We start from the raw sequence: 56,115 nt of genomic DNA, 5'->3' as shown, positions 1-56,115 counted from the left end.
ATGGGGCTGGACCGTGGCGCTAAACTCATCCGGAACGATCGCCAGAAATTCATGCGGTATATCTGGTCGATCTGGAACCTGGGATGGCAAATCCCCGAAGACGAATTCGCAGCGACGGCTCAGGCGTTCGAAAATCCCGACTGGGCAGATATTACGCTGCACTCCTATCGCGTGCGCTGGGGGCTGGCTGAGCGTTCCCCGGTATTCGAAGAGCTTGAGAAACGTGTTGTTGCCGACCCGATCATTCATGTGCCCACGCTGGTCATCCACGGGGGTGATGACCCGTGTAACGATCCGGAGACGTCAGCCAGTAAGGATCATCTGTTCAGGGGTCATTATGAGCGGCGTGTTCTGCCCGGAACCGGTCATTTTCCCCAGCGCCAAAGTGTGGCTTTGGTGGCAAAATTCGCTATCCCTTTTCTCCTACAAAACGGAAGCTGACCGATAAAACATATCGGTAACCACACGATCTGAGTGAAGCTATTAACCGGGGACTTCACCGTAAGCATAAGTAATTGATTACGTGACTTAAGCTGCGTCCATTGTAATATGGTGTCTCCCAATCAGAGGCGGGATGAGGAGATAATTGACTTTTTTCGGTAATAGCTGATGTTGGTTTGGAATGAAGTTTTTTAATAGATATGGGGTGATTGATGGATCTTACCAATATTCCACTTCAGATACGTGCTCACTGGAGTAATCCCAACATCCCAATTATCGTTCGTTCCGGCATACCCGGTGAAAAGCTTACAGCGCGTTTACCCTATCGCTCAGACAATAATACTTGGCTACGAAGTCTTGCCAGCGGAACTCGCAAACCGGAAATAAAATGGTCACCAAAAATCAAGGCATGGAAACTGCCAATAAGTTGGCTCAATCGCTTTGTTGATAGCGGATTGGAGCGTTATGGGCGTTTATATTTAATTCAACCCTACCGTGAAATTGAGAAATGTGCCCCAGCGTGTCGAAATGCTGTCGGTCACGACTGCCAATGTTCGTGTATGGGAGCGAATCATGGGATCGGCGACGGAAGAGGATGGTTCGATGTTTCAGAGACATTTTCGTTTCGGTGGGGAACCTCTGCGGCAGCGATTAAGCTTATGACCAAAAAACTAAGAACCGTTTAGCTTTCTTCTGAGGCGCTTTTTATTGGGTGTCGACCCTCATTGCCTAGGCGATTTCTAGGAGATCTCTGTTGCATTAGGAACGTCGTAAATATTCTCTGAAAATGCAGATGCGAGACGATGGTCTAAAAGCGCGGTTATGATATCACGGCATGTCTCAGGTGTAGGGACGATCTGTCCAGCAGCATTAAACGTTAAAGTCAAACCATACGTCAGATGCTGCTGCTTTAATCTGCTCATAAAAGCAGGATCTTTGTAATGACCTTTTTGACGTATTGAACACATACGGCGGAGCTGAATTTTATTGTTACCTACAAAATCTGTTAACACATCCAAGGATGAAAAGATTTGCGAGAAATCTGTTTCTGCTTGGAGCACGTTAAATTCCTCTGCATGAGCTTGCCGATAATGTAGAACAGATTCAAAATTTGCTTTGTGTGGAATAATGATTTTATCGGCAGCGATAAAAAAATCTACGTGCTTCGATAGGGAGAAGGAAGGTGATTGATCCAAAGCTAATGCATTTTCTCTGAATACTATATCAATTACCTCCTTTCGGCGTTTCGTCCGCCATGAAGAATCTGTTCTTCTTACGGCGTGAAGTACATTTTCTCCATCGGTCAGTCGTACAACAAAAAAATAAGTATTTGTAATATGAGACTCTTTTTTGACTTTCTTTTGAGGTAGTGCGTTTGCAGATTGATTGACGATCAAGTTGGCGTGGGTTTCGTCAGTGTCGATAAGAAGAGCGCTAGATTCGTTGTTCTGAGCAAGAAGGCCATAATCATGCACTTCTTTGATACTGCTCCTAGCTTCGATGATCGCTTCCTTCAAAGCGGTATTGAGATCGTCATTTGTAGCTATCCAGTGCCCGTTATAAGTGGGAGCTGCTCCACCTGCGCCTCCGGACTTCTTGAAAAGCCAGACCGTTAAGCCTGCATTGCTAACGTCAAAATCACTCAAATATTCTGGAATATTCATGATAAATCCTAAGGTTTAATAATTTGGATGTCTTGGACGGGCCATTGCTTGTAGATACCAGGCTCTAGATATCCTTTTACCAATGCACGTCCTTTATGTTGGGTATGGCTTCCAGCAAATGAATACGTAACGTCGTAAAGTCTCCAGCCGAGAGCGATGAGAAGAGGGTTAAGAAAAATCTGTCCAGATTTATGTGTAAGCCAGAACATCCAACCCAAAAATACACAAAACCCTACAAATTTATTTGTTTCATTGTAATCGACTCCCATGAATGACACCACATAAGGAAGTGTGTAGTTCATGAGGTCTGTTGGAACATATTCTGCTTCACAAACAGTGATGTCCTGGGTAGGCCGAATTATTAAAAGAGAAATAACGGTTATCCCAAAGCATATCATTGTAATTATAAGAAAACCAATCGAATATTTCGCGTCATTCACAGGGATCGAACAAGTTCCCGTTTTGAAGGGCCAGCAGAATCCATGAACCAAAGCTTTATAGTCGATATTTTGGGAGAAAAGAATCACTGCCAACGGCAGGTAAGATCCTAGAAATACCATAATTGCCGTTAAGAGCCGGAATTGCATATCGCCCTCCCTTTATATGGAATTATCCTATAAGGACGCACCCATCGCTCCAGAATATCTAGTTTCCCAAAACAAGGACGCCCAAATTAACGAAATCTTCTCATTTATCGACCCGTTGTGGCTGTTCGATTTGGTAAGATCTTCGGGTTTTCGTTTCAGCCATTGAAGAAAAAACTCCCTAGGCATTGTTTACTCCGAATGGGGTTTTCATTTTCATCATTTCCGGGCTTTTTCTCCACGAGATAAATTCAGAACCTTGGCTTGATAATCTCCGTCAGGGTTAAGCTTACGTTCTTTTGATGGAACCTTTTCTTGACGAAGTCTGGTAAGCGTAACTACTTTTTCTTTTGTTTTAAAATACCCTACGGGAAGCGCCGTAATCATTTCCAAATCATTGTCAGAAAGCCCAAAATGACGGGAAACATGCTCTAGTGGCATTACCCCTTCGCGTACCAAAAGATCGACCGTCCTGCCTAAAAGCCTTGGTCTTTCCGGAGCACGCTCTTCATCACCAGGTTCAGCTTTACTACCCCAACGAGCTGAGCGACGCTTGAAAAGATTCGTGGCCTCATCATCATCCACAAGGCCCAGTGCCTTAAGACGCATTAAAATTGCGGCAGCAGAGACCCCCCATTTCCGTTTTAATATTAGTAGATCATCAAGCGTAGGATGCAAGGGAGCGTCTTGGCCGATACCATCAGCCGGCAGAAGGAATGCACCAGCAAAAACATGTGCTTGCTTTTCCATCATGTTATATCGATCGCGGTTAGTTGCGCGTTCAATATGTTTATGCAGGATGCAGTGTCCAAGTTCGTGTGCGAGATCGAAACGCCCTCGAAAGCCATTGTCTTTATCGGAGGATAGGAGAATACATGGACGCCCAAGCCTAGAGCTCCATCCTGAAAGCCCCTCGATTTGAGGTATTCCTGTTTCTTCTCTAACGAGGAGAATACCGGCGCTTTCTACAGCGAGGGCCAGATCCTGTACCGGCCCACGTCCTAAGCGCCAGAGTTTGCGACATTCATCTGCTGAATCCTCAATATCTTCTTGGGTAATTTCTTCTGGATTTTGAAATTCCCGTTTTGGAAGAGAAACGTCTGGGAAGTCTACAAATTCAGTGAAACCACAGGCAACTTCTTCAGCCCATTCCAGACGTCCTTCGAGCATTGTCCGAGCAGCCACGTGGGCGGCTGCGTTACTCCGAAAGAGGGGCGTCGAAAGCGATGGCCGGTAAGGCTGCATGAACCAGTCAGGTGTGACATTCACTACCGAAGCCAGTCTGTTTAGCGCCTCAAATTCTGGGGCCTGCGTTCCCGCTTTCCATTTACTAACGGTGCCGGGTGAAACCCCAACAAGAGATGCTAATTGTGCTTGGGTAAGCCGGCGCACAGCCAGAATCTGGCTGAGACGATCTGCTTGAAACCCATGCACGCCTCCACGACTCATGTCACTTTTCGCTTTCGTTCTGCTTTCTAAGCGCAGCCTTGAGGCGAGGCTGAGCCAAATCTTCTTGGGTCATTGGTGGGTCGTCGTACCTGCGCAGAAATTTTTCTACATCTTCACGGAAAAGCCATTTGGACATATCGGCGTCAGGTACCGAGATTTGAATGGAAGTTGGTAATTCTGACTGATCTTTTGAAAAAACGGCCACAAAAAACGCGGCTATGGCAGTATGAGGCGGAGGCTCACAGAAGAGATCTGCTTCAACCCAATGACCAAGGGCTTCGTTGTAAGCACAAAGTCTGCGGCGAGTGATACTCCGCCGACAGTTGTTCCATACTGGCCCGACGTTCACACGACCCAACATGATCTCGCCTTGATGTCCGACGATTAGATCATTTCCGTGAATAGGAGTTGGCGAGGCATTGTGAACTGCCAATGCAGTATGAAACGCTTCATTCATCAGAAAATGACGCTCTTGACCGAGGCCATTGGCGCGATGACCTTTGTTGAGATCCTTCGTTTTCGCATAGGCGCGACGAGCACCAGCGAGCAAACCCTCATTGATAGCATGGGTAACGTCTCGAGGGATCTCGGCCAAAAGAAGTTCGGCTATTCCCTGCTCATACTGAACCTGCTCCATTCCGGACCCTTCAACGCCAAGATTTCGCTTATGGGGATTTTAACCCAAAAAAATTTCGTTTAAAAGTCTTTATATGGTCAGGTGCGGCGTCTTAATGGGTGAAGGGATAACTTTGGTTACTGACTGTCGATCTTATGAAAAAATAAGGCTAATGGCTCCGCCCTCGCGCCGGCAAGGGTTCGCGTCAGCGCGCTGACGCCGCCAGATGGGGTGTCCCCGATCTTCCTGCGCTACGCTCCGTGCAGACCGGGTGATACCCCTCCCCATCGGTCGCCCTTGCCGTTGCTACCCCGCTGCTCGCCGCGAGGCAGAGGAACAGCGGGGGCTGTTCCTCGCGGAACAAAGGGCAAAGACCATGACCGGCAACACGAACACGGCGACCGATTTCCGCAACACCATTCTTTGCGGTGACAGCATTTCTCTCATGCGGGCGATGCCGCGCAATGCGGTGGATTTCATCCTGACAGACCCGCCTTACCTTGTGAACTATCAGGGCAGGGACGGGCGGAAGGTGCGCAATGACGACAATGCTCGCTGGCTCCGGCCCGCCTTCAATCAGATGCACCGTGTTCTGAAATGGGGCGGCTTTGCCGTTTCGTTCTATGGCTGGAACCGGATAGATTTATTTGCTGATGCCTGGAAGGCAGCCGGGTTCCGCATGGTCGGGCATATTGTCTTTCGCAAGTCCTATTCGTCCTCTTCCCGGTTTCTCCGGTATGAACACGAGAGCGCCTACCTGCTGGCCAAGGGCAACGTGACACCACCCTCAAAGCCCATCCCGGACGTGCTCGATATGCCCTATTCGGGCAATAAACTGCACCCGACGCAAAAGCCGGTGGCGGCCTTGCTTCCCCTGGTGGAAGCTTTCTGCCCGGTGGGTGGTCTGGTGCTGGACCCGTTTGCGGGTTCGGGTTCGTCGCTGGTGGCAGCGCAGCATCTTGGGCGCGACTGGCTGGGCATGGAACTGGACCCGGAGCACGCGGCAACGGCAACCCGCCGACTTGCCTGGCACGGGGCAGGGAGGGCGGCGGCGTAAGCCGCCCTTTTCTTTCTTCACGCTGACCGGGCGGCCAGAAAATCGCGCCGGTCCTTCGGGACCGGCGGTGGGGACGCGCTGCCCGCGCGTGCGGCGCTCGCCGGCACGCAAGGTTCAGTGAAACAGGGTGCCGGACCGGTGTTCTTTGATCCAATCCCAACGCTGCCAGGCCAACGCGCCGCGTTCCCGGCGCGAGCGGAAGGCGCCGACAGGGGCGCCTCGGTCAGGATTGTCCGGCGCGCTCTGCGCGCTGTCCCGATCGTGAAAAAGATGTCGAGAAACTGGCTTCTATTATCTGGATATATCGGAACCGTCCCGGCATGTGTGAAGTGTTCCATTTCATGGGAAGGATGCGCTTCATGCTGCTCGGTCTCGGAATTGTCCTTGGCGTCGCCGGTATCGGCTTCCTGTGCTGGCTACTGTTTCTCTGTGCGGTCTATGCCGCTTCCCTGTTTGTGGCGGCAATGGTCTGCACCACATTTTATGACCACGCCATGATGTCCGGCTCTCATGCCATCCTTGCTGGTATCGCCGCCGGAATCATGGTTCTGGTGCTCGGTCAGGCGATCCTCGTCTCCTCGCACGATCCCGTCCTGCGGGTTACGGTCTCGCTCCTGCTTGCTTTGCCAGCCGCGCTGGCTGGATTTGGCATGACGCTGGGGTTCAGCGGTCTGGGCGATATGGGTGCCATTCCGGCATATATCTTCGCGACATTTGGGGCGCTGTGCGTCGGTGGGGCCGCATGGACGCGGCTATGCGCCATCCAGCCCGCCTGAAAGATGGTCCCTCCGGCGAACCGGAAGGGCCGGGGGGGCAGTCCACATGGGACGATTACGCCTGACTCCATGTGTCGCATTTACGCACGTCCTCCATCGAAAGGGCTGAGCACGGACCGGCGGATGGGTGGTAGGACTGTCCAGCTTCATGCTGAGATACACTTGTTCATACGGTGCAACGCAGGATCGGTGCGGCCCCTTGCTGTTTTCCTGTCCGGATGTAGGGATGGTCAATAGCCACAGGCCCGCTGTTCGATACGTGGACTGGTAACGGCCCCGGATTGTCCCAAGACGTAGGGAGACGTCCTCATCAGACCCACGCCCCAGTCATGAAACACGACGGACTGGCCTGTCTCCATACAAGGCTGACGGTGCCGCACACCATGGCCTCTCGATAGGGCCGATCTGCCCGAAGACCGACTTCGCCTCGCCCGGCTATGGCGCAACGGCGTCCCGCAACTTTCTTCCCCTGCCGGCTGCGCCGTCATTCCGCGCGGAGCAAGAAAGTTCCGTGCCGCCGTCCTCCGCGTTGCTCCGGCCCTGCGGGTGCGCCTCCGGTCGCCTCCGGGCTGACGATGGCCATCGAGGCCGTGGTGGTCGCGGCCCGATACAAGCCAGGAGACAGGACAATGATCATCGGTTCATTCAAAAAGGTCGGCGAGGGTTACGAAGGCGAGATCGTCACCCTGACACAGAAAATCCGGGGTATCCGCTTCGTGCCCGAAGCCAACAGGGCCAGCGATAATGTTCCCAACTTCCGGGTCCAGATCGGCAAACTGGAAGCCGGGGCCGCCTGGATCAAGCACACCACGGATTGGCGCGAATATCTCAGCGTGAAGCTGGACGATCCGACGCTTCCCGGTCCGATCTTCGCCAGCCTCTTCGAAGAGGAAGGTGGCGGCTACAACCTGGTCTGGAGCCGCCAGCGCCCGCGTAACGGGGACTGACCACCCACACTGGCCCTTCCCGGCGCAGCCGGGAAAGGCTTTCTTCACCGGCGGGTTATAGCTTCCCGCTGGCCGGTGCCGCTTCTGTAGCGACAACGTGGCTTTCGTCCAGCAGCGCGGCGGGCCGCACGCCCAGCGCCTGCGACGCATGCCATAGCGAGAGCAGTGTCACGTTCTGGCGTCCGGTCTCGATCCAGCTGATATAGGCACGGTCCACGCCCATCTGTTCCGCCAGGGCCTCCTGGCTGAGACCGGCGGCGCGTCGCAGGCGCCTCACGTTCGCGCCGAAAAGTCCTCGGATGTCCATCCGCAGGATAGGAACGATTTGTGTATTATCGCGCTACGTATTATAATACACGGAACGCCAAGTGCCTTTTCCTGTGATGCGCTATGGGCATCACGTGATGTCGCGGAAACCGACGTTTCCGGCCCGTCTGGCGTCAATATCCCCCCGATATAGAAATAATCACGAACCCCCCCGATAGTTTCGGGATTACCTCCCTGAGTCTTCGGGACTACCCGCGCCGTTCCTGCACCGGATACTGGGTCGAATCCATGACATATCGGGGGAGGGGGGCGTGCCGACAAACCGGCCGTGGGATGCCGCACCTCTTCGTCGTGCCTTCGCCGGGCTCGACCCTGCCGGTCTTGCCCAGGAATGGCTGCGGCATAATCCGGCCTATCGACACGATCATGCAGCAATAATTCGGATGGGCAAGGTTGACGCCGAAGCATGGCGCGCCTTCGCTCGTCGTTGGGGGTTGCGTTTTCCCTGTCGACCCAGATCTCCCCGCCTGGCTTGCCCCTGCTTTCTGGGATCCGGACATCGCGCCGGAGGTCGCCGTGCGTGGCGATGGGGGTGACATCCTGTCCCGTCTCGCGCCCTACGCGCGGGCCCGACATGACGGGCCCGACGGCATCCATCTCGTGCTGGACAGCGCGGCAGGCCCGCTGCGCATAGTCATTGTCGTCGATCGACAGCCCGACGCACCAGGAACCTGGTTCATCATCGATGACGCGCACCTCACGACCCGTCTGGCCTGCGTTGCGCGTTTCGGCCGCCTGCTTGCCGGTCAGACGCCCGGTCCTCTTTCCCCCAGCTTGCGCCTGAGCCTCCAGCAGAAACTGCGCCAGATCCGCATGCTCTGCATCATGGAAGGTCGGCGCATGGGCGTGGCGGTCCGACTGATCGCGGCCGGCATCTACGGCGAGCATATCCTGCGCCTGTCTCGCAATGAATGGCGTGCCAGCGCATGGCACCGCGCCTTCTACCGCGACCTCGACGGTGCCGGGTTCTACCTGAACGGTGGCCACATCGCTCTCCTTCAGGGGCTGAAGCAGGGGGGTGACAGTCTGGCGGCCTGAACTTTGTCATCCCTCCCCACAGTCCATTCTCCGGCAGCGTCCTCCCATGAGCCGCGACATTCCGCACGCGGCCCGATCCAACGGGAGGAAGACCCCATGCGTGTCCAGCCGACACTGCCACCGCGCTATCTGCGCACCCCGGACGCGGCCAATTTCGTTGGCCTGTCCATCCGCACCCTCGAAAAACACCGGAGTTGCGGGACTGGTCCGCTCTACCGCCAGCTTGGTGGCCGGATCGTCTATGCCGTCGAAGACCTGTGCGCCTGGGCCGATCTGAACGTCCGGCTTTCTACGGGTGATGGAGGCGGCATTCCCATGCCGTCCGATCCCCGCGCCTACATCATCCGCCTGCAGGCGAAGGCCCGCAAGGCGCAGCAGAGTGCCGGACGATGATGCCGGCCGCCGATAGCTGGCGTCAGCCCGACCGCCGCTTCATGGTCACGGGGTCGGCAGGGCCCCGCGACATTCGCGATCTGATGGGACGCCCGTTCTTCGCACTGGGGCACATGGCGCGCCTTGAGCCTCTTCGCTATCGCTCGCGTCAGATGGAGATCGTTGTCGAAGCCTCGGCTCCTCTGGGCATGGCGACGATCCGGGACGCCGATATCCTGCTCTGGTTGACCGGTCAGATTGTCGATGCCCTCAACCATGATCTGTGGGTATCGCGCCATGTGCGCTTCACGCCCTGGCGGCTGTTCCAGGATCTGGGGTGGGCTGACGGCGCCCATCAGTATCGCCGGCTTTATGGCGCCCTCGCGCGTCTGGCGGAAACGCGCGTCACCACCAGCCTGCGGCAGGGGCCAGAGTGGCGCGACAAACCGTTTGCCTGGATCAGTGACGTCCGGATTTCCCGTGAGGACGGAGTGGCCCTGACCCTGCCGGACTGGCTCATGGAGGTGGCCTGTGATCGCTCCCATGTCCTGAGCGTCGATCCCGCCTATTTCCGCCTTTATGGCGGCCTGGAGCGGTGGCTTTATCGTCTGGCGCGCCGACATGCCGGTCGGCAGAAGGAGGGATGGCGTTTCGATCTTCGTGATCTTCATGCCCGGTCCGGCACCCTCTCTCCCTGGCGGAATTTCGTGATCGACGTCGCCGGCATTGCCCGCCGCCAGATCGTCCCAGGTTACGATTTGAAGGTCATTTCTGGCGGAAAACAGCCAGTTCTGCGTATCTCCCCAACGGTATCATCCACCGGTTCTGTGGATAACCGTGTGACTCCTGCCGTTGGTCAGGATGCGGAACATACCATTGCTCACGGTGCGGAAATACCGTTGCTGACGGTGCAGAAAACGTCGCAATCCGTTGTTTCCAAACGCGGAATCAGGCCCGTAACTTATATAACTAATATAATAACTTATTATGTAGGGGATCTCGAACTTTTCGCCTCCCTTTCGGCAGCCCGATCGGGGCATGGAAAAAAGGCTCGGGAAGCGGTCGCGGATCGCCTGGTCGGTGTCCCATGACCGCTCGCTCTTTTCGCTCGCAGGGCGATGCCCTCACCACAATCGAACTGACGTGGATCGAGAAGCGCATCGAGCACTGGGTCCGGTTTGGTCATCCCGTCGAGGATCGCATTCTCGACCGTCGGCGCAGGCTGATGAGTTTTGCGCCGGACAGCGTGTTCGCTTTCATCCGCTGGGCTGCCAACGATTTCGGCACCGTGGTGTCCTGCATTGACATCGTGCGTACGGTCGGGGCTCAGGAAACCTGCCAGACGGTGCCCTTTGTGCGCCCCGGCGGCGAGAGCCTGCTGCGCCAAAGCGGCTGGCCAAAGGTGCGTCGGGTGCTGGAGGCCGTCGACGGCGTGGAGGCGTTGGGGATCGATCCTGCCGCCGTCTGTCCCGATCACTGGCGCCACCTGCATCATCGCCTCACGGCGGCGCAGGAGCCGCGTCCCTATACGCGCGAACGCCACGAGGCGTGGCTGCGCAGGGGAGTCGTGTCATGACGTATGGTCATTCCCCCATGGGTGACATCTCACCCCGCACACCCTTCCGCGTGCTGGACCTGTTCGCGGGTGCGGCTGGCGGCTGGACGCTGGGCCTGCACCGGGCGGGCTTCGTCACCGTCGCCGCCTGCGAGATCGTTCCATGGCGGCGCGTGCTCTACGCGGAGAACAATCCCCATGTCCGCCTCTACGACGACGTCCGGACCCTCACCGCAGGGCGACTTGTTTCCGACCTCGGTTTCCTGCCAGACCTCATCGCGGGCAGCCCGCCGTGCCAGGATATCAGCAGCGCCAACACCAGGGGCAAAGGGATCGACGGCGCGCGGTCGGGTCTCTACCGCGAAGCCGTCCGGCTGGTTGGAGAGTGCCGCCCTCGCTGGTTCGCTTTTGAGAACAGCGCTAACCTCCGAACTCGCGGCGCGGACCGGCTGCTCGATGCGCTGGAGGCGCTCGGCTACGCCTGCGAACCGTGCGTGGTGGGTGCTGGAGATATCGGCGCCTGCCATGTCCGCAAACGCTCCTGGCTCATCGGTTTCGATCCCCGGCAGCTTGCCGACACCGGTCTCGCAGTCGCAGCAGGGCGGCATGCGGATGGAAGGGGGATCGGGCGCGCGGGCGGCGATGAAGGCGTCGGGTCTGTACGACGTATTCCGGGGCTCGATGTTGCCCACGCCGATGGCGACGGACGGGATGAAGGATGGTGCGGGCGGGGGAGCAGGCTCGACATACCCGTTCCGGGCGATCCTTGCGACGCCACGGGCGTCGGATTCTGCGAAGGGTGGTCGGGGCGATGTGCTCGCGCAACTGACGGGGCAGGAGAACCGCCACGCGGGCATGCCGACGCCAAGGGCCTCGGACATGGCGGCGGGCGGCCATGGGGCGCCCGGCCGGATGGGAACGGTGCGTCACTGCCTGCGGGCGGCGGATCTGGAAACGCTGCCCACGCCCACGAAACGGGACAGCCGGATGGACGGGTGGAGCGATGCCTACGACCGCCGCAAATCCCCGACGATGGACGCGGTGATGGATGGAGCGATGACGGGCCGGGCGCCCCCGGACCGCTGGGTGGGAGCGCGGGCGCTGGCGGTCCTGCTGCGGAGCCATGGGCTGACTGGAACAGCGGCCCTGCCGCTCACTTATTGCTGGATGATGGGCTTTCCGCCTGGCTGGCTCGCACGCGCGTTGCACTCGGCGATGGACGCCGGGCGTCTGCCGCCAGCCTCGTCGTCGAGGCGTTCGGCGACGCGGTCGTCCCGGACATCCCCGAAGCCATAGGCCGCGCCATCCTGCGGGTCGAACTGGCGCTGGATGTGACGCTCGGGCGTGGCCCGTTCGCCGTCATGTCCATGCGGACTGCGGGAGACGTGTCATGACCCGGCGGGGCTGGTTTTTCACAACGTATTTCGCCGTGCTCGGTGTGGGTGCCTCGCTGGCGTTTCATCCCGCGCCGCGCTGGGTCTGGAACGAAACGGCCAGCGTGCCGGTCGGGCTGTATTGCCTCCAGCCCATGGTTCCGGTCCGCGTCGGCGACATTGTCGCCATCCGTCTTCCCGAGCGCGAGGCGACGCTGCTGGCGACGCGCGGCTACCTGCCGTTCGGTGTGCCGCTGCTCAAGCCTGTGGCAGCGCTGGCGGGGCAGAGTGTCTGCCGCAACGGCACCCACGTCACCATCGACGGCAAACCTGTTGGTGACGCGAAATCTGTCGATCATCGGGGACGAAAGCTGCCGGTCTGGCGGGGCTGTCAGCATCTCGGACCGGAGCAGGTGTTCGTCATGAATGCCGCTGTGCCAACCAGTCTGGACGGGCGGTATTTCGGCGTCCTGTCGATGGACACCGTCATCGGGCGTGCCGTGCCGGTTCATGTCCGCATGGGCGAGGCGGAGCCACCACCGCCGCATTTCGATCCCCTTCCGGATCTACGCGATCCGGTGCGGGAACGGCCGCTTCCTGGGCCGCCAATGATGCCCGTGAAACAGAGCGAGCCACCCATCCAATGACGATTGCACGGTCGTCAGATTTTTCGTCATTCCCACTCTGTCGGAAAGGATTTTTCTCATGAGCCAGATCGGATTTTTTACCCGCACCGGCGATGGATTTGCCGGACGGGTGCGCACCCTGTCGCTGGATGCCGAACTGACCTTCGTGCCAGCGGAAAACAATGGCGCGGAGCATGCGCCAGACTACCGCATCCATCTTGGTGATGGAGACGCTGGACCGGAGATCGGTGCCGGGTGGATCCGCACCGGGGAACGTGCTGGCGAATATATTTCCATCGTGCTGGATGACCCCACGTTCCCGCAACCGCTCCGCGCCACGTTGTTCCAGGCCGGACGCGGCGGGCGTGAATGGCAACTGGTGTGGAATCGTCCCGCAAAACGTCCGGGAGGCCGGGAATGAGTGCCCGGTTTTTCATGTCCGCCGGCATGCTGGCCGTGCTCGCGCTGCCGCTCTCGCCAATCCCAGTCCATGCCGAGGATTTTGATGATCTGGTGCGACAGGCGTCGGAACGGAACGCGATCCCGGCCACGTGGGTAAGAGCGGTTTTGCAAGCTGAAAGTGCTGGCGATCCGCATGCGGTTTCGGGTGCTGGTGCGATGGGCCTTATGCAACTCATGCCGGGCACCTGGAAGGAGGTTCGGCGCACGCTCAATCTGGGCGCTGATCCCTTCGATCCGCGTGACAATATCGCGGCCGGGGCAGCCTATCTGCGATGGCTGCACGACCGTTATGGTGATGCGGGATTTCTTGCCGCCTACAATGCCGGTCCCGGTCGTTATGACGAGCATCTTGCATCCGGTCGGCCACTGCCAGGCGAGACGATCTCCTACGTGGAATTCGTCACACGGCTGATGAAAAACCGATCGTCTGACCTTCATCTTCCCGCTGCCTTTTTGTCCTTTCCGGCTCGCTCCTGGATGACAGCCGCGCTCTTCGTTTCCGGCCAGCCCGATGCGTTTCGGACCACCACTTCACGTCGTGTCGCTGTTCCCGAGAACCTCTTCGCTGGGCATGTCGGGGAGAGGTCCGGCATGGTCCCGCTGGGAGGATCGGATCAGGTCCAGTGAGGCGTGAGAACCCCGGAAAGCCAACAGAAAAGGGAGGGCTGGATAAAAGGCCGCACATCGCGGCTCGGTCGGGGTGGCTGTTTTCCGGGGTTTCTGAAGTCTTGTCGCGAGGTGCGCGGATTTTTCGCACCTCGTGCCGAGGTGTCATCTCTTTGATCTGGCGCGATCTTTCGCGCGGTGCGGGGCATTTTTCATGAACAGGGATGAGGAATTCCGGGTCCGGCCCGGGCGTATCCGCTCCACCCGTGCCCGTCAGGCGCGTCCCTTCGTGACGCAGGTGCTGGCGTCTGTGCAGCGGGCCGGTGGCAGGGTGTCGCGTGCGGGGAAAATTACCTCTGGCCGACGTTTCAGTTTCGGGCGCGGGAGGGCCGCCGCCCACGCGGCCAATCGCCTGCTGACCAGTCGTTCGCGGGGCGTCGTGATCAAGGCCCGCGTCGTGCGCCATGCCCCGAGCGCCACACCATTGGCAGCACACCTGCGGTATCTCCGTCGGGAGGGCGTAACGCGGCGGGACGGGGAGGACGCGCGCCTGTTCGGCAGGGACAGCGACGACATCCGCGCTTCGGACTTCTCGGAACGCTGCGATGACGACCGCCACCATTTCCGCTTCATCGTCTCGCCAGAGGATGCGCCGGAGATGTCGGACCTGCGGGCCTTCGCCCGTGATCTGATGGGGCAGATGGAATCCGACCTCGGCACGAAACTCGACTGGGTTGCCGTCGATCACTGGAACACCGCACACCCCCATCTGCATGTCATCGTCCGGGGTGTCGCGGAAGATGGCAACGACCTGGTGATCGCGCGCGATTACATCCGCGAGGGGATGCGTGCCCGTGCGCAGGATCTGGTGACGCTGGAACTCGGGCCACGCACGGATCACGACATCCATCAGGCGGTCGAGCGGCAGGTAAATGCTGACCGCTGGACCCAGCTTGACCGTCAGCTTCAGAGAGACGCGGGCCAGGATGGCGTCATCGCTCTCGGGCGTGCGCCGGGCGAAACGCCGGACGCCTTCGCGACGGTGAAGCTGGGCCGGTTGCGCCGCTTGGAAACCATGGGGCTGGCGCATCAGGTCGGGCCGGATCGCTGGCGGATGGACGAGAGTGCGGAAGCCACGCTGCGGGAGATCAGCGAGCGCAACGACATCATCAAGCGCATCCACCGAGGGCTGACTGAGCAGAAGATCGACCGTGCCGCGTCCTCCTGGGTGCTGGCGGGAGAGGACACCACCGATCCCGTCATCGGTCGGCTGGTCGATCGTGGCCTCGACGATGAACTGCGTGGCACGGCCTATGCGGTCGTCGACGGGATTGATGGGCGCACACATCATGTCCGCTTGCCGGACCTCGAAGCCGCCAGCGACGGGGCTGTTGGTTCCATCGTCGAATTGCGGCGTTTCACCGACAAGCGGGGCCGGGACCGTGTCGCGCTGGCCGTGCGTTCGGACGTCACGCTGGAGCGGCAGGTGACGGCGGAGGGCGCCACCTGGCTCGACCGGCAGGCCATCGCGCGGGAACCTCCTGCTCTGGCGTCCGTCGGGTTCGGCGCTGATGTTAAAGAGGCAATGGAAAAGCGCACGGAGCATCTGGTGGAGCAGGGTCTGGCCAGCCACGATGGAGGGGATATTCGATACGCGCGGAATCTGCTCGCCACGCTACGTCAGCGTGAATTGGAGATAGTAGGACGGAACCTCACCGGGAAGTCGGGGATACCGTTCCGGCAGAGCGGCCAGGGTGATCCCGTCACAGGCATCTATCGTCAGCGTTTCAATCTGGCGTCGGGCCGGTTCGCCATGATCGATGACGGGCTGGGCTTCGAACTGGTGCCATGGTCGCCCTCGCTGGAAAAACAGCGCGGACGGGAGGTGTCGGGAATCATGCGCGGCGATGGGGGGATTGACTGGTCGTTCGCGCGCAAACGGGGGCTTGGATTATAAAATCAGGTGTCCGTATTTTTCTTCGCACATGCTGCCAGTTTCTCATGATACCGTCGGCGCCGCGCAATGCAGAATGCATGGAAGCCGTGCTATAAGATCTGGATCAGCGACAACCGGACGGAGACTGCCATGCAGCCGTTTCCCCTTGATCAGGCTTTTACGTTTCTGGAATCCGGACCGGTAACGCTCGTGACCACGCATGACGGTGGGCGTGACAATGTCATGACGATCACCTGGACCATGGTGCTGGATTTCGACGCACGTTTCGCCATCACCACTGGTCCCTGGAATTACTCATGGGAAGCGATTGAGAAAATGCGGGAATGTGTGCTCGCCATTCCATCCGCGGACATGCTCGACACAGTCGTGGGGATTGGTCTCTGCTCTGGCAGGGATACGGACAAGTTCGAAAAATTCGGTCTTGCCCGCCGTAAGGCTGACAGGGTGAAAGCACCGCTTCTGACTGAATGTCTGGCGAACATCGAATGCCGCGTCATCGACATCATCGCGCCGTATGGCATCGTCATTCTTGAAGGGGTTGCGGCCCATGCCGACCCGCATCGGGGGGACCGCTCCCCCCTGCATGCCATTGGCGATGGCACCTTTGTGACCAACGGGCCTGTGCTGGATCGACGTGTGATGATGCGCCCGAAGTTACCGCCGAGCGTCCTGACACATAAATCATAATCCCCACATGATCATTCCCGTGGGGTCTGCCGCAGGCTGCGGTCGCGCTGGTGGGCGACGATCCCACGTTTGACTGCCGCGAAAATCTCTACTGGCAGAAAGCCCCACGCAAAACAGTCGGGTTGGTTGCGTGAGACGGGCCGCAGATCATAGCCGGGCCACACGAAGCGGTTGAGTTCGGCTGTCACGATCCATGACGGTTCGTCATCCAGCCCAAGGCGTCGTTTGACGTTTGCCGGGAGAGCTACCGCATGAGGGTCGTCCGGTCTGGAATGGGTGATCGGTACGACATAAACTTGGCAGTCGCCGTCAGCATCGGCGGCAGCAACCACAATGGCACAGGGCCGTGCTTTCCGGCCTTCCTCGGCACCGGCGCGGTGCTGGTCATGCCAGAGATAGGAATAGGAAATGACCAGACCAGGCGCAGGTTCGGGAATAGACACGATGCGTGCTTATTGGCCCATGGTGTAGCGGTGCCCCTCGGGGATCTCCGCTGCCTCGATCAGGGCAATCTCATGATCGTTGAGATCGGTCGCAGCGATGGCTTCGCGCTGGGCCTGCTTCAGGGCGTGAAAGGTCTGCGCCGAGATGATATAAACCGTCTCCCGACCATATTTCGTGACTTTCACCGGTTCGGTGAGCGCGCGGTCATGATAGGCGCCGAAATTCTTCTGCACATCGGATGAAGTGACTGTGGTGGACATCGGAGCGCCCTTCCTTTTTATCTATCTTCCGTAAGATACGGATTTCTGTTCAGCGGTGCAAGGCTGGAAACCGCAACGCGCCAGTATTTCTTCGCTCCAGCCCGCTCTGGTACGATGAGTGCCAGATCCTGCTTGCGTCCCGGAAAATCCCGGTTCTTCGCTGTCTCCCATGACAGGGGGAGGACTCGATGGACCAGCCGGGAACACGGATCCAGTGGGGGCAGGCGCTTGTGGTCCTGTCCATGATCGTGCTGTCCTGGTGGACGGCGACACAATGGACGGCGTGGGAACTGGCGTTCCAGCCAGAACTCGGCCGACCGTGGTTCACGGTTCTGCATCGCTGGCCGGTCTATGCCCCGCCGTTGTTTTTCTGGTGGTGGTACGAGTTCGACGCCTACGCCCCGGCGGTCTTCGCACGCGGCGCCTGGATCGCGGGTTCCGGCGGGGTTCTGGCCTTCGCAGCCGCCGTGGCTCTGTCTGTTCATCGTGCCCGCGAGGCGAAGCGCGCCGCGACCTACGGGTCCGCCCGTTGGGCCGAAGACGCGGAAATCCGCGCGGCGGGGCTGCTGGGCGAAGATGGCGTCGTGCTGGGCAAATACCGCCGGGCCTACCTCCGGCATGATGGCCCCGAGCATGTTCTGATCTTCGCGCCGACGCGCACCGGCAAGGGCGTGGGCATGGTGATCCCCACACTCCTGACCTGGCCGGGTTCGGCCATCATCCATGACATCAAGGGCGAGAACTGGCAGATCACCGCCGGTTTCCGTAATCGCTTCGGACGGGTGCTGCTGTTCGATCCCACCAACCTGGCGTCCTCGGCCTACAATCCGCTGCTGGAGGTCCGGCGCGGGGCGTCGGAGGTCCGCGACGTGCAGAACATCGCCGACATCCTGGTCGATCCCGAAGGCTCGCTGGAACGGCGCAACCACTGGGAGAAAACCTCCCATGCCCTGCTGGTCGGGGCGATCCTGCATGTGCTCTATGCCGAGGACGACAAAACCCTCGCCGGGGTGGCAAAATTCCTCTCCGACCCGAAGCGGTCGATCGAGGCGACCCTGTTGGCCATGATGCGGACATCGCATCTCGGGGGGGCGGGGCCGCACCCCGTCGTGGCGTCCGCTGCGCGGGAACTGCTCAACAAATCGGACAACGAGCGCTCCGGCGTGCTCTCCACCGCCATGTCGTTTCTTGGCCTCTACCGCGATCCTGTGGTGGCGACCGTGACCAGCCGCTGCGAATGGCGGATCAGCGACCTGCTGGAGGGGGACCGGCCTGTCTCGCTGTATTTCGTTATCCCGCCGTCGGATATCAGCCGCACCAAGCCCCTGATCCGCCTGATCCTCAACCAGATCGGGCGGCGGCTGACGGAAGATCTATCCGGTCGGGCAGGGCGGCGTCGCCTGCTGCTGATGCTGGATGAATTTCCTGCCCTTGGCAGGCTGGATTTCTTCGAGAGCGCGCTGGCCTTCATGGCAGGCTACGGGATCAAGGCGTTCCTGATCGCACAGTCCCTCAACCAGATCGACAAGGCATACGGTCAGAACAACAGCATTCTCGACAATTGCCATGTCCGGGTCAGTTTCGCCACCAACGATGAGCGCACGGCAAAGCGGGTATCCGATGGTCTGGGGGTGGCCACCGAAATCCGGTCGCAGAAGAACTATGCCGGGCACCGGCTGTCGCCCTGGCTTGGGCATCTCATGGTGTCACGGCAGGAGAGCGCCCGTCCCCTGATGACGGTGGGTGAGGTGATGCAGCTTCCGGCGCGGGATGAGGTGGTCATGGTGGCGGGCTGTCCCCCGATCCGCGCGTACAAGGCGCGGTATTTCCGGGACCGCCGGTTCGTCGAGCGCGTCCTGCCGCCGCCGGATCCCACGCAATTGGTACGGCCCGTGCGATCTGATGACTGGAGTGGTCGCCCGTCTCCTGTCACTCCGCCACCGGAGCAGCAGATGTCGGCGGCGGAGCCTGACAGGCCCGATGCCGATAGCGATGAATCGCTCGGCACGGGGCGGAAGTGGTCACGCAAGCATGATCCGGTGGAGACCGGTAAACGCAAGCAGCGTGCGGCGCCTGACCTTTTTGGCGAGGAACCACCACCGGATCCGGAAGCACGGGACCGCGCTGACCTGACGCGGATTGCCCGGCAGGCGGGGCTCGATCGTGGCAATGATCTCGGGTTGTGAGGGCGTGATGAGGACATCCCCCAAGAAGGCGCGGCTGTCGGTCTATCTGGAACCGAAGCTGCTGGACGCCCTGACCGCGCACGCCACGCGGCGCGATCTCTCCCTGTCCCTGGTTGCGGAAGCCGCCATCGCATCCTTCCTGTCCCCCGATGCCGATGAGCGGCGGGAAGCAGCGATGAGCCGCAGGCTGGACCGCCTTGACCGGCAGGTCGCCCGTATGGAGCGCGATCTCGGGATCAGCCTTGAGACGCTGGCTTTGTTCATCCGCTACTGGATGACGGTCAGCCCGCCCTTGCCGGAACCAGCGGCCGCTACCGCGCGGGCGCAGGGGGCGGAACGGTATGAAGCGTTCGTGGCGGCCCTTGGACGGCGACTCAGCCGGGGACCGGTCTTCCGGCAGGAAATTCCCGACGACGTGCCTCCAGTGCCAGAAACCTGATCCCGCAATCCGCAAGTAAAAACCGCATCCCCTACGATCCTGTACGATCGTAGGAAAATACTGTTGAAATCAGGAGAAAGCAGCACTCTCTAATTGTCCCCGTCGTCGTCCGGAGAGGCCGGATGACCCGTAAAGACGGGGATTCCCATGGCGGTCACATCGATTGAAAGTGGTGTCCGACAGCGCGGCATATCCATGCTGCGCACGGCAATGGGACCGGCGATTGCCCGGCACCTCGCTGATCCCGCCGTGGTCGAGGTGATGCTCAATCCCGATGGCAGGCTGTGGATCGACCGCCTGTCCGAGGGGCTGGGTGATACTGGGGAGACGATCACACCGGCTGACGCCGAACGCATCGTGCGACTGGTGGCCCATCATGTCGGCTCGGAGGTGCATGAGGGGGCGCCCCGCGTGTCGGCGGAACTCCCGACCGGTGAGCGTTTCGAAGGGCTTTTACCACCCGTGGTGATGGCCCCAAGCTTCGCGATCCGTAAACCCGCCGTCGCCGTGTTCACGCTCGACGATTATGTCGAAGCCGGGATCATGGAAGAAGGGCAGGCGGCATATCTGCGCCAGGCAATTGCAGACCGGAAAAACATCCTGGTCGCTGGCGGCACATCCACGGGCAAGACCACGCTGGTCAACGCCCTGCTGGCCGAGGTCGCGAAAACCGACGATCGGGTCGTGCTGATCGAGGACACGCGCGAACTGCAATGTCGCGCGCCGAACCTCGTGTCGCTCCGCACCCGTGATGGTGTCGTCACGTTGTCCGAACTGGTGCGTTCAGCGCTACGGCTGCGCTCTGACCGTATTCCCATCGGCGAGGTGCGTGGCCCGGAGGCGCTCGACCTCCTCAAGGCGTGGGGCACGGGGCATCCCGGTGGCGTGGGCACGCTGCATGCTGGCACCGCCATCGGCGCACTGCACCGCATGGAGCAACTGATTCAGGAAATCGTCGTCACGGTGCCCCGTGCGCTGATCGCCGAGACCATCGACGTCATCGCCGTGCTGTCCGGACGCGGCACGGCGCGCCGCCTGTCCGAACTGGCTGAAATCGATGGCCTGGATCCTATGACGGGAGCCTATCGTATCCGGCCAGTCAGCCTTTCATCTTCCGAAACATCATTCTCTGACAATGGAGAGTCATCATGAGGCCGCCTTCACGTCTGCGCGCCATCGTGTGCGCTGTTGCACGTCCTGATCGGCATGTGCCGGATCTTCGTGTATTCGGAACGTCCACGCTCCTGTCGTTAGTTTTCGTGTCATCAGCCTGGGCATCCGGCTCCGGCATGCCGTGGGAAAATCCGCTCAACGAGATCCTGGAATCCGTGCAGGGGCCAGTGGCCAAGATTGTCTCTGTGATCATCATCACCGTGACCGGTCTGACCCTGGCCTTTGGGGAAACATCCGGCGGGTTCCGTCGCCTGATCCAGATTGTCTTTGGACTCAGCATCGCTTTTGCGGCCAGCTCGTTCTTCCTGTCCTTCTTCTCCTTCTCGGGCGGGGCGCTGATCTGATGGCGGGCTATGACGATGATGCGGTGCCTGGCTTTCATGTGCCGGTGCATCGCTCCCTGACCGACCCGATCCTGCTGGGTGGCGCGCCACGCGCGGTGGCGATTGCCAATGGCACGCTGGCGGCTGCGATCGCGCTGGGTCTGCGCCTCTGGCTGATCGGGGCTGTCTTCTGGATCGTGGGGCACACACTCGCGGTCTGGGGTGCGAAGCGTGACCCCTTCTTCATCGAGGTCGGGCGGCGGCATCTCCGCTACCCCGCCTGGCTGCGGGCATAAGGAGATCGGCGATGATGTCCCTTGGTGAATATCGCAATCGTTCTGCCCTCCTATCAGATTTTCTCCCATGGGCCGCTCTGGTCGAAAAGGGCGTGGTCCTGAACAAGGACGGCTCATTTCAGCGCACGGCAAAAATACGCGGTCCCGATCTGGATAGCGCAACACCCGCCGAACTGGTTGGTGTGACTGCACGACTCAACAACGCCCTGCGCCGGCTTGGTTCCGGCTGGGCGGTGTTCGTGGAAGCGCAGCGTGTGCCTGCCACGATCTACCCGGAAAGCGATTTTCCTGATGCCGCCAGTCAGATGGTCGATCTCGAACGCCGGGAGCAGTTCGAGGACGAGGGCGCGCATTTCGAGAGCCGGTATTTCCTGACTCTGGTCTGGCTGCCACCGGCGGAATCATCAGGTCGCGCCGAGCGTTTTCTCTATGAGGGCAGAGAACGGGACGGCCCTGATCCGCGTGGGATGCTCCATGCGTTCGTGGACCGCACGGATCGGATGCTGGCGTTGCTGGATGGGTTCATGCCCGAGGCGGCGTGGCTGAACGATGGCGAGACGCTGACCTATCTGCACAGCACTATTTCCACCCGAAACCAGCACGTCAGGGTGCCGGAAATCCCCATGCATCTGGATGCCTTGCTGGTGGATCAGCCGCTCGCGGGTGGGCTGGAGCCGAAGCTCGGTGATGCCTATCTGAAAACTCTGACCATTACGGGTTTCCCCAGCCGGACCTTTCCCGGAATCCTCGATGACCTGAACCGGCTGGCGATGCCCTATCGCTGGTCCACGCGGGCCGTCCTGCTGGACAAAACCGATGCGACGAAGGTTCTGACGAAGATCCGGCGTCAGTGGTTTGCAAAGCGCAAGAGCATTGCTGCCATTGTCCGGGAAGTGATGACCAACGAGGCGTCGGTTCTGGTGGACAATGACGCCGCTAACAAGGCGGCGGATGCCGATCTGGCCTTGCAGTCCCTCGGGGCCGACGATGTCGGGCAGGCGTACATCACAGCAACGGTCACGGTCTGGGATGGCAGCGCCAGTATTGCCGCTGAAAAACTCCGTCTGGTCGAAAAGATCATCCAGGGGCGCGACTTCACCTGCATGTCGGAAAGCCTGAATGCCGTGGAAGCATGGCTCGGTTCTCTTCCCGGTCATGTTTACGCCAATGTCCGTCAGCCCCCGGTCTCGACCCTGAATCTGGCGCATATGATTCCCTTGTCGGCGGTTTGGGCTGGCCCGGAGATGGATGGGCATTTCAAGGCCGCACCGCTGTTCTATGGCAAAACGGCGGGAGCCACGCCGTTCCGGTTTTCCCTGCATGTCGGCGATGTGGGTCACACCCTGATTGCTGGACCGACAGGGGCAGGGAAGTCCGTGCTGCTGGCACTGATGGCGTTGCAGTTCCAGCGCTATGTGGGTGCGCAGATCTTCGTCTTCGATTTCGGTGGCTCGATGCGTGCGGCTGCGCTCGGTATGGGCGGAGACTGGCATGATCTTGGGGGAGGTCTGACGGATGACGACGGGCTGGGGGTGGACGGTTTTCCTGGTGTTTCACTCCAGCCACTGGCGCGGATCGATGATACCGACGAGCGTAAATGGGCCAGCGAATGGCTGGGCCATATCCTGGTCACTGAAGGGATCGCGCTGACGCCAGACGTCAAAGCATACCTCTGGTCGGCCCTGAACTCCCTGGCGTCATCGCCCAGCCATGAACGCACGATCTCAGGTCTGGTAGCACTCCTCCAGTCCAACGCCCTGAAACAGGCGCTGGCCCCATACTGCCTGGGTGGTTCGTATGGCCGCCTGCTGGATGCGGATGCCGAACGGCTGGGTGACGCCGACGTCGTGGTGTTCGAAACCGAAGGGTTGATAGGCTCCGGTGCGGCGTCTTCCGTGCTGTCCTATCTGTTCCATCGCATTGAGGGGCGTCTGGACGGCCGCCCGACGCTGCTGGTCATCGATGAGGGCTGGCTGGTGCTGGATGACGGCGACTTCGCCGGGCAGCTTCGTGAATGGCTGAAAACGCTGCGTAAGAAGAATGCGTCGGTGATTTTTGCTACCCAGTCTTTGTCAGATATCGCGAATTCGCCTATCGCCCCGGCCGTGGTGGAAAGCTGCCCGACGCGGATTTTTCTGCCCAACGAGCGCGCCATCGAGCCGCAGATCATGGCGATCTATCGCGATTTCGGCCTGAACGACCGTCAGATTGCCATCATCGCCCGCGCGGCCTCGAAGCGGGAGTATTACTGTCAGACCCAGCGTGGCAACCGGCTGTTTGAACTCGGCCTCGGTCCCGTCGCTCTGGCCCTGTGCGCTGCGTCCGGCAAGGACGACCACAAGCTGATCGATGCGGTTCTGGCCGAGCACGGGCGGGATGGTTGCCTGCCTGCGTGGTTCGAAGCGCGTGGTGTCATGTGGGCGGCTGACCTTCTGCGGGAAAGAGGCGTGCCATGATGGAAAAACTTTTCCGTATCCGGGCAAAATATTTCCGTCCCGGATGTGTTGTGGCCGTGGGAACGGCTCTGGTTTTTCTCGTGCCGGTCGTACCTGTTTATGCGCAGTGGGCGGTGTATGACGGGGCGAATCACGTCCAGAACGTGCTGATCGCGGCCCGCACGCTCCAGCAGATCGACAACCAGATCACCTCGCTGGCCAATCAGGCCCAGATGCTGGTCAATCAAGGGCGTAACCTCGCGAGCCTGCCGCTGTCGACATTGTCGACGCTGCAATCAACGATTTCCCAGACGACGGCTCTGCTCGCGCAGGCGCAGAACATTGCCTACAGCGTCCAGTCCGTCGAGCAGCAATATCAGCAGGCGTATACGTCAGTGTCCTCCGGGATGTCCGATAGCGCCCTGTTTTCTCAGGCGCAGACACGCTGGCAGAATTCTGTCGGCGGGTTCGAGGATGCCCTGAAGCTGCAGGCGCGGGTGGTAGGGAACATCCCCAGCGACAGTTCGGCCATGACCCAGCTCGTGTCCGCCAGCCAGACCTCCACGGGAGCCTTGCAGGCGGCTCAGGCCGGGAACCAGCTTCTGGCCCTGCAATCCCGGCAACTGTCCGACATTCAGGCTGAACTCGCCGCCAATGGCCGCGCCACCGCCCTGCAACAGGCGCGCGAGGCCGCCACGGAAGCCGAAAGCGCGGCGCAGTATCAGCATTTCTCCCAGCATGACGCCTACGTGCCCGGCACCGTGTCCATGTTCGGCAGCAGCGGGAACTGACCGCCATGGCGATGAGCGACGTTGGCGTTATCGATACCTTCCTGAACACTTTCACCACCACCATCGACAGTGGGTTCGGTCTGGTGAAAGGGAACGTGATCTCTCTGGCCGGAACGCTGTCGGTGCTGGATATCGCCCTTGCCGGGCTGTTCTGGGCGTGGGCTGCAGATGAGGACATCATCCAGCGTCTGGTCAAGAAGACGCTGTATATCGGGTTCTTCGCCTGGATCATCAACGATTTCGATGCGCTCTCGAAGATCGTTTTCGATAGTTTTGCGGCTCTCGGTCTGAAAGCCAGCGGTGGTACGCTGGCACTTTCGGATTTCCTTCGTCCCGGCCGCCTGGCCTCGACCGGTTTCGATGCAGCCCAGCCGCTTCTGGACTCTGTCCACAATCTGCTTGGCCCAGTCGCCTTCTTTACGAATTTCATCCAGATCTTCGTGCTGTGCCTGTCCTGGCTGATCGTGCTGGCGGCATTCTTCATTCTGGCGGTTCAGCTCTTTGTCGCCCTGATCGAATTCAAGCTGACGACGCTGGCAGGCTTCGTGCTGATCCCCTTCGCCCTGTTCAATCGCACCGCCTTTCTGGCCGAGAAGGTGCTGGGCAATGTCGTGTCCTCGGGTGTGAAGATCATGGTGCTGGCGGTCATTTCCGCCATCGCATCGGTGCTCTTCAAACAGTTCACCATCTCCTACGGCAGCGATGTTCCCACGATCGGGCAATCCGTATCGGTGGTGCTGGCGTCTCTGGCAATTGTCGGCCTGTCCATTTTTGGCGGCAGCATTGCCAATGGGCTGATTTCCGGCGCACCCCAGCTTGGGGCAGGGGCCGCTGTCGGCACTGGTGTGGCGGTGGGCGCCATGGGTGCTGCTGCCGTAGCGGGCGTTGGAGCCGTCGTTTCTGGTGGTGCCGCAGCCGTCGGCGCGACCGCCGCTGCTGCGCGTGGCGGGGCTGCGATCGCCGGGGCCGCCACGTCAGCCTATTCGGCCGGAGCCGCTGGCGCCTCTGGTGGCGCGGGCAGCATAGCCGCCGGCCTCGGAGGCATGGGCCGGGCTGTCGGCGGGAATGTCGCGAATGCGGCCAAAGGGGCGGCTTCGCGTGCAGGCTCATCGCTCAAGGAAAGCTACGCCGCTGGCGGACGCTGGGCTGCACGCGGGATGGGGGGCGACAGTCCAACGGGCGATGGCGGTGACGGCAGTTCATCCGGTGGTGGTGATCCCACGGGTAGCGGCCCCGCCGGTTCTGGTTCGTCTGGTCCCGACGGTGGTGGCGGTTCCGGTCCGACAACCGGCGGTGAGCCACCGCGCTGGGCACGGAACATGAAACGTCGCAACACCGCCGCCCATGCTGCCGAGGCGGCTCATGTCATCCGCTCCGCCGATGGCGGGGGCGGGTCGGCGTCCATCGACCTCTCGGAGAAAGAATGATGTTCCGTCGCTCCACCATACGTTACGGGACCACGCCCGAGCCCGTGACACCCTATCAGAAAGCAGCACAGATCTGGGATGACCGCATCGGCTCCGCCCGCGTCCAGGCCCGCAACTGGCGGCTGATGGCCTTCGGTAGCCTTTTCCTGTCTGCGGGTCTTGGGGCCGGGCTGGTCTGGCAGTCCGCGCGTGGCACGATTGTGCCGTGGGTCGTGCAGATCGATCGGCTGGGGCAGACGCAGGTCGTGGCTCCGGCAACAGCGGGTTATACGCCCGCCGATCCACAGATTGCTTGGTATCTGGCCCAGTTTATCGGTGATGTCCGTGGTCTGTCGTCCGATGCGGTCGTGGTCCGGCAGAACTGGCTGCGGGCTTACGACTTCACCACGACATCGGGGGCTGTGGCGCTGAATGACTATGCCCGCCTGAACGATCCGTTCTCGCGGATCGGGCATGAGCAGGTCGAGGTGGACATCGCCTCAGTCATCCGGGCTTCCCCCGCCAGTTTCCGTGTCGCCTGGACCGAGCGGCATTATCGCGATGGGGCTTTTGTAGGCACGGAGCGATGGACGGCAATCATGTCCATTGTTCTGCGCACGCCGCGTGACGCTGACCATCTGCGGAAAAATCCCCTCGGCATTTACGTCTCCGCCATCAACTGGTCGAAGGAGCTGGGCCAATGATCCGTCATGCGCTTCGTGTCCTGCCGCTGCTGGTCCTGCCTCTGGCGGGCTGCGCGTCGCAGTATCATCCGCCGGTCATCCGCTACGATGACGCCGCTCAGGCAACCCGGCTGCCCGATCCGCCGAAGCCGGTGCAGGTGGTGGAAGTCCCGAAACTGCTGCCCTTGCCGGGGCAGCTTAAAGCTCTCCCGGCGCGACGGGCTGTTCGTCCTCCTCCTGAGGTTCCTGATCCGACCGTGCGCGTTACGGAGGCCAATCTGGCAGCGCGCATTCAGCCCACGCGGGCCGGGTTCATCAATGCCGTGCAGGTCTATCCCTACAGTCCGGGCGCACTCTATCAGGTCTACACCGCGCCCGGTGAGATTACCGACATCATGCTCCAGCAGGGCGAAAAGCTGGTGGGCACCGGACCGGTGGCAGCAGGGGATACGGTGCGCTGGATCATCGGCGATACCGAAAGCGGGGCAGGGACAACGAAACGCATCCATATTTTTGTCAAGCCGACCAGGCCGGATCTCACCACGAACCTGATCGTCAACACGGACCGGCGGACCTATCTTGCCGAACTGCGCTCCACGCCCGCGACCTATATGGCGTCGGTTTCATGGAATTACCCTGAGGATGACCTGATTGCCCTGCACAGGCAGAACAGCGCGGCAGAGGACGAAGCGCCTGTGGATGCGGGCCTCACTCTCGACGCCCTGAATTTCCGCTACGCCATCCAGCCGGTCAAAGGCGGCACACCGGCCTGGCTACCCGGTCGGGCGTTTGATGACGGTCACAAGGTCTATATCGCCTTCCCATCGGGAATAGGGCAGGGAGAACTGCCACCGTTGTTCGTGCTGGGGGCCGATGGCGGGCCGGAACTGGTCAATTACCGGGTGCGCCAGAACTGGATGATCGTGGACCGGCTGTTCGCCGCCGCTGAACTACGCCTGGGAGACAAAAACTCCGAGCAGCGGGTGCGCATCGTGCGGACAGATGGCAGGAAGTCATGAGTGGGGAAACCCCGGCAGGCGAGGGTAATCCTGCTACACCAGCAGTATCCCCGCCACCCGATCTGCGGCTGCGGGCGGAACGCCCGCGTGTGGTGCGGCTGTCGCGCACCGTCGTCTGGTCGTTGGGAGGTGTCGCCATGATCGCGGTGGCGTTTGCTCTGGGCTATGCGCTGGAAAGCAGCCGTCAGGCCCCGCCCTCGACGGAGGCGCAGGACGTTGACGCGCATTCGTCCGCCGATGGTCTGGCAGGGTTGCCGTCCGACTATGTCGGCAAGGACGTGCCGAAGCTGGGACCAGCGCTGCCCGGTGATCTGGGGCATACCATCCTGCACGCACAGGAGCAGGGAAAGGTCGCATCCGGTGGCGATGATCGCCGCGCCGCGCAGGAGGTGGAGGCTGCGATCGCCAGCAAATTGTTCGTGCAGACGGGGGAGCGGAACCGGGGCAACGAACAGGCTGCTCCGTCCACATCGGGTGCCTCTGCCTCCCAGGCAAACTCGTCCCCTGCGACCGACGCACAATCTGGCAACCGCGCCTTTCTGGCGGGACAGCCTGACCGCATGACCGTCAGCCTCGACCGCGCCATGCCGCCAGCTTCACCCTATATTCTTCAGGCGGGCACCGTGATCGCGGGGGCGTTGAACACCAAAATCAGTTCCGACCTGCCGGGCCAGATTACCGGGCACGTCACCCAGAACGTCTATGACAGCCCGACCGGCCGCTATCTCCTGATCCCGCAGGGGAGCCTGCTGTTCGGGGCCTATAACAGCGGCATCTCCTTCGGGCAGCAGCGCACCCAGATCATCTGGACCCGGCTGATCTTCCCGAATGGCGACAGCCTGGTGCTGGAGAAGCTGCCGGGTGGCGACGCCATCGGCCAGTCTGGTCTGTCCGACGAGGTCAACAACCACTGGGGTCAGCTTTTCAGGGCCGCCATCGTGACCACGCTTCTGAGCGTGGGATCAGAGGCCGGAACCAGCCAGAGCGAGAACAATCTGGCCCAGGCGATCCGCAGTGGGGCCAGTAATGGGTTTTCCATGGTCGGCAACCGGCTGATCGACCGCAGCCTCAACGTCCAGCCGACCCTGACCGATCGGCCGGGGTTACGCTTCACCGTCGTCCTTAACCGCGACCTTGTCCTGAAACCCTGGCACGCAAAGGAGCCCGCCCCATGACAACCTTGCGCATCACCGAAATTCCTGATGACCGACCCGTGCGTGTTACGGTCCAGCTTCCTGCTGATCTGCATCGCGATCTGTTGGCCTATGCAGCGATGGTGCGTGACAATGGACGTCCTGCCGATCCGATAAAACTCCTGCCCCATATGATCCGGGCATTCATAGGTTCTGATCGGGTGTTCCAGAAAGCCCGGCGTGATCGAACAGTGTCAGGTGTTACAGTGCCCGACGGGCATCTTCCAGCGCGGTAAGGATACGTCGGGTCACGGGCGAGCACCTGTCTCTTCTGGAGATGACACCGTAATCCAGATGTGGTCGGCCATCACCATCCACGATATCCACCGCTACGATCTGTTTTTTCATGGCATCTGGAAGAAAGGCGAGCCACGCATCTGGAAGGAGGGCAATCCCTTCGCCATTGGCGACCAGGGCGATAACGCGCAGACTGCCAATATCATGATGGTGAATAATGGGATGCGTCCCAGCCTGGGTCATGCGACGTTTCAGAAGGGTATGTAGTTCATGCCCGGCATTGTCCGTTCCGATCAGGAATGTCTCGCCAGCGAGAACTGTCCATCGGACGGAAGGTCGGTCCGCCAGAAAATGTCCGACTGGCACGACCACCACAATCCGGTCACTCCACAACGGCGTTATTGCCAGCACAGTGTCCATCGAAGGAAGGGTCGTAATGGCCATGTCCAGAAAATCCATTTCCACGAGGTGACTCAGAAACTCGCAGGTGCCCTCGCGATAACGGAAGGCAATGTCGGGCTGATGATGCCGACAGGGTTCCAGCAGGGCTGACGCCCGACCCGGCGGAATGCAGCTTTCGATGCCGATGTTTACTAACCCGTGCTCCCCATTCCCCCAGCGTCGTGTCTGTTCGTAGAGGCTCAGCGAGCCATCAAGAAGATCATTTGCTTTCTGGAGAAAAGCTGTCCCGGCGGGTGTCAGTGTCGCGCCACTCGGCGAGCGCAGGAAAAGACACGCCCCGATGCGTCCCTCCAGCAGGTGGAGGGTACGGCTGAGTGCAGATTGTTTGTATCCCAGAGCGCGGGCCGCCCCGTGAATGCTCCCATGAACCGCGATTGCGCGGACGATCCATAATTCACGTAACTCAAAGGGCGGTCGACGCATGATGGTTCACAGTCTGGCCGTGCCGCCGAGAGCGTAGAATATTCCGTGGCTTATACGAGTGGCGCAGCATCAGCGTTGCTTTGTGGATTTATGCTCACGTACTTGCAGGCTCGTGATGCATCGTCACGATCATCCATATGATGGACGATGTGTCTGAAGAGGGAGAGCCGACTGCAATACACATTCGGCCGGGGGTTCGTGGTCCGTTATGGTTCCCATCCAAAGCAGTCTCATGGTGTTTCCCTGTGAGGCGAAATCGAAATTTCATGCTCGATAGAGATAGGACGATTCCCGGCAAAAAATATTCAGAAAAACAGGCAGGACGGACAGCGAAGCTGACCCATTCACAAAGTCAGTTGCGGAAATCCTGTCCTTCCCGTATGGGGAAATGAGAACCGTTCTTAAATACATCTTCATGCCCGCCAGATATCAGGGAAGGAGATGGACCGAAGCGGGGAAGGAGCCCCGAGGCAGTGCCGCGTGACAGAAAGTTTCTGGCCTTATACGCCGCCCACCGTAATGCCCTGCTGAATTACGCGAGCACCATCACCGGTGATCGCGTGAACGCGGAAGACGTGGTGCAGGAAGCCTGGGTACGGTGCGCTGCTGCTGTCGCGCCACGGGAAAACCCGCTGAGCTATCTGTATCGCGTCGTGCGTAACCTGGCTATTGATGGGCGTCGCAAGGCCGATCTGGAACGTCGGCGCCATGACGCCGGTGACACTGACCGGATTAACCAGATTGCGGAAGACAGGGCGTCCCCCGAGGCCGAATTGGTGGCCCGGGATAATATCCGTCGTCTTCAGGACGCCCTTGCAGAACTGCCCGAACGCACCCGTCGCGCGATCGAACTTTATCGACTGGGCAACCACACATATAAGGAAGTCGCGGAACAGCTTGGCATTTCTGTCGGGCTCGCCCATGCCCTTGTCCTGGATGGGCTTGAGCACTGTCGTAAGCGCCTTGGCGGCATTGAATAAGTTCATATGCATTTATTTTTTGAAAATACGCATCATCCAGTTCGTCTTTATGGCCGGGAGCGAAGCGCATCATCCGTAGCGTTCCGCAGCATCGCCGGATACTGAGAGCATGGCTACGGAACAGGATGATCAGGCGGACAGGGCAATTCCCTCACCGCGCAAGGCAACCGAATGGCTGCTGGCACTGAACGAAGCGCCGGATGACGTGCTTCTGCAGCGTCGGTTCCAGGCATGGCTGACCGAAGACCCGGCTCATGAACGGGACTGGATCAGCGTCAATAGCATGTTCGACCAGCTTGGCATCGCGCTGTCACCGGACACAGTGCCTGTGGAAGCGGCTAAGGTGGTGCCGTTCCCGGCGAACCGGGCCACGAAACGGCGGCGACTGGCTGTTATGGCGGTGGGTCTGGCTGCGGCCTGCGTGGCGGCTGGCGTTTTCAGTCCGGAACTCCTGCTACGTTTGCAGGCCGATCAGATAACGGGCGTTGCCCAGCAGCGCGAAGTCACGCTTGCTGATGGCAGCACGATCCGGCTCGCGCCATCAAGCGCCATTGCGACCCACTTCACTGCCGGACGCCGTGATGTTCGTCTCCTGCGTGGCGAAGCCTTTTTTCAGGTGACCCATGATGCGAAGCGACCCTTTGTTGTGACGACAGGGGCAGTTCAAACCACGGATGTAGGAACGGCCTTTGACGTTCGTCGTAACGCTGCGGACACAACTGTCGCTGTCCGCGAGGGAGCGGTCCAGGTTGAAACCAGCGGATCGCCGCATGGGGTGCGTGAAGTGCTCCGTGCCGGAGATGAAATACGCGTTCAAACGCATGGTGATCGTGTTTTCGACGTCGCCCGTCGGCACATAGAGCCGGAAGAAGTTGCTCTGTGGACGAGCGCACGGGCTATGGTGCGGGACCGGACGGTAGGCGACGCCGTGGAGGCTATCCGGCCTTGGTTCCATGGTGTCATTGTCCTGCGTGGCGACCTTGCGCACCAGCCGTTGACCGGGGTCTACAATCTATCTGACCCGCTTGAGGCGCTCGCGGCCGTCGCGCACGCGCAGGGTGCCACGATGTATCGGATCTCGCCCTGGATTGTTGTTCTGTCCGCGCGCTGATCGTCTGATCTCAAAAATTCGAAAACTTTTTTTGAAGATCCGGATACCCGGTTTCGTCTCTCCATCAGAAAGCTGCTGTTGCGTCTGAATTGCAACAAGCCAGATTCAGAATTTGGATATGACGCGGACTGGAGACGATACGAACATGAAAACAGGTATTGCGTCGGGGCAGGCGGCTAAAGGGCGCCCATGCTGGCTGGCAGCCGCACTGATGACGACCACGCTGGCAGGTCTGGACGGGCATGTGGCGCACGCCGCGAACGTGCAAACTATAGCCGCACCTGCGCAGGCTTCGGCGCAAAAATTCAACATTCCGGCCCAGAAACTGGGCGACGCTTTGGCATCCTTCGGGGCTCAGAGTGGCTGGCAGGTTTCCGTGCGGGCTGATGTGATCCGTAATGCGACCAGCCCCGGCGTAAATGGCAGTCTGACACCCGCCGATGCGTTGTCCCGTTTGCTGGCTGGAACAGGTTTTGCATATCGCTTGTCGGGCGGACATACAGTGACGCTTGTTCCGGCTGCTGCCAATATCACCCTTGGTCCGGTCCGGGTTGGTGGACAAGTATCACAACAGGATCCGACCGGGCCCGGAGTTGGGTATGTCGCGGATAGAACAATGTCTGCGACCAAAACAGATACGCCATTAACCGAAATCCCGAGTTCGATTTATGTTGTAACTAAACAGCAGATGCTCGACCAAGGCGCACAAACAGTCATGGACGCGCTGAAATACACTGCGGGCCTTTATGCTGGCGCTTCTGGCACTTTCAATAACGGTAATGCAGCAGCGGATAGTATATCGTTTTATCAAAGAGGCTTCTCTACAAACCAGTTTGTCGATGGTCTTTTAAGCAACTCGCAAAGTGCAGGCGAAACAGCTTTCTTGGAGCGTATTGAGGCCATCAATGGGCCCGCGTCAGTTATGTACGGCCAGACGACACCGGGTGGCATGCTTGCCATGAGCCTCAAAAAACCGACTGAGACGCCGCTGCATCAAGTTTCTGTCGGTTTTGGTAATTGGGGACGATATCAGTCTACTGTTGATTTTAGCGATAAACTGACCAAGTCTGGAAATGTGCGGTATCGTATCGCTGCGATTGGCGTAACACAAGGGACACAAACGGACCATGTCGATTATCATCGGGTTGGTGTACTGCCGTCTATAACATGGGACATCGATCATAAAACGTCTCTGACCCTTCTCGGGATGTATATGTATACGCCAGGGACAGGCATCAGTCAGTCTAATGACTATCCTTTGAAAGGGTCATTAATTACGGACGGATATCGTCGAATTCCGCGAAGAAATTTTCTTGGTGCCACTAACTGGAATACGCAAGCAGATACAACCGCAATGTTTGAATACCAGTTTCAGCATAAGTTTAATAAGTATATAAATTTCAGCCAAACATTTAGATACGAGCAAAGTAGCATGAATGATAAAGATTCATACTACGATGGCTCTGTAAATTCCGAAGAGGTATATCAGGCGCCAGAATGGGCTAAAGAGACTTTCAAAACTACCGCTCTTGATACCAGAGTATACGGAAAATTTCAGACAGGACCGTTACAACATACATGGGTTGTTGGCTCTGATTTTAGATCTTATCATTATAATTGGTATTACCAGAGAGACAAAACGACGGGGGGGGATTTTATTGTAAATATGTACAACCCGGGGGCAAGCTATACCCCTTGTTTTAGCACCTCTGTTTCAGCCGGCTGTAAAGGATCATTCGGCACATCGCGGTATGATTATTTTCAAGAGGGTATATATTTTCAAGATCAGATCAAGTGGAAGCGCTTATCAATCCTGTTGGGGGGTAGGCAAGATTGGATAAATTATAATGGGCACGCTTTGAGCCACACCTACAACAATACCAATGGACAAAATATTACAACAGAGACCCCAGGAAATACGGCACCACAACCAGCGAGCGCTTTTACCTGGAGGGCGGGTATTCTTTATAATTTTGCTTTTGGATTAACTCCTTATTTTAGTTATTCAACATCCTTCGTTCCTCAGACTTCAACAAACTATCAAGGACAGCCATTTGCACCGTTGGCTGGGAAGCAACTGGAAGTTGGACTAAAATATAAAGTTCCTAACAAGGATATTCTGTTGACAGCTTCAGCTTTTCATATCGATGAAGACCATTATCTAGAGCAGGACCCCGTCCACACTAATTACAGCCTTGATGCGGGACGAGTTAAGTCTCAAGGTTTTGAAGTCTCAGCGAATGCGAACCTTACGAAAGATCTGAGAATGATAGCCTCTTATAGTTACGTGGATATCCGGTATGCAAAGACAAACAAAACAGCAAAGCGGTATAATCCTTATACAGGCTCAACTTATGGTAACGCCATTTCTCAAGAAGGAATGTTCGTTCCCTATGTGCCACGCAATATGTTTTCAGTATTTCTGGACTATTCGCTCCCGGGAAACAGCCTAAAAGGTTTTGGTGTGAATGGAGGAATGCGCTATGTGGGATTTAGATACACCGATAACGTAGAATCGTTCAAAACGCCCGCATATTTCCTGTTTGATATCGGCGCTCATTATGATTTTGGCGCATCAATACCATCTCTCAAAGGACTGAAAGCACAGTTAGCAATATCTAACTTGACGAACAAATATTACGTAACACGGTGCTCCAATTATGATTGCTATATTGGTCAGGGACGGCGGGTGTATGGAAACCTGACTTACAATTGGTGAAATTTCCCCACCCCGAACTACGGCATCTTTTCCCTATTAATTTCAGCACCTTGCCCCTCGTTTCTATGCCAAACTCGTGGGGCAGGCATGCTGCAAGTCTCGAAGGGCGGACCCATGCAAGATGCGTGGACTGCCCACGGCAACAACCGTGGGGCGACCCATGTCAAAATCGTGACCCGCAAGTGTGCAAGATGCGAGAGGTGTCCCTGCAAAATTCGGCTTGCAGAGCGGACAGTTTTATAAAGCTTTATACAGTATTCATGCAGCGTCTCTGGGAATGGATGTTTTGTGTGCTTTCAAGATGCAGATGCATTTTGGATAAGGCACCAAGTCTCCAAAAAAAATGAAAATGCGATCTCTTAGATCGTCTTACATAATGAGATGAATGTTTTCGGTTAAAAGTCCGGCACGGAGCATCCTGCGGCCATAATCGCACGGATGAGCGTGATGTGGCTGAAAAGACCGGGAACGAAGGGCGAGGGATGAGGTTTTGCGCGTATTCTGTTGTTGCGACTTACTCTTACACGCATTTGTGAGAGTGCGGTTTTCATGACGACCCGTACCCTTCGCCGCTGGTTTGTGGTCCATAAATGGACAAGCCTGGTCTGCACGCTGTTCCTGTTGGTGGTGTGCGTGACCGGGCTGCCGCTGCTGTTCTCCGAGCAGATATGGGACACGTTCGTCGGTGACGATGATCCACCGTATGAAGTTCTCCCGCCCGGCACGCCAAATGCCAGTCTGGACGTCATCGTGGAGAAGGCGCGGGCGCTGTACCCCGGCCAGATCATCACCAATGTTTCACCAGATGATGATGAGCCGGCTGTTCTGATCTCGATGGCGCCAAGCTGGCAGGCGCTGAAGGACGACGAGAATTATCCGGATCGCAATTCCGGCCACTGGATCAAGTTCGATGCCCGCACGGCCAAGGTGCTGGAACAGTCTCGTCCGGCGGATGCGCCTAAAGAGCCGCGCACCTGGACGGGTATCATCATGGGCATTTGCAATCGGCTTCACACCAGCCTGTTTGCAGGATTAACTGGTCGGCTGTTTCTTGGCGCGATGGGTGGTGTCTTCGTTGCATCCCTGATTTCCGGCACGGTGCTGTATGGCCGGTTCATGAAGCGCCTGCCGTTCGGCTCGGTCCGGCGGGATCGGGCTTCGCGCCTGACATGGCTGGATCTGCACAACCTGCTGGGGGCTGCCACACTGATCTGGGCAACGGTGGTGGGCTTTACCGGACTGGTCAACGAACTCCAGACGCCGCTGTTCGGCCTGTGGCGTGTGACCGACGTGCGGCAGATTTTACGCCCTTACGCCAACCTGCCGGTGCCGTCGCAGGACCATCTGTCTTCCGTGCAGGCCGCGTTCGATACGGCGGCCAAAGTAGCCCCCGGCAACGAGGTGACCGGCCTGTCTTTTCCCGGCGCGTCCTTCGGCAGCCCGGTGCATTATGTGCTCTGGACACGAGGCGCGACCCCGTTGCGGGCGCGGCTGTTCACCCCGGTGCTGGTCGATGCCCGCACGGGCGAGCTGACCGGAGCCTATCCCATGCCCTGGTATCTGCGCTTCCTTGAAATTTCCCGCCCGCTGCATTTTGGTGATTACGGTGGCATGCCTTTGAAAATCCTCTGGGCGTTGCTCGATGTTGTTGTGATTGGTGTGCTGGTCAGCGGTCTGGTGCTGTGGGCTGGCAAACGGAAGATCGCCACTGACGCCCGGCTACGGGCTCTGGGGTATGATCTGGATGATGCGGAAGGTGCGCCTGTTTCTGCCCTGACCGGGGAGGGCGCGCGATGAACGCCTTGCGACCCGAAACGTCCCAATCATACTTTGCAGCATCTCCGTCGCGTGTTCCGGTTGCTGTCTGGCCGTGGCCGATCGCATTGGGTCTGCTGACCACCTTCGGCCTGCTGTCCGCCCTGCTGGGGCAACACGGTATCTGGCTGGCCCTGTCCTGGGCTGCTCTTTCCATTCCCCTTATCGTTACGGTCACCTGCCTGATCCGGGCGTGGCGCAGACCGTCTTCCAAAGGAGGTCTCTCATGACCGATCTTGCTCCTATTTCCTTTTCCCCGTGGGAGATGTTCCTCAACGCAGGGCCGGTGGTCCGCTGTGTGATGATCCTTCTGGCCGTGGCGTCGCTGCTGACCTGGACGATCTTCATTGCCAAATCGCTCGAGCTGCTGCGCGTGCGGATGAAGCTGACAAAAGCCGAACAGACGCTGGAGCAGGCCAATACGCTGGATCTCGGCGAGGAAGGCACCCGTCAGAACGGTATCGCTCACACTCTGGTCATGGCCGCCGAGACGGAACGCGCGCGGTCGCAGGACATTCCCGATGACAGCGACGGCCTGAAGGAACGCATCGTCCTGCATCTGGAGCGCCTTGAAGCCGCCGAGGGCCGCAGGCTCATGCGTGGCACGGGCGTGCTGGCCACCATTGGCGCAACCTCGCCTTTTATTGGTCTGTTCGGCACGGTCTGGGGCATCATGACCTCGTTCACCGGTATAGCGGCCAGCAAGGCGACCAGCCTCGCAGTGGTCGCTCCCGGTATCGCCGAGGCCCTGCTGGCGACAGCCCTTGGTCTGGTCGCGGCCATCCCGGCCGTAGTGATCTACAACCATCTCGCCCGCCAGACGGCTTCCTGCCGCGCGCAGGTGGCTGATCTGACGTCACTGGTCATGCGTCTTGTCTCCCGTGATCTGGGGCGCATGCAGGCGCTGACGGCCAGCGGGCAGGTGGTGCGGCTTGGCGCATCGCGTGACAGCCGTTCTGTGGCGGGGGAGTAAGCGGCATGATCCGCATCCGTCATACCGATGAGAACCTGCATGAGGCGAGCGAGATCAACGTCACGCCGTTCATCGACGTGATGCTTGTCCTGCTGGTGATCTTCATGGTTACCGCCCCGCTGACCACGGTGAACGTGCCGGTGGACCTGCCGTCCTCGACCGAAAAGCCGACACCGCGCCCCGATGATCCGGTATTTCTCACCGTCAAGGCCGATCATGGCCTGGCGCTGGGGGAAGATGACATCAGCACCGACGCTCTTCCCGGCGCGCTGGAAAGTGCGACCAAAGGCAACAAGGACGAACGCATCTTCCTACGGGCCGACAAGACGGTCGATTACGGCACGCTGATGGGTGTCATGGATAAGCTGCGGTCCGCTGGTTATCTCAAGGTCGCGCTGGTCAATCTGCAGGGGCAGGAAGAAGGCAGTGAAGCTGGCTCCACGCCTGTACCGTCCGGCAACGCTGCTGCGCCAGCATCTGGAAAAACACCGTGAGCAGTACAGCGGATATGGTGCAGGGGCAGGGTGAGGCTGTCGAAAGCTCCTCCATGTCCTTTGCCGACTGGCAGCGCGGGCAGTTGCGGCAGTCCAGGCGTGAGGACACGATAAGGTGGGGCCTGTCGTTCCTCGCCGTGCTCGCCGTCAGTGGTGGGGCGGTCTGGTGGATCATGCGGCTGCCCCCGCCAGTCATGGCCGTGCCGGAACCACCACCGGCTGCGATCGCAATCGATATGGCTCCGGAACCGGTGTCCACGCCGACCCCGCCGACGGACCTTCCGCCCGGCCCTCAGCAGACGCAGTCCATCCCTGACCCGGCCCCGGTCGAGCCGCCAAAGATCACGGCTCCGCCGTCACCTGCGCCCAATCCGCCAATCCCGGTGCCCAAACCGGAAAAACCACGCAAGATCGTCAGGAAGAGCAAGCCGGTCCCGAACCTCAAGAAGCCCATCCCGGATAAGACACCCCCGGCCGAGACCACGACCGCCCCTCCGTCAGCGGAAGCGCCGCCCGCCCCAACCCAGGCCGCTCCGGCTCCCGGTGCCTCGTCGTCAAAAGCGTCACACGACCCGGTGACCTGGCAGGGGGCTTTGCTGGCGCAGCTTGAAAAGTTCAAGCGCTATCCGTCCGACGCCATGGCCGACCATCAGGAAGGCGTGCCGACTGTGACCTTCTCCATGGACCGCAAAGGCCATGTGCTTGCGGTCACGCTGGCCAGCTCCTCCGGCCATCCGCTGCTGGATCAGGAAGCCATCGCCCTGCCCAAACGTGCTCAGCCGCTGCCCATTCCGCCAGACAGTGTCGCGGGGGATCCCATCACCCTGACGGTGCCCGTCGAGTTTTACATCCATGCTGGCGGAAACTGAGATTTCTGCCGTTTCCTTATCTCTGATCGTGACAGGATCAAACCCATGCTCGCCTTCTCCGAACATCGCCGTTCTTCACCATCCCTGAATGAAATCCGCCCCGGCATGGGCGCCAGCCGCAGCGCCGTGCATAGCCTGGAGGAACGCAGCGAAGAGGTCGGCATCAAAATGACCGATCTGCGGCGCATCCTGTTTCATGGCATTCTGGAAGCCGGGCCACGCGCGACGGCGGTGGAGATATGGAAAACGCTCAGCAAAATGCTGGAGCACGGGCACGCACCCTCGCAGGGGTCGATCCAGCGCAATCTGAATCTGTTTGTGGAACGGGGTATCCTGCGCCGCGATGTCACGCCCGACCGGCAATGGCTCTACAGTGTGGCCATCGAACGCAAGGCAGCGCTCGCGATTACCTTTGTGGAGGCCGGGACCGGACGGAAGATCGCCTGCAATGCCCCGGAAGTGGTCAGGGTATTACGCCGGGTCGCGGCTGAGCACGGACTGGCCGTGCAGGGAGCCGCCATCACGGTCACGTCGTCAGCCAGCGCGCCATGATGAACAGGATAGGGGGCGAAATATTTTTTCGCCCTTTTTTTGAAAAAAATGCCCGCATCGATCGTCTTATAGAGTGAGCCCTCCCGCAGGGACGGGACATCTTCCTTGAAATTCATCGCCTGGTTTGTCCATCGCCCGGTGGCGACAACGCTGCTGCTGCTCTCCGCCGTGCTGTCGGGGCTGATGGCGTTGCCCCATCTGCCGGTTTCCGACCTGCCCGATGTCGACCTGCCGGTGATCTCTGTCTCCGCCTCCAATGCTGGCGGCTCGCCTGAGGTCATGGCCCGCACGGTGGCAGCACCCCTGGAGCGCCATCTGGGCAATATCGCCGGTGTGACGCAGATGCAGTCCACGTCCACGCGGGGCGAGACCTCCATCTCGCTGGGGTTTGAGCTGGGGCGTGACCTCAATGGGGCCGCGCGCGATGTGGAAGCCGCGATAAGGGCAGCGCGGCGCGATCTGCCGACCACGCCGGGGTCGGACCCGAGCTACCATCGCGCCAACCCCAATGCGACGCCGGTGCTGATCCTTGCCGTGACACCGGGCATGCAGTCCATGTCCCGCCTGTATGATCTGGTGAACACCACCCTGCGGCCCATGCTGCTGCAGGTGCCGGGTGTGGGCGATGTGACGCTCATGGGGAGTTCCGCGCCCGCCGTGCGGGTGGAGATGAACCCGCTGCTGTTCTTCAAATACGGCATGGGGTTCGAGAACCTGCGTGCAGCACTTGCTTCGGCCAATGCCCACACGCCGAAGGGCGTGATCGATATGGCCGGGCAGCGCTACCAGCTTTCCGTCAACGATCAGGCAGACCATGCCGATGCCTATCGGGATCTGGTGATTGCCTACAAGAACGGACGCCCTATCCGGCTGCGCGATGTCGCGACCGTCACCGACAGCATGCAGGATGTGAACGCCGCCGCGTTCTTTGATGGAAAGCCGGCGTTGACCCTGATGGTGCGTGCCCAGCCGGAGGCCAATCTGGTCGGCATTGTCGATGCCGTGAAGGCGCGCCTCCCGCAACTGCGCACGCTCATGCCGACGGGGGCGGATATCGCGGTGGCGCGGGATGGCTCGGCCGTGATCCGGTCCTCCCTGCACCACACGCTGGTGACGCTGCTGGCCGCCTGCGGGCTGGCGCTGGTCGTGGTCTGGGCGTTCCTGCGCTCATGGACCGCCTCGGTTGCGGCGGCGATCATCGTGCCATGCTGCCTGATCGCCAGTCTCGGCCCAATGCATCTGGCGGGGTTTGGGCTGGACAATCTCTCGCTCATGGCGCTGACGGTGGTGACGGGACTGGTGGTGGATGACGCCATCGTGGTGATCGAGAACATCATCCGCATGCGCGAGCGCGGGCTTTCCATCGACGAGGCCGCCATTGCCGGGGCCAGCGAGGTGGCGTTCACGCTGCTGTCCATTACCGTCTCGGTGCTGGCGGTGTTCCTGCCCATCGGTTTTGCCCCCGGTCTGACGGGACGGCTGTTCCGGGAGTTCGCGGGCACAGTGGGGATCACTGTCACGGTGTCGCTGGTTCTGTCCTGCGTGGTCACGCCCTGCCTGACGGCGCTCTGCATGCGCTTTGCCGAAGGGAAAAGGCCGGAGCATGCCGAACAGAACCTTACCCCAGCCAGCAGAGATCATGGCGGTGCTGCCGATTTCCTCGCTCATGAGAAACACGGCGGCAGCCTGTATCGCCGCACGTTGGACGTCTGCCTGACTCATCCCGGCAAGACGGTATTGCTGCTGCCGCTGACCCTGCTCGCAACCGGTTTTCTGTTCCTGCGTATGCCAAAGGTCGTATTTCCGCGTCAGGATATCGGCATCGTCTCGGGCGGATCGCGGGGGAGTGGCAGTTCTCTTGCCCAGACCAAGGAGCGACTGGAGCGGTTCAGCAGGGTGCTGCTCGACGATCCTGCCGTCAGTCATGTCATTGCCTATCTCGATACCGGCGAAGGCTCCAGCCACGGCATGGTGTTCGCAACCCTGCGCGATCTGTCCACCGGACGAGCCTCCGGGGCAGAAGTGGCGGCCCGCGTGGTGGCCCGGATGGGGAAAGACATTCACGCCGAATACCATGCCCAGGCGCCCGGCAACATCATGATGCGGGTGGGCTCGAACAGCAGCGGGGTCAGCTACATCCTGCGCAGCGAGGACGACCGGCTGCTGGGACCGGCGACACGCAGGCTGGCGAAAGCCCTGCGGCATCGTCCCGAATTCAGGGACGTGGACCCGGATGTCGATCCGCCGGGACAGGGTATCACGCTGGCCATTGACCGCGATACCGCCGCCCGTGTCGGCGTCACGCCACAGGTGATCGGCAACACCCTGTCCGATGCGCTCGGCCAGACCACGGCCTCGGTCGTCTACACCGCACATGGGCAGTATAACGTGGTGCTGACGGTGGAAAACCGCTTTCAGCAGGACCCGGAAATCCTGAGGCAGTTCTGGGTCAGCCCGTCCGGTGGGTCTGCTTCCGGTAGTTCGGCGTCGAATACTATCCGGGTGGTCACGTCGGCTGCGGCCAGTACCACAGCTTCGACCAGTGCCACGGCGTTTCGAAACCAGATCGCCAATTCTCTGGCGGGCGGGGCGAATGCCTCGACCGGATCGGCCGTGGCAACGGGGGCGGAGACGCTGGTGCCACTGTCGGTGGTCGCCCGCATCACCCCCAGCCTCGACCCGGTGGCGGTTACCCATATCGGCTATGCCAGTTCCGCCTCGCTGGCGCTGGAACTGGCCTCTGGCGTCAGCCTGTCACAGGTGCAGACGATCATCGATCAGGAGTGGCGGAGCCTGCATCTGCCGGAGACCATCAACGGCGAACTGCAGAGTGATGAAGGGGACATCGGCAAAAGCACCCATGACAGCGAAATCCTGATCACTGCGGCCATTCTGGCAGTGTGGATCACGCTGGGCATGCTCTATGAAAGCGTGTGGCATCCACTGACCATTCTCTCCACCATTCCCTCGGCCGGGATCGGGGCGGTGATGGCACTGGACCTGTTCGGCCTGCCGTTCTCGGGCATGGCGGTCATCGCCATGCTGCTGCTGACGGGCATCTCGCTGAAAAACGCCATCCTGCTGGTGGATTTCGCCATCCATGCCGAGCGCGAACGGGGCATGACGCCACGGGATGCCATTCGCGAGGCGTGCCTGCTGCGCCTGCGGCCGATCGTCATGACCACCTTTGCCGCGGCCCTCGGCGCGGTGCCGCTGGGTATTGCGCTGATCGGTGGCCTGCTGGTCAGTCAGGCCCAGACCATGTTCACGACCCCGGCGCTTTATCTGCTGGTGGCGCGGTTAGCGAGGAGGGAATATGGTAGAAATGTCTGAAGGCAACAATGGGTGGGAGCGGACATTGTATTATCGAAGAATTACGATTAAAAACAAGATCACTCAATGTTCTCCGAAATAAAAATAATATAAATCACAATTAAGCTAGTAGGATTGCGATTGTCACTTGCAGAGTATTTAATAAAATACGGTGTGTATTAATTAAAATCTCTATGAAAGTTAATGGAGGTGGATAGAAGATGATTTTCCCAAACCGAATCGAAGCTGAGGCGGAGTTCTTGGTTCATTCACAGACAATACATTTAAAGAAAATTTATAGAACTGAGTTCGCAGAATGTTTAAATGCACGAGATTACGAAAAAATATGCAAACCACTTAGTGTTTTAGTTCATGAATTAACACACTGGTTTGATACGACAAGTACACTTTGGGGGCAAAAATATTTGTATGAATTGTATGATGTTTATTATTATACAATTTTACATACTAAAGGTGTTGGATCTCAAAGAGAATTTGGAGAAATTGAAAGTGAATGGTGGCGGGCAATAAAGCTGGATTGTGAGGATTCTAGAATTTTATTTCCAAAGTATTACAAGGAATACTATAAGAATGAAAAAGATAAATTTACTTATGGCGCCGTTAATATAACATATTCATGTGGAGTGGAGTTTAGTATAGATGGAAAGGTGAATTATAAAAAACCAATTTTTTTCGTTAGGTTACTTGATGAAAATAACCTAAGTATAGCGAGGATACCATTAACTGTTGGTGCACTTTTGGAAAGTTCAGCTGTATGTGCGGAGCTTTTATCACGGTGTGCTTCTATAGATAAGATTTCTCAACCCCATGCAAAGATTATAGAAAAACGTAAGCTGCATGAAGAATTGGATTATTTGTTATCTAGTTGTGGGCTCGTTGATTATACTGTGGCTCGTCACATGGTAATGAAGGAAAATAACGTAAGTGATATATTGGATTCCTATTTAATTTCATCAATTATTTCATTTATTTGCCTTAATTTATCAGATAATTACTTCGATAGAATAATTCCACCCGCTACACTGCATTTCATTCCCAACGATAGAATAGAGAGTTTTAAGAAAAATAGAGACAGGACTTTCGTTTTTGCATGTCTATGTATTGGGTGTGGTAAATTCTCGGGAGATATGAGTAAAATATACTCTTTCATAGATTCGGGACTATCCGTTATAGGTTTACCCCCTTACGCATCTATAATTAAACAATCATATATTTCTATGTTAAATATACGTGATAGCATATATCACAGATGCCCAACCGATAAAACGCTTTCCTATATTTTAAGTGTTGGCAGAAGTAATTTTCTAAAAAGATCGGAAGAAAATATTCCAACAAACACTATGAGTTTAATGTGCGGGAATGCCACTTTGCCTAAGTTTTTCGATGCTGAGCAGGAGATTTTTAATTTCGGATCAAATAGCTTAAATGAAAATTATTTTAATTATGAGTATATGTATTTCTTAGATTTAGATATAAATGTATTTATTGGAAAACTTAGAGATGCGTGTAAAATATAAAAACTACCCCTCTTTATGTTTAATATTATATACGTTCAATAATATAGATATTATAAGATAATTAATGTTTTTCGTGAAGTAATAGGGAAATTATTATGTTCACTAGATTTTTTTCATATCAGAAATTCATATCACGATCACATTATGTTCAGTGGTCAGTTTGTGGGTGACTAATTCTATTTGGTCAGCTTTCGTTGAATCAACAGGTAGTTTGACGGAGGGGAGCGTGTGGTCAGCTATTGGGCGATATGATCAGGCAACCAGACATTCACGCGGACGGCCTTTGCGACGACTTTGCGTCCAACTCGGCCTTTCGAGCCCATACGCAAACCTCCATCAATCAGTCTTCCGGTTCGCCGTCGCGCTGACTCAGCTCCGAAAAGTCGGTGAGTGCGTCGCAGTTGATGCAGTGATACATCTGCGAAGCATCCTGAAAAGCCATGCCGCAGAGGCATCCGCAGAAGGGGCAGCTCTCGTCGATTTCGAGATCGCCCCATTCCCAAACGCCGAGATATTCGGGGACGGCATCGCGGTCGTACCCCACGATCTGAAAGACGTCGGCATTCTTCGCGACAAATCCATCGTTGGTGGCGCGCATGAGGATCGGCAGGATGTCCGCAGGCTCGATCGCGAACCACTCGCCGCGAACTCTCGTGGCCGCGAAATGATGATGGAGGTGGCGTTCCAGCTCGAACGTCTCCTCGCTATTGATCCATCCAAGGAGACGGATCGCGGAGGGGTTGCCAGTCTGGAGATTGGTGCGGCGCTTCTCAATGTCCTTGGCGACGCCGATCTTGATGCGGCAGTAGCCGCTATCCTCATCTCCGATGAAATATACGGGCACCGCGTCTACCTCAGCCGATCAGGTCGAGAAGGCCCTCGACAACAGCCTTGTCCGATGCCGCTACGAGCTCGATCTGTCGGCCCTCCTGACGCATGATGGCGATGAGCAGGCAGGCAGTGAATGTCCAGAATGGGGAGCCTTCCGACAGGTTATGGCCGTCGATCATGGCGCGGATACGCTCAGCGATGGGCGGGTAGTCGTTACTCCCCCATGTCTCATGGGTGGGCGTCATCGCGTGTACGATGATCGCCGCAAGGGCGATGCCCATTGCCCGCTTCTGAGCGACCTGCGTATAGGTGTAGCCGTGGTTGTCGGCATATTCTTCCATGTTGCTGGTCATCGTCTCGCGTGCCCAGACGTCGCAGGCCAACTCCTCCGCGTAACCTGCGCCTGGTGCGTCGCCGGCGGCACGGAACATGACGTGCTTCAACTCGTGGAGCATTGCGAAGGCGAAGGCTAAGCCGACAAGGTCGGAGACCGCCATCGCTTGCGCGTTGTCCAGGCTGGCGCGATCGGCGGTCGGCATGGGAATGTCATCGGGCCACTGGATATCGGCGGTGCTACCTGCCGACCGAAGGTTGTGAGCGGCGGCGATCCGCTGGTTGAAGTCGAACTCGAACTGCCCCCGACCGTGATCGACCTTGAGTGCCGTGTCGATCGATACACCGGTACTGGTGGCGAGAACCAGCGCGGGCGCATAGACCTCGATTGCGCGCCAAGCGGCGAAACCCAACAGCCAGAAAAAATCCACCGTTTTTGTGTCGAATTTGATCCGTTTGCTGGTTGCATTCAATGTCAGGCTGGCCCCACTCGAGGTGACTTCAACGGAATGTTGCTGGTCGGTCCATAGCCGGCAAAGTTCAGCGGCCTTTTCCGGAACGGCACCTCGTAACAAGTTTAGCACAATCGTCTGATCGGACGGCTTTGTCGTCATAAATAAATACTCGTTGTTGAAGATCTGATTTTACACTCTTCAGAATCTCATAGACTTCACTCTGATCTTTTAATGATAAAGTTCGGGAATACAAATGTCACGTGTCGTTAATCCACAAGATTGCAGCTTTTAGGAATACTGCTCCCACATTGAACGATAGCTTTGAAGGCGGAAGCTGACATAGCATCTCCGGATGCATCAACTTTACGTTTTCCCGGGGTGTGGGCATTTATTTTAGTTAGAGGTCATGCATATGCAGAAAAAAAGTGCATTAAAATAGACCATTAATCCTGCTTTGCTCTCAACTTGCGGTTGCCGTAAGCTGAGAGCCAATCCTGCCCGCAACCACTTGCAGTTTCTGAAACCCCCTTAAGTCAACAGCTTAACGGGGTTTTGCTATGCGTAAATCGAGGGCATATTCTGGAAAACTTTTTCACGTCAGTTGTTTAGGGAGGGTAGGTTCAAAGCAGGGGTATCATACCTCGCAACCACTTGTGATTATCCGCATTGACGTGAGACGCTGTTACAATCAGGCTCAGAAGCGAATGTAATTTTAGCTTCTGGATTGATGACCGACCTTATTCGAAACCTTATCCTTCGCTGGCGGGACGATCCGGCAGGGACCTATCAGAGCTGGTTTCTGTGGGATGAACGCCTCAAGAACTTCCGGTCTATCCGCCGTGGTCTGCAGCAGGTCGTTACCGAGATAGCCGAGGGCACATTCGGGGTCGCCTATCGTGGCTCATCCCTGGAAACGGTCGTCCATTCGATTGCTGAGCAGCGCCAGATATTCAAGGGTGCGGATCACGCGTTCCTGTGGAAGCCGAAGCTCCGCATTCCCGATATCTATGAAAATCCTGCCAACCAAAAAGCATTCGGACAGCTTCTCGATACCTGTCTGTGTTGCACTACCGAAGAGCATATGGTCTCGGCCATTCATGCGATTGATGCTCGCAAGATAAAAGGGTTGGGACCAGCCGTCGCCAATCTGCTGTATTTCCTCCATCCCACGATTATGCCGCCTTTCAATACGGCGATCGTGAACGGCTATAACGCCTTGACCGGATCAAAGGTGAAGCTGGGACGATGGGAGGAATATCTTGCTATGCGGCAGGGCATCCTGAAACTGAATGCGACTTATCGCTCGCTGTTGTCCAATGATCTGGGCGCCGTTGGAGGACTGCTGTTTGACCTCGGAAGCGGACGCTATACAGCGCCGCCTCTTGAGAATGACGAAACAGCGCGAAAACTCTGGGAAGCCGATCTTCACCAGGTGAGGGAGCAGAGCGCAAAAGAGACCCGGATCCTCGCCGCGGAGCGGGAAACGGATCACACTCATACCGAGATTCAGGGCTGGCTTCGCGATCTGGGCCATTCTCTGGGTTACGATGTCTGGATTGCGGCCAATGATCGCAGTCGTCCATGGCAGGATGGCAAATTGGGGGATGGTTGCCTGTCGGTGTTGCCGGGCTTCACGACGGAAACGCAGGGAGCGGAATCCGTGCGTCTGATCGATGTCCTGTGGCTGGACCGGGAAAGCCACCGGATTGTTGCAGCATTCGAGGTCGAGCATTCAACGACCATCTATTCCGGCATTGTGCGGATGCTCGATCTTGCTCTTGGGTCAGAGGCGCAGGCTCTGGAGGGACTATTCCTTGTCGCTCCGGACAAGCGGGAAGCCGATGTGCGGGAACAGTTGAAGCGACCGGCCTTCAGTAGGATCGCCGATCTGAAAGTCCGGTATCTGCCTTATGGAGCGCTGGAGAAAGATCGTGTGGCAATCGCGCGTTTTGGGCAGGGATTGAAACCTATCCAAGCGATATCCCATCTGCTTACGCCAGTATGATGTTAATGATAGGAACGGTTGGGGAGAGAGTGTGTCCGGACTGGGTGTGGAAAGCAGGAATGTTATATTTATCTTAAGTAGTATTTACCATGGATATATCCGCTTTTGACACATCTCATTGTGTGGATATGCGCACCGCTACGCTGTCTTTTGTTCATAGAGTTCGAATGGGTCTAAGGGTTTGCTAAATGACATCGATCAAAAACATTGAGTTAAAACCAGACGAGTTCGCGCTTTATTTCGCGGGAAATCAGGGCGTTGATTTGGACGCTCTCGCGAATTTCCTGAAGCGGGTCTCCAGTGTCGCTAGACGTCACGGAGGTGAGTTGGTGATCGTTGGGCTTCACGAAGGAAGCCTGGTGGTGAAGCTCAGGGCAATCGCTCGGTCGAAGATCGCGCAGAATGCTATCAAGGAATTCAGCGATAAGCCGATCGACGGTAGCGTGAAGGTCACTGGACTGATTGCTGCTATAGCGGGCGCAATAATTTGGCTCATGTCGCCTACGAAAGACGTTACGCCCATAGCAAAAGCTGGTGCCGAAATTATAGACAAGCACCAGATAACCGAGATTAGCGTGGTTACGAACGAAAAAATTACAGTTGTCATGAACGAGGCCATCGCAAAGAAAATTAAAAAAAAGCATGAGATTAGAGCCGTAGGGCGAGCTTCTGAGAAGAGACAGATTGCTAAGATTGTAAAAAATCAATATAATTTACCTGAAATAGAAATAATGGTGAAAGATGCGCATCAAAGTAATCTTACTGGTGAGGTTGCTATTGTCGGAGACGCGTTTCACTTCCAGCCAGATGGATATCATTATTGGGTGCCTATATACATGCGGCCTAGCTCATCAGTACAACTTCATCCTGGAGAGCGCTATCGAATAGGTGGTCAAATTAAAACCTTGAATGGCCAGCCTGATCAAATAATTGCCGCATCGGCTGACCTTATTACTGGTGGATCAACTAAATAATCTGCGGAGATCAACATAACTATATAATCAGAGTATGTTTCGAAAGTATGAATTAAGCGCTTTGAAACAGTTTAGCGATGCTTCTCTCCGGCTTAGAGATTCAAACGGTTATATCGATCCTGGGTCTGCTGTTTCGAGGGGTAAACGGAATTTGCAATGCAGAGTAATATCAGGTGAGTAGAAGATTGGGTTCAGGGTCTCGACCGCAAAATAGCGGGTGTTCAATTGGATCACCTGTCGGTGATCTATGGCTGTGATTACAACTTGCCGAACCTGTGTTAAATTTTTTCACTTGGCATCAGAGAAAGGCAACATGGCTATGCCCACTATAGGCATTTAAGATATTTAATTGGAAATTTTGGCATGGATAAAGAACCCTAATCGTGAATAATATTATAAACGCCGCAGTGCACGATCTTCAGCGGGGACCTCAAGGTTTCAAGATCGTTCAGGGGCAGGATAAGCTGGTTGTAACACATACCGTCCAGCGGGTTATCAACGAACTCCATGACCTCTATGCTCGTAGAGCATCTAAGTCTTATGGAAAATTCTCGGATCAGCTAACATACTCGGAAACGAAAACCTACCTTGGGGATTATCTTGCAGCAGGACCTGACGGTTTCGCAGATCTTACTGCAAAGATGATGGTAACACTTCAGAACAGTGCAAGAACCCGAAATGCGGCTGCCGGTGGTCACGTCTTTTTTGCTCACTTTGAACGAGACAACCATCAATATCTTTTGGTTGCTATTATTACTGACAAACTCGGTGCTAATTTAACCGGGAATCTTGACGTCCAAGATGTAGTTCATTTGGACGTCGATGGATTTAGGTTCGCCGGACGTATTAACATGACCGCTTGGTTGGACCAACAAGAACGCTATATCGGTTTCTTGAAAGGTAAAGGAAGCGTATCAGAATACTTTAAGGAGTTTCTGGGCTGCGATACCGTCATCCAAGCTCGACAGGATACCAGCCAACTTGTTGAAACGTTGAAGGAATTTACACTCCAAAAGCAAATGTCGGCCGCCGATAGGGAAGAGTTTCTTACCAAGGCAAAGGGTATATGTGAGCGTTTGGCTAGCAGCCAGCGCGAGATAGATTTCGAAGAATTCGCCAACGAACTATTCCCGAGTGCACCTACGGAATTAAGTGAAGTCTTAGGTAGTCCGGAGCGAAAATTAAACGACGGGTTCATTCCTGACCGTCGTGCCCTTGTGCCCCTCAAAAAATTCAAAGGTAAAACATCATCTTGGTCAGTCGAATTTGATCGCCAAGCGTTGACAGATGGCTCCATCATATTCGACGCCGATGCTAATACTCTCACATTCAAGGGTCTTCCCGTTGAACTGGCTATGGAGCTGAAGCGCGAAACAATCGATGAGTAATATCGCGTTTTCCCAACTTTTGGAGATATATAGGAACGTCCGGTTTAATAAGACTGGTGATGAAGGTGTGCTAACTATTGCCTCATCTGAAATTTTGAACACTCTTCGCCTCATCAATGACGATTCCCGAGTGGCTGACGACTCCGGAATTGGATTACCGTTTGACCCTGCTGCGTCCAAGGTCAACGATGTGGTCACGATCAATATAGGAGCCCCCAGGGTTGCGCTTGGTTATCTGAAAAGATCAGTCAGAGAATTGCTACTTGTCAAGCAGGCCTTAATCGAAGAGCCGAAGGCCTACTACATCATTGAAAATCGCTTCGACAAAAACACTGCTGTGGTTCCGGCTGCAATTCAGGCTTACCGGAAGATTCTGGAGATATATAAATTATTCGCCGAGGCTGCGGCATACTCTGACCCACAAAAGCAAGAGCTAGTCTTTATTAACGAAGACAAATTTCTCCTGCCTATTCGTTACAATGAAGGCATCTTTGTTCGTTTTAAAATGGCCGAAGCCGATAGGCTCCTTGCCTTGTTTCACGATGAACTTCATAGAGACGAAAAATTAGGTCTTCTCGATAGTGCCGTCGTGAATTTGACGAAATCATTAGGCCCAAAAGCACGTTTTTCCTATCTGGTAGAAAATATTGACGATGTTACTGACGAAGTCGCAAAAGGCTATCGCCTGTACGTCTCTCAATTCTCCTACACGAAAATTAAAAGTGATGTAGAGGCGGCCAGAGTCGATTTTGTCACAAAAATACACAAGACAATAATCGATATACAAACTCAGCTTCTAGGCATACCTATTGCTACGTTTGTTGTAGCCTCTCAACTCAAGAGCACTGCATCCTGCGATCTAAGTTTTTGGAGCAACGTGGCCGTGCTTGCGGGGGCATGGATATTTGTTTTGCTTTTGCTAATCGCAATCATCAACCAATGGATGACGTTATCCTCGATCAAATGGGAAATTGAACGGCAACGTAAAAAGCTTGAAACCGATTTCGAATCAATCAGCAAAGACTTCCTAAGTATCTTTAATGAGTTGCGTCGCCGGATATGCTGGCATAGATGTGTTCTTTCTGTTATCGGCATTGTCGCCTTCGGAGGAGCTGTCCTTGCGTCAGTCGCCTACGCCAATCTAACTTCTGTTAGGACACGCGACTGTGTTCTGGGTAAACCCATAACAAAAATTCAGTCGGTTTCTTATCTCCAGTCAGTAGAACCAAAAACAAATTCTACAATTCCTCCATCTTCTATATCGACAATCAAGAAACCCTCTCAGACTCCGAAGTGATAGGCAGCGTTCTGGGGTATTTTCCGTAAAGTCTAGATTGTAGAGGGTTCCTATTTGTGGTCTAGCATCAAGATGACAGTCGGGATGGGAGGACGTTTCGCACCGAGCATGATCTGGCGCTGCCTTATCATCAAAAAACAACGTATGCCAGCGAGCAAATACGGCCCGACGCCGCGGAGCTGCGCGAGGCGTGGTTCGACAGTCAGCCTCATCTCAATCCGGCCAAGCTGGTCTTCATCCACGAACCGCCGTCTCGACAAAGAAGGCCCGTTTGCGGTGTAGTCACATCGTGGCATGCGATGTCAAATATCTGTGCCCCAAGGACATCAGAAAACTGTCTCAAGTTCGGATCGGGGAGGGCGGCGTTGATGGCATAAGTGAAGGAGTTATGCACATGCAAAAAAAAGAGCTGAAAAACAGCCACATAAACCCGCTTTGTTCTCAACTTGCGATTTCTGCAATTTGAGAACCAATCCTGCCCCCGCAACCACTGATACCGACACTCCCGTGAGCATCGCTCCGGGAGTGTTTCTTTTTTCAGCCTTTCCAATGGCTTGACGCTCGATCCAGTTTAGGATCGTGCCCAATTCCCCATACAGCATCGCGTCGATCTCGCCCCGGTTCGGGCCGGGTGTCAGCACGACCTTCTCGATCAGAGTCCGCAGTGCCTCGGCGGCTTCCAGCCGCTCCTCGGGGCGGTTGAGGGCCTCGGTCAGGCGTCCGACCTTGCGGGCGTAGATCGCCGAAGCACTTGGCAGCAGGTCCGGCGCAGCGTCATGCACGTCGGACAGCAGGGTCGCCAGCTCGGCCTTGCGAGCTTCGAGCGTGTCCATCTCCGTCTTCATGCTGGGGTGGAACATTCCTTCTTTGATGGCTTCGATAATGCCCCGGATCTGCTTTTCGACCTTCACCTGTTCCACCTGCCAGACATCAGCATTGGACCGGCGCTCGCGATTGAGGCGATTGGTCTCCTCGGCATAGGCACGCATGGCTTCGGCCGCGATTTCCGGCGCCATCATCCGGTCCTTCAGTCCGGAGAGCACGCGGCGTTCCAGATCGGGGCGAGGGATGGTCCGACTGTTGGTGCAGGAGCCGTTGGTGACATGGCTTGAGCAGGCGAAGCGGTCTGAACCCCGCAACGTGTAAGGACCACCACACAGGCCGCAGAACAGCAGACCCGATAGCAGGGATTTCGGCCGGCGTGTGCCATTCAGCCGGTTCCGCTTGTGGTGGGCGCGAACAGCCTCGGTGACGTTGACGTATTTCTCGGCAATGACGCTCTGTCGCGCCTTGGTAGCCTGCCAGAGTGCGTCATCGACGATCCGCAATCCGGGTACCTCTGTGATGACCCACTCTGATTCCGGGTTCAGGCGCGAGACGCGCTTGCCGGTGGACGGATCCTTCACATAGCGCTGACGGTTCCAGACCAGCCGACCGATATACAATTCATTGTTGATGATGCCGGTGCCGCGCTTCACATGGCCCCTGATGGTGGTGTCGCTCCAGAGCCTGCCCTCGGGGCCGGCGATACCCTGATCGTTCAGGGCCTTGGCAGTGGCGCGAGGGCCGATGCCGGCGGCGAAATCACGGAAGATACGACGGACGATCTCCGCCTGATGCGCGTCGATCTCGCGGTCGCCCCGGATCTTTTCGCCTTTGGCGTCGAACTGGCGGACGACGTGATAACCGTAGCACAACCCACCGCCGGATTTGCCGTCCTCGACCCGACCGCGCAGGCCGCGATGGGTCTTGGCGGCGAGGTCTTTGAGGAACAGGGCGTTCATCGTCCCCTTGAGGCCGACATGCAGTTCGCTGATCTCCCCCTCGGACAGGGTGACGATCGGCACACCAGCGAATTTCAGGTGCTTGAACAGGGTGGCGACGTCGGCCTGGTCGCGCGAGATGCGGTCGAGCGCTTCGGCCAGCACAATGTCGAAGCGTCCGGCCTGGGCATCCTGCAACAGGGTCTGGATGCCGGGACGCAGGATCATGCTGGCGCCGGAGATGCCCGCGTCCTTATAGGCACCGACCACCTTCCATTTCTCGCGCCTGGCGTGTTCGCGGCAGATGCGGAACTGGTCCTCGATCGAGGCGTCGCGCTGGTTGTCGGACGAGTAACGGGCATACAGGGCGACGTGGGTCATAGCGGTGTTTCCTATCAGGCGACCTTGTCCATCCGGCTGGGCCGGATCAGCACCTCGGCCGAGATGCCGAGACCGTCATGCAACTGGCGGATCATGTCGATCGACAGACCACGCTTGCGGTTCAGTACGTCCGCCACTCGGTTGCGTGGGCCGATCATCGGCTCCAGATCCTTGCGGGTGAGGCCCTGTTGCTCCATGCGGAAGCGGATTGCCTCGACCGGATCGGGCGGATCGATCGGATGGTGTTTCGCCTCATACGCGTCGATCAGCGTCGCCAGCACGTCGAGCTTGTCGCCGTCCGGTGTGCCGCTCTTCGCACCCCACAGCCGGCCAACTTCCTCCAGTGCCGCGTCATAATCCGCCTCGTTGCGGATGGGTTTCAGATCAGCCGTCATGTTCCACCTCCGTCACGTCGATCCTGTCATAGGCCTTGTGTGTGCCGATCCATTTGATCCAGACGATGCTTTTCTCGAAATCGACCGCCACGACCAAGCGATAGGCGTTGCCTTTGATGTTGAAGACGATCCGCTCGGCGCTCACGATGCTGGCCGTGGCATAGAGCCGCTTCACATCGGCGGTGCTCGTCCAGGCCGCCCTGCCGACTTCGGCGAACCAGGCGTCCAGCGCCGCCTTGACGGCCGGCTGGTCCTTCTGGCCCGTCAGGCTGTCGACGAACTCCCTCAGCGTGCGGCGGGCGATGATCCTCATTGACTGACCTTATATCACGGGACCATAATGGTCTCAAGAAAAATGCACGACTGCCCAGCGAGGGGTCTTTCGCCGGGGAACACGCAGCCGGGGAGGGAGGCTACCGCATGGGACCGGATCGGTTCTGCCGGGCCTGTTTCCGCTCCAGAGCGCGGGCACGCTCGAACTGCTCGCGGGCCATCTGCCGGCCGATCAGGCGGGCGAGGGACCGGATGGCGTGATCGGACGGGCGGAATGCCTCTTCGGTCGTTTCCGCCTCGCTGGCGGGACCGAACACCTCGATTCTGATCCTGTCGGGTCTGCGTGCCATCCTGTCCACCTTCCGGGTCATGGGGCGACAGAACCGATGAAGGACAGGACAAGGGGATTTGAGAAGACCATGCGCTGGTCGATGCGGTAATCGGCGGTGATCGCGCAGAAAAGGGAGGCTTATCGGTCGTGGAAAAGGTGATCATTCTTCTGGCGATTGGATACGCCCTTGGATTCTATATTCGAGATCGTCGTGCGAAAGAGGCTCTTGTGCAGTCCGAACGACAGGCTGCGGGTCAGATTGAGACGCTTCGTCGACAGATCGCCACGCTCAACAAACAGGCTGCCGATAGGCAGCAGGAAGACGAGCGGCGTCGGCAATACCGACAGGAGAACGCCTGTCCGATCCGCAGAACCAGTTGCGCTTCATTGGTGAATGCAGCCTGAAGGCTGTTCCTCCCGTCAATCGGGAAGCGGTGCGCGTACTCTACGCGATCGACGAGTGGATCAAGGACTATCAACCCGACTGGCGTTTCGCCTTCGAGGTTGCGATGGGCGGATTCATCAAAACGCCTTATGCTCCGGATGATCCACGTCAGAAGCGTGCGTTCAATTCCTACAGCGGCAAGCGCGTTGATTTCCTTCTGATCAATCGTCGTGGGCAACCAGTATTGGTGGTCGAGTATAATGGTTCGGGCCACGACCTGTCCGGCGATGCAGACGCTCGTATGGAGGTCAAGCGTCTTGCTTTGCAGAAGGCGGGTATCCCGCTGCTCGAAATTCCCGAAAGGATGGGGAAGCTCGATATCTTCGCCGCACTTTCAGAGAAAATCGGAGTGCTGGAACCAGAAAAAAGAACAGGCTAATGGCTCCGCCCTCGCGTCGGCAAAGGTTCGCGTCAGCGCGCTGACGCCGCCCGATGGGGTGTCCCCGATCTTCCTGTGCTACGCTTCGTGCAGACCGGGTGATACCCCTCCCCATCGGTCGCCCTTGCCGTTGCTACCCCGCTGCTCGCCGCGAGGCAGAGGAACAGCGGGGGCTGTTCCTCGCGGAACAAAGGG

59 protein-coding genes and 1 pseudogene (1 of these 60 only partly in view) are annotated in these 56,115 nt (G+C 57.7%); 46 read left to right on the top strand and 14 right to left on the bottom strand.

Features of this window, described 5'->3' with window-relative positions; genetic code table 11:
- Window positions 1–441, top strand: the 3' portion of a protein-coding gene (locus HNR55_RS13245; protein WP_166116078.1) for an alpha/beta fold hydrolase. It extends 453 nt beyond the left edge of the window; the window shows 441 of its 894 coding nt (coding positions 454–894); the start codon falls outside the window, past its left edge; its stop codon occupies window positions 439–441.
- Between the two features lie 212 nt (window positions 442–653).
- Window positions 654–1,127, top strand: a complete 474-nt coding sequence (locus tag HNR55_RS13240) for a hypothetical protein (protein WP_166116080.1) — start codon at window positions 654–656, stop codon at window positions 1,125–1,127.
- Window positions 1,128–1,181: 54 nt separating this feature from the next.
- On the opposite strand, the gene HNR55_RS13235 is transcribed toward HNR55_RS13240, so the two are convergent.
- From HNR55_RS13235 to HNR55_RS13220, 4 genes are all read right to left on the bottom strand, one after another.
- Window positions 1,182–2,105 (bottom strand): Kiwa anti-phage protein KwaB-like domain-containing protein, encoded by a 924-nt coding sequence (locus tag HNR55_RS13235; RefSeq protein WP_166116081.1) that lies wholly within the window; start codon window positions 2,103–2,105, stop codon window positions 1,182–1,184.
- An 8-nt stretch (window positions 2,106–2,113) separates the two neighbouring features.
- The gene (locus tag HNR55_RS13230; protein ID WP_166116083.1) at window positions 2,114–2,692 is read right to left on the bottom strand and encodes a hypothetical protein; all 579 of its coding nucleotides are present in this window, start codon (window positions 2,690–2,692) and stop codon (window positions 2,114–2,116) included.
- 216 nt (window positions 2,693–2,908) lie between these two features.
- A complete protein-coding gene (locus HNR55_RS13225; protein ID WP_166116085.1) occupies window positions 2,909–4,138 on the bottom strand; it encodes a helix-turn-helix domain-containing protein in 1,230 nt (409 codons plus the stop codon).
- A gap of 1 nt (window position 4,139) precedes the next feature.
- Entirely contained in the window at window positions 4,140–4,775 is a 636-nt protein-coding gene (locus HNR55_RS13220; protein ID WP_166116087.1) for a hypothetical protein, read from the bottom strand.
- 355 nt (window positions 4,776–5,130) lie between these two features.
- Between HNR55_RS13220 and HNR55_RS13215 the strand changes: the two genes are divergently transcribed.
- The 3 genes from HNR55_RS13215 (at window position 5,131) to HNR55_RS13205 (ending at window position 7,534) form a co-directional block, all read left to right on the top strand.
- Window positions 5,131–5,811, top strand: a complete 681-nt coding sequence (locus HNR55_RS13215) for a DNA methyltransferase (RefSeq protein ID WP_166116088.1) — start codon at window positions 5,131–5,133, stop codon at window positions 5,809–5,811.
- A gap of 359 nt (window positions 5,812–6,170) precedes the next feature.
- Window positions 6,171–6,587 carry a hypothetical protein gene (locus HNR55_RS13210; RefSeq protein ID WP_166116090.1) on the top strand — a complete coding sequence of 139 codons (417 nt, stop codon included), beginning with the start codon at window positions 6,171–6,173 and terminating at the stop codon, window positions 6,585–6,587.
- Window positions 6,588–7,216: 629 nt separating this feature from the next.
- Window positions 7,217–7,534 carry a DUF736 domain-containing protein gene (locus tag HNR55_RS13205; RefSeq protein WP_166116092.1) on the top strand — a complete coding sequence of 106 codons (318 nt, stop codon included), beginning with the start codon at window positions 7,217–7,219 and terminating at the stop codon, window positions 7,532–7,534.
- A 55-nt stretch (window positions 7,535–7,589) separates the two neighbouring features.
- Here HNR55_RS13205 and HNR55_RS13200 read toward each other — a convergent pair whose 3' ends face one another.
- Entirely contained in the window at window positions 7,590–7,841 is a 252-nt protein-coding gene (locus tag HNR55_RS13200) for a helix-turn-helix domain-containing protein (RefSeq protein ID WP_166116093.1), read from the bottom strand.
- A 271-nt stretch (window positions 7,842–8,112) separates the two neighbouring features.
- Here HNR55_RS13200 and HNR55_RS16770 point away from each other — a divergent pair, with 271 nt between their 5' ends.
- The 12 genes and pseudogenes from HNR55_RS16770 to HNR55_RS13150 all read left to right on the top strand — a co-directional run bounded on the left by HNR55_RS16770 (window position 8,113) and on the right by HNR55_RS13150 (window position 16,537).
- Complete coding sequence (locus tag HNR55_RS16770) at window positions 8,113–8,397, top strand: transcriptional regulator domain-containing protein (protein ID WP_264814145.1); 285 nt, start codon at window positions 8,113–8,115, stop codon at window positions 8,395–8,397.
- Complete coding sequence (locus tag HNR55_RS13195) at window positions 8,378–8,899, top strand: DUF2285 domain-containing protein (protein WP_264814147.1); 522 nt, start codon at window positions 8,378–8,380, stop codon at window positions 8,897–8,899. Before HNR55_RS16770 ends, HNR55_RS13195 begins: the two co-directional genes overlap by 20 nt.
- Window positions 8,900–8,995: 96 nt before the next feature.
- Window positions 8,996–9,292, top strand: coding sequence for a helix-turn-helix transcriptional regulator (locus HNR55_RS13190; RefSeq protein ID WP_166116097.1), 297 nt, complete (start codon window positions 8,996–8,998; stop codon window positions 9,290–9,292).
- Window positions 9,289–10,362 (top strand): replication initiator protein A, encoded by a 1,074-nt coding sequence (locus HNR55_RS13185; protein WP_166116099.1) that lies wholly within the window; start codon window positions 9,289–9,291, stop codon window positions 10,360–10,362. Before HNR55_RS13190 ends, HNR55_RS13185 begins: the two co-directional genes overlap by 4 nt.
- A complete protein-coding gene (locus HNR55_RS13180) occupies window positions 10,359–10,847 on the top strand; it encodes a DUF2840 domain-containing protein (protein WP_166116101.1) in 489 nt (162 codons plus the stop codon). The genes HNR55_RS13185 and HNR55_RS13180 overlap by 4 nt, the downstream gene beginning before the upstream one ends.
- A pseudogene (locus tag HNR55_RS17210) lies at window positions 10,844–11,329 on the top strand (DNA cytosine methyltransferase); the annotation flags it as partial. The gene HNR55_RS13180 and the pseudogene HNR55_RS17210, both read left to right, overlap by 4 nt.
- Window positions 11,330–11,821: 492 nt before the next feature.
- Window positions 11,822–12,220, top strand: coding sequence for a hypothetical protein (locus tag HNR55_RS17205; protein WP_264814154.1), 399 nt, complete (start codon window positions 11,822–11,824; stop codon window positions 12,218–12,220).
- Window positions 12,217–12,846, top strand: a complete 630-nt coding sequence (locus HNR55_RS13170; protein ID WP_166116105.1) for a S26 family signal peptidase — start codon at window positions 12,217–12,219, stop codon at window positions 12,844–12,846. The genes HNR55_RS17205 and HNR55_RS13170 overlap by 4 nt, the downstream gene beginning before the upstream one ends.
- 58 nt (window positions 12,847–12,904) lie before the next feature.
- A complete protein-coding gene (locus HNR55_RS13165) occupies window positions 12,905–13,246 on the top strand; it encodes a DUF736 domain-containing protein (protein ID WP_166116107.1) in 342 nt (113 codons plus the stop codon).
- Entirely contained in the window at window positions 13,243–13,914 is a 672-nt protein-coding gene (locus HNR55_RS13160) for a lytic transglycosylase domain-containing protein (protein WP_166116109.1), read from the top strand. The genes HNR55_RS13165 and HNR55_RS13160 overlap by 4 nt, the downstream gene beginning before the upstream one ends.
- A 193-nt stretch (window positions 13,915–14,107) precedes the next feature.
- The gene (locus HNR55_RS13155; RefSeq protein ID WP_166116111.1) at window positions 14,108–15,850 is read left to right on the top strand and encodes a relaxase/mobilization nuclease domain-containing protein; all 1,743 of its coding nucleotides are present in this window, start codon (window positions 14,108–14,110) and stop codon (window positions 15,848–15,850) included.
- 129 nt (window positions 15,851–15,979) lie between these two features.
- Window positions 15,980–16,537 (top strand): flavin reductase family protein, encoded by a 558-nt coding sequence (locus HNR55_RS13150; RefSeq protein ID WP_166116113.1) that lies wholly within the window; start codon window positions 15,980–15,982, stop codon window positions 16,535–16,537.
- An 11-nt stretch (window positions 16,538–16,548) separates the two neighbouring features.
- On the opposite strand, the gene HNR55_RS13145 is transcribed toward HNR55_RS13150, so the two are convergent.
- On the bottom strand, window positions 16,549–16,980 hold the full coding sequence (locus tag HNR55_RS13145; RefSeq protein ID WP_081797940.1) for a hypothetical protein: 432 nt from the start codon (window positions 16,978–16,980) through the stop codon (window positions 16,549–16,551).
- A 9-nt stretch (window positions 16,981–16,989) separates the two neighbouring features.
- A complete protein-coding gene (locus HNR55_RS13140) occupies window positions 16,990–17,241 on the bottom strand; it encodes a type II toxin-antitoxin system Phd/YefM family antitoxin (protein ID WP_042062328.1) in 252 nt (83 codons plus the stop codon).
- Window positions 17,242–17,429: 188 nt separating this feature from the next.
- Between HNR55_RS13140 and HNR55_RS13135 the strand changes: the two genes are divergently transcribed.
- The 12 genes from HNR55_RS13135 (at window position 17,430) to HNR55_RS13080 (ending at window position 29,421) form a co-directional block, all read left to right on the top strand.
- Complete coding sequence (locus HNR55_RS13135) at window positions 17,430–19,427, top strand: conjugal transfer protein TraG (protein WP_166116114.1); 1,998 nt, start codon at window positions 17,430–17,432, stop codon at window positions 19,425–19,427.
- A 7-nt stretch (window positions 19,428–19,434) separates the two neighbouring features.
- Window positions 19,435–19,866, top strand: coding sequence for a CopG family transcriptional regulator (locus HNR55_RS13130; protein ID WP_166116164.1), 432 nt, complete (start codon window positions 19,435–19,437; stop codon window positions 19,864–19,866).
- A 147-nt stretch (window positions 19,867–20,013) separates the two neighbouring features.
- Entirely contained in the window at window positions 20,014–21,018 is a 1,005-nt protein-coding gene (trbB, locus tag HNR55_RS13125) for a P-type conjugative transfer ATPase TrbB (protein WP_166116116.1), read from the top strand.
- Entirely contained in the window at window positions 21,015–21,383 is a 369-nt protein-coding gene (locus HNR55_RS13120; protein WP_184382728.1) for a TrbC/VirB2 family protein, read from the top strand. Before trbB ends, HNR55_RS13120 begins: the two co-directional genes overlap by 4 nt.
- Complete coding sequence (locus tag HNR55_RS13115; protein WP_166116118.1) at window positions 21,383–21,658, top strand: VirB3 family type IV secretion system protein; 276 nt, start codon at window positions 21,383–21,385, stop codon at window positions 21,656–21,658. The genes HNR55_RS13120 and HNR55_RS13115 overlap by 1 nt, the downstream gene beginning before the upstream one ends.
- An 11-nt stretch (window positions 21,659–21,669) precedes the next feature.
- The gene (gene trbE, locus HNR55_RS13110; RefSeq protein ID WP_166116120.1) at window positions 21,670–24,114 is read left to right on the top strand and encodes a conjugal transfer protein TrbE; all 2,445 of its coding nucleotides are present in this window, start codon (window positions 21,670–21,672) and stop codon (window positions 24,112–24,114) included.
- Window positions 24,111–24,884 (top strand): P-type conjugative transfer protein TrbJ, encoded by a 774-nt coding sequence (gene trbJ, locus HNR55_RS13105; protein WP_166116122.1) that lies wholly within the window; start codon window positions 24,111–24,113, stop codon window positions 24,882–24,884. Before trbE ends, trbJ begins: the two co-directional genes overlap by 4 nt.
- Window positions 24,885–24,889: 5 nt before the next feature.
- Window positions 24,890–26,311 (top strand): P-type conjugative transfer protein TrbL, encoded by a 1,422-nt coding sequence (gene trbL, locus HNR55_RS13100; RefSeq protein ID WP_166116123.1) that lies wholly within the window; start codon window positions 24,890–24,892, stop codon window positions 26,309–26,311.
- Window positions 26,311–26,994 (top strand): conjugal transfer protein TrbF, encoded by a 684-nt coding sequence (gene trbF, locus HNR55_RS13095; RefSeq protein WP_166116167.1) that lies wholly within the window; start codon window positions 26,311–26,313, stop codon window positions 26,992–26,994. The genes trbL and trbF overlap by 1 nt, the downstream gene beginning before the upstream one ends.
- On the top strand, window positions 26,991–27,992 hold the full coding sequence (trbG, locus tag HNR55_RS13090; RefSeq protein WP_166116125.1) for a P-type conjugative transfer protein TrbG: 1,002 nt from the start codon (window positions 26,991–26,993) through the stop codon (window positions 27,990–27,992). Before trbF ends, trbG begins: the two co-directional genes overlap by 4 nt.
- Window positions 27,989–29,167: a TrbI/VirB10 family protein gene (locus tag HNR55_RS13085; RefSeq protein ID WP_166116127.1), complete on the top strand. Its 1,179-nt coding sequence runs from the start codon at window positions 27,989–27,991 to the stop codon at window positions 29,165–29,167. Before trbG ends, HNR55_RS13085 begins: the two co-directional genes overlap by 4 nt.
- The gene (locus HNR55_RS13080; protein WP_166116129.1) at window positions 29,164–29,421 is read left to right on the top strand and encodes a DUF2274 domain-containing protein; all 258 of its coding nucleotides are present in this window, start codon (window positions 29,164–29,166) and stop codon (window positions 29,419–29,421) included. Before HNR55_RS13085 ends, HNR55_RS13080 begins: the two co-directional genes overlap by 4 nt.
- On the opposite strand, the gene HNR55_RS13075 is transcribed toward HNR55_RS13080, so the two are convergent.
- A complete protein-coding gene (locus HNR55_RS13075) occupies window positions 29,387–30,307 on the bottom strand; it encodes a LysR family transcriptional regulator (RefSeq protein ID WP_166116131.1) in 921 nt (306 codons plus the stop codon). The genes HNR55_RS13080 and HNR55_RS13075 overlap by 35 nt on opposite strands.
- Before the next feature lie 473 nt (window positions 30,308–30,780).
- Here HNR55_RS13075 and HNR55_RS13070 point away from each other — a divergent pair, with 473 nt between their 5' ends.
- The 11 genes from HNR55_RS13070 to HNR55_RS13020 all read left to right on the top strand — a co-directional run bounded on the left by HNR55_RS13070 (window position 30,781) and on the right by HNR55_RS13020 (window position 44,670).
- Window positions 30,781–31,287 carry a sigma-70 family RNA polymerase sigma factor gene (locus HNR55_RS13070; RefSeq protein WP_166116132.1) on the top strand — a complete coding sequence of 169 codons (507 nt, stop codon included), beginning with the start codon at window positions 30,781–30,783 and terminating at the stop codon, window positions 31,285–31,287.
- Between the two features lie 109 nt (window positions 31,288–31,396).
- Window positions 31,397–32,398 carry a FecR family protein gene (locus tag HNR55_RS13065; protein WP_166116134.1) on the top strand — a complete coding sequence of 334 codons (1,002 nt, stop codon included), beginning with the start codon at window positions 31,397–31,399 and terminating at the stop codon, window positions 32,396–32,398.
- 145 nt (window positions 32,399–32,543) lie between these two features.
- Window positions 32,544–35,117, top strand: a complete 2,574-nt coding sequence (locus tag HNR55_RS13060) for a TonB-dependent siderophore receptor (protein ID WP_166116136.1) — start codon at window positions 32,544–32,546, stop codon at window positions 35,115–35,117.
- Window positions 35,118–35,666: 549 nt separating this feature from the next.
- Complete coding sequence (locus HNR55_RS13055) at window positions 35,667–36,914, top strand: PepSY-associated TM helix domain-containing protein (protein ID WP_166116138.1); 1,248 nt, start codon at window positions 35,667–35,669, stop codon at window positions 36,912–36,914.
- Window positions 36,911–37,162, top strand: a complete 252-nt coding sequence (locus tag HNR55_RS13050) for a hypothetical protein (protein ID WP_166116139.1) — start codon at window positions 36,911–36,913, stop codon at window positions 37,160–37,162. Before HNR55_RS13055 ends, HNR55_RS13050 begins: the two co-directional genes overlap by 4 nt.
- The gene (gene exbB, locus HNR55_RS13045) at window positions 37,159–37,905 is read left to right on the top strand and encodes a tonB-system energizer ExbB (RefSeq protein ID WP_166116141.1); all 747 of its coding nucleotides are present in this window, start codon (window positions 37,159–37,161) and stop codon (window positions 37,903–37,905) included. The genes HNR55_RS13050 and exbB overlap by 4 nt, the downstream gene beginning before the upstream one ends.
- Before the next feature lie 5 nt (window positions 37,906–37,910).
- Complete coding sequence (gene exbD / locus HNR55_RS13040; protein ID WP_166116142.1) at window positions 37,911–38,399, top strand: TonB system transport protein ExbD; 489 nt, start codon at window positions 37,911–37,913, stop codon at window positions 38,397–38,399.
- A complete protein-coding gene (locus HNR55_RS13035) occupies window positions 38,396–39,268 on the top strand; it encodes an energy transducer TonB family protein (RefSeq protein WP_373318180.1) in 873 nt (290 codons plus the stop codon). The genes exbD and HNR55_RS13035 overlap by 4 nt, the downstream gene beginning before the upstream one ends.
- Before the next feature lie 45 nt (window positions 39,269–39,313).
- The gene (locus HNR55_RS13030) at window positions 39,314–39,820 is read left to right on the top strand and encodes a Fur family transcriptional regulator (RefSeq protein ID WP_166116144.1); all 507 of its coding nucleotides are present in this window, start codon (window positions 39,314–39,316) and stop codon (window positions 39,818–39,820) included.
- Window positions 39,821–39,925: 105 nt separating this feature from the next.
- Complete coding sequence (locus HNR55_RS13025) at window positions 39,926–43,153, top strand: efflux RND transporter permease subunit (RefSeq protein WP_166116145.1); 3,228 nt, start codon at window positions 39,926–39,928, stop codon at window positions 43,151–43,153.
- Window positions 43,154–43,353: 200 nt separating this feature from the next.
- Window positions 43,354–44,670 (top strand): hypothetical protein, encoded by a 1,317-nt coding sequence (locus HNR55_RS13020; protein WP_166116147.1) that lies wholly within the window; start codon window positions 43,354–43,356, stop codon window positions 44,668–44,670.
- Between the two features lie 340 nt (window positions 44,671–45,010).
- Here HNR55_RS13020 and HNR55_RS13015 read toward each other — a convergent pair whose 3' ends face one another.
- Window positions 45,011–45,514 carry a GIY-YIG nuclease family protein gene (locus tag HNR55_RS13015; protein WP_166116149.1) on the bottom strand — a complete coding sequence of 168 codons (504 nt, stop codon included), beginning with the start codon at window positions 45,512–45,514 and terminating at the stop codon, window positions 45,011–45,013.
- A gap of 10 nt (window positions 45,515–45,524) precedes the next feature.
- The gene (locus HNR55_RS13010) at window positions 45,525–46,448 is read right to left on the bottom strand and encodes a phage exclusion protein Lit family protein (protein WP_166116151.1); all 924 of its coding nucleotides are present in this window, start codon (window positions 46,446–46,448) and stop codon (window positions 45,525–45,527) included.
- A 568-nt stretch (window positions 46,449–47,016) separates the two neighbouring features.
- Between HNR55_RS13010 and HNR55_RS13005 the strand changes: the two genes are divergently transcribed.
- From HNR55_RS13005 to HNR55_RS12990, 4 genes are all read left to right on the top strand, one after another.
- Window positions 47,017–48,294 carry a type II restriction endonuclease gene (locus HNR55_RS13005; protein WP_166116152.1) on the top strand — a complete coding sequence of 426 codons (1,278 nt, stop codon included), beginning with the start codon at window positions 47,017–47,019 and terminating at the stop codon, window positions 48,292–48,294.
- Between the two features lie 188 nt (window positions 48,295–48,482).
- Entirely contained in the window at window positions 48,483–49,268 is a 786-nt protein-coding gene (locus HNR55_RS13000) for a hypothetical protein (RefSeq protein WP_166116154.1), read from the top strand.
- A gap of 383 nt (window positions 49,269–49,651) precedes the next feature.
- Complete coding sequence (locus HNR55_RS12995; protein ID WP_166116156.1) at window positions 49,652–50,656, top strand: nucleoid-associated protein; 1,005 nt, start codon at window positions 49,652–49,654, stop codon at window positions 50,654–50,656.
- Complete coding sequence (locus HNR55_RS12990; RefSeq protein ID WP_166116157.1) at window positions 50,649–51,953, top strand: hypothetical protein; 1,305 nt, start codon at window positions 50,649–50,651, stop codon at window positions 51,951–51,953. Before HNR55_RS12995 ends, HNR55_RS12990 begins: the two co-directional genes overlap by 8 nt.
- Before the next feature lie 386 nt (window positions 51,954–52,339).
- On the opposite strand, the gene HNR55_RS12985 is transcribed toward HNR55_RS12990, so the two are convergent.
- The 4 genes from HNR55_RS12985 to HNR55_RS12970 all read right to left on the bottom strand — a co-directional run bounded on the left by HNR55_RS12985 (window position 52,340) and on the right by HNR55_RS12970 (window position 55,115).
- Window positions 52,340–54,097 (bottom strand): recombinase family protein, encoded by a 1,758-nt coding sequence (locus HNR55_RS12985; RefSeq protein ID WP_166116159.1) that lies wholly within the window; start codon window positions 54,095–54,097, stop codon window positions 52,340–52,342.
- A gap of 14 nt (window positions 54,098–54,111) precedes the next feature.
- Window positions 54,112–54,492 carry a helix-turn-helix domain-containing protein gene (locus HNR55_RS12980; protein WP_102324111.1) on the bottom strand — a complete coding sequence of 127 codons (381 nt, stop codon included), beginning with the start codon at window positions 54,490–54,492 and terminating at the stop codon, window positions 54,112–54,114.
- Window positions 54,482–54,805, bottom strand: a complete 324-nt coding sequence (locus tag HNR55_RS12975) for a type II toxin-antitoxin system HigB family toxin (protein ID WP_166116161.1) — start codon at window positions 54,803–54,805, stop codon at window positions 54,482–54,484. Before HNR55_RS12975 ends, HNR55_RS12980 begins: the two co-directional genes overlap by 11 nt.
- Window positions 54,806–54,905: 100 nt before the next feature.
- A complete protein-coding gene (locus HNR55_RS12970; protein ID WP_166116058.1) occupies window positions 54,906–55,115 on the bottom strand; it encodes a hypothetical protein in 210 nt (69 codons plus the stop codon).
- Window positions 55,116–55,243: 128 nt separating this feature from the next.
- On the opposite strand from HNR55_RS12970, the gene HNR55_RS17035 reads away from it, so the two are divergent.
- A complete protein-coding gene (locus HNR55_RS17035; protein ID WP_242005593.1) occupies window positions 55,244–55,501 on the top strand; it encodes a hypothetical protein in 258 nt (85 codons plus the stop codon).
- Complete coding sequence (locus tag HNR55_RS17030; protein WP_242005594.1) at window positions 55,474–55,920, top strand: DUF2726 domain-containing protein; 447 nt, start codon at window positions 55,474–55,476, stop codon at window positions 55,918–55,920. The genes HNR55_RS17035 and HNR55_RS17030 overlap by 28 nt, the downstream gene beginning before the upstream one ends.
- The last annotated feature ends 195 nt before the right edge of the window (window positions 55,921–56,115 follow it).

This window comes from Acetobacter lovaniensis (assembly GCF_014207635.1).
Classification (GTDB): Bacteria; Pseudomonadota; Alphaproteobacteria; order Acetobacterales; family Acetobacteraceae; genus Acetobacter; species Acetobacter lovaniensis.
Note: the sequence above shows the minus strand (reverse complement) of the source record. Positions and strands in the feature narration are given on the sequence as shown.

Excerpts from the sequence above, each read along its gene's own strand:
- HNR55_RS13240 (WP_166116080.1), top strand. The coding sequence starts at position 654 with ATGGATCTTACCAATATTCCACTTCAGATACGTGCTCACTGGAGTAAT.
- HNR55_RS13235 (WP_166116081.1), bottom strand. The coding sequence starts at position 2,105 with ATGAATATTCCAGAATATTTGAGTGATTTTGACGTTAGCAATGCAGGC.
- HNR55_RS13230 (WP_166116083.1), bottom strand. The coding sequence starts at position 2,692 with ATGCAATTCCGGCTCTTAACGGCAATTATGGTATTTCTAGGATCTTAC.
- HNR55_RS13225 (WP_166116085.1), bottom strand. The coding sequence starts at position 4,138 with ATGAGTCGTGGAGGCGTGCATGGGTTTCAAGCAGATCGTCTCAGCCAG.
- HNR55_RS13220 (WP_166116087.1), bottom strand. The coding sequence starts at position 4,775 with ATGGAGCAGGTTCAGTATGAGCAGGGAATAGCCGAACTTCTTTTGGCC.
- HNR55_RS13215 (WP_166116088.1), top strand. The coding sequence starts at position 5,131 with ATGACCGGCAACACGAACACGGCGACCGATTTCCGCAACACCATTCTT.
- HNR55_RS13210 (WP_166116090.1), top strand. The coding sequence starts at position 6,171 with ATGCTGCTCGGTCTCGGAATTGTCCTTGGCGTCGCCGGTATCGGCTTC.
- HNR55_RS13205 (WP_166116092.1), top strand. The coding sequence starts at position 7,217 with ATGATCATCGGTTCATTCAAAAAGGTCGGCGAGGGTTACGAAGGCGAG.
- HNR55_RS13200 (WP_166116093.1), bottom strand. The coding sequence starts at position 7,841 with ATGGACATCCGAGGACTTTTCGGCGCGAACGTGAGGCGCCTGCGACGC.
- HNR55_RS13190 (WP_166116097.1), top strand. The coding sequence starts at position 8,996 with ATGCGTGTCCAGCCGACACTGCCACCGCGCTATCTGCGCACCCCGGAC.
- HNR55_RS13185 (WP_166116099.1), top strand. The coding sequence starts at position 9,289 with ATGATGCCGGCCGCCGATAGCTGGCGTCAGCCCGACCGCCGCTTCATG.
- HNR55_RS13180 (WP_166116101.1), top strand. The coding sequence starts at position 10,359 with ATGACCGCTCGCTCTTTTCGCTCGCAGGGCGATGCCCTCACCACAATC.
- HNR55_RS13170 (WP_166116105.1), top strand. The coding sequence starts at position 12,217 with ATGACCCGGCGGGGCTGGTTTTTCACAACGTATTTCGCCGTGCTCGGT.
- HNR55_RS13165 (WP_166116107.1), top strand. The coding sequence starts at position 12,905 with ATGAGCCAGATCGGATTTTTTACCCGCACCGGCGATGGATTTGCCGGA.
- HNR55_RS13160 (WP_166116109.1), top strand. The coding sequence starts at position 13,243 with ATGAGTGCCCGGTTTTTCATGTCCGCCGGCATGCTGGCCGTGCTCGCG.
- HNR55_RS13155 (WP_166116111.1), top strand. The coding sequence starts at position 14,108 with ATGAACAGGGATGAGGAATTCCGGGTCCGGCCCGGGCGTATCCGCTCC.
- HNR55_RS13150 (WP_166116113.1), top strand. The coding sequence starts at position 15,980 with ATGCAGCCGTTTCCCCTTGATCAGGCTTTTACGTTTCTGGAATCCGGA.
- HNR55_RS13140 (WP_042062328.1), bottom strand. The coding sequence starts at position 17,241 with ATGTCCACCACAGTCACTTCATCCGATGTGCAGAAGAATTTCGGCGCC.
- HNR55_RS13135 (WP_166116114.1), top strand. The coding sequence starts at position 17,430 with ATGGACCAGCCGGGAACACGGATCCAGTGGGGGCAGGCGCTTGTGGTC.
- HNR55_RS13130 (WP_166116164.1), top strand. The coding sequence starts at position 19,435 with ATGAGGACATCCCCCAAGAAGGCGCGGCTGTCGGTCTATCTGGAACCG.
- trbB (WP_166116116.1), top strand. The coding sequence starts at position 20,014 with ATGGCGGTCACATCGATTGAAAGTGGTGTCCGACAGCGCGGCATATCC.
- HNR55_RS13120 (WP_184382728.1), top strand. The coding sequence starts at position 21,015 with ATGAGGCCGCCTTCACGTCTGCGCGCCATCGTGTGCGCTGTTGCACGT.
- HNR55_RS13115 (WP_166116118.1), top strand. The coding sequence starts at position 21,383 with ATGGCGGGCTATGACGATGATGCGGTGCCTGGCTTTCATGTGCCGGTG.
- trbE (WP_166116120.1), top strand. The coding sequence starts at position 21,670 with ATGATGTCCCTTGGTGAATATCGCAATCGTTCTGCCCTCCTATCAGAT.
- trbJ (WP_166116122.1), top strand. The coding sequence starts at position 24,111 with ATGATGGAAAAACTTTTCCGTATCCGGGCAAAATATTTCCGTCCCGGA.
- trbL (WP_166116123.1), top strand. The coding sequence starts at position 24,890 with ATGGCGATGAGCGACGTTGGCGTTATCGATACCTTCCTGAACACTTTC.
- trbF (WP_166116167.1), top strand. The coding sequence starts at position 26,311 with ATGTTCCGTCGCTCCACCATACGTTACGGGACCACGCCCGAGCCCGTG.
- trbG (WP_166116125.1), top strand. The coding sequence starts at position 26,991 with ATGATCCGTCATGCGCTTCGTGTCCTGCCGCTGCTGGTCCTGCCTCTG.
- HNR55_RS13085 (WP_166116127.1), top strand. The coding sequence starts at position 27,989 with ATGAGTGGGGAAACCCCGGCAGGCGAGGGTAATCCTGCTACACCAGCA.
- HNR55_RS13080 (WP_166116129.1), top strand. The coding sequence starts at position 29,164 with ATGACAACCTTGCGCATCACCGAAATTCCTGATGACCGACCCGTGCGT.
- HNR55_RS13075 (WP_166116131.1), bottom strand. The coding sequence starts at position 30,307 with ATGCGTCGACCGCCCTTTGAGTTACGTGAATTATGGATCGTCCGCGCA.
- HNR55_RS13065 (WP_166116134.1), top strand. The coding sequence starts at position 31,397 with ATGGCTACGGAACAGGATGATCAGGCGGACAGGGCAATTCCCTCACCG.
- HNR55_RS13060 (WP_166116136.1), top strand. The coding sequence starts at position 32,544 with ATGAAAACAGGTATTGCGTCGGGGCAGGCGGCTAAAGGGCGCCCATGC.
- HNR55_RS13055 (WP_166116138.1), top strand. The coding sequence starts at position 35,667 with ATGACGACCCGTACCCTTCGCCGCTGGTTTGTGGTCCATAAATGGACA.
- HNR55_RS13050 (WP_166116139.1), top strand. The coding sequence starts at position 36,911 with ATGAACGCCTTGCGACCCGAAACGTCCCAATCATACTTTGCAGCATCT.
- exbB (WP_166116141.1), top strand. The coding sequence starts at position 37,159 with ATGACCGATCTTGCTCCTATTTCCTTTTCCCCGTGGGAGATGTTCCTC.
- exbD (WP_166116142.1), top strand. The coding sequence starts at position 37,911 with ATGATCCGCATCCGTCATACCGATGAGAACCTGCATGAGGCGAGCGAG.
- HNR55_RS13030 (WP_166116144.1), top strand. The coding sequence starts at position 39,314 with ATGCTCGCCTTCTCCGAACATCGCCGTTCTTCACCATCCCTGAATGAA.
- HNR55_RS13020 (WP_166116147.1), top strand. The coding sequence starts at position 43,354 with ATGATTTTCCCAAACCGAATCGAAGCTGAGGCGGAGTTCTTGGTTCAT.
- HNR55_RS13010 (WP_166116151.1), bottom strand. The coding sequence starts at position 46,448 with ATGACGACAAAGCCGTCCGATCAGACGATTGTGCTAAACTTGTTACGA.
- HNR55_RS13005 (WP_166116152.1), top strand. The coding sequence starts at position 47,017 with ATGACCGACCTTATTCGAAACCTTATCCTTCGCTGGCGGGACGATCCG.
- HNR55_RS13000 (WP_166116154.1), top strand. The coding sequence starts at position 48,483 with ATGACATCGATCAAAAACATTGAGTTAAAACCAGACGAGTTCGCGCTT.
- HNR55_RS12990 (WP_166116157.1), top strand. The coding sequence starts at position 50,649 with ATGAGTAATATCGCGTTTTCCCAACTTTTGGAGATATATAGGAACGTC.
- HNR55_RS12985 (WP_166116159.1), bottom strand. The coding sequence starts at position 54,097 with ATGACCCACGTCGCCCTGTATGCCCGTTACTCGTCCGACAACCAGCGC.
- HNR55_RS12980 (WP_102324111.1), bottom strand. The coding sequence starts at position 54,492 with ATGACGGCTGATCTGAAACCCATCCGCAACGAGGCGGATTATGACGCG.
- HNR55_RS12975 (WP_166116161.1), bottom strand. The coding sequence starts at position 54,805 with ATGAGGATCATCGCCCGCCGCACGCTGAGGGAGTTCGTCGACAGCCTG.
- HNR55_RS12970 (WP_166116058.1), bottom strand. The coding sequence starts at position 55,115 with ATGGCACGCAGACCCGACAGGATCAGAATCGAGGTGTTCGGTCCCGCC.